This is a genomic window from Streptomyces sp. NPDC058637 (assembly GCF_042717325.1).
Classification (GTDB): domain Bacteria; phylum Actinomycetota; class Actinomycetes; order Streptomycetales; family Streptomycetaceae; genus Streptomyces.
On sequence record NZ_JBHXRD010000019.1, the window covers coordinates 56,284 to 113,056 of the forward strand.

A 56,773-nucleotide genomic window follows, 5' to 3' on the forward strand; every position below is an offset into this window, starting at 1 on the left:
CGAATTCTCCGCGTCCGGCAAGACGATCACCTTCCACGGCTTCATGAAGGCGTACGTGGAAGGCGCGGACGACCCGAACGCCGAGCTGGACGACCGTGAGCGCCGGCTGCCGCAGGTCGCCGAGGGCGACGCGCTGACCGCCGACGAGGTCACGGTCGACGGCCACGCCACCAAGCCGCCGGCCCGCTACACCGAGGCCTCGCTGGTCAAGGAGCTCGAAGAGCGCGAGATCGGCCGCCCGTCGACCTACGCCTCGATCATCGGGACCATCCTCGACCGCGGCTACGTGTTCAAGAAGGGCACGGCCCTGGTGCCGTCGTTCCTCTCGTTCGCCGTGGTCAACCTGCTGGAGAAGCACTTCGGCCGGCTCGTCGACTACGACTTCACCGCACGCATGGAGGACGACCTCGACCGCATCGCGCGGGGCGAGGCCAAGTCCGTTCCGTGGCTGCGGCGCTTCTACTTCGGCGCGGGCGCCGAGGGCGCGGCCGGTGCGGGGGCGGCGTCCGACGCGGGCAACGGCGACGGCGACCACCTCGGCGGCCTGAAGGAGCTCGTCACCGACCTGGGGGCGATCGACGCCCGGGAGATCTCCTCCTTCCCGGTCGGCAACGACATCAAGCTCCGGGTCGGCCGCTACGGCCCGTACATCGAGCGCGGCGAGAAGGACTCCGAGGGCCACCAGCGCGCGGACGTGCCGGAGGAACTGGCGCCCGACGAGCTGTCCGTGGAGTACGCGGAGGAACTGCTCGCCAAGCCGAGCGGCGACTTCGAACTCGGCGCCGACCCCGTCACCGGGCACCAGATCATCGCCAAGGACGGGCGCTACGGCCCGTACGTCACCGAGGTGCTGCCCGAGGGCACGCCGAAGACGGGCAAGAACGCGGTGAAGCCGCGGACCGCGTCCCTCTTCAAGTCGATGTCGCCGGACACGGTGACCCTGGCCGACGCGCTCAAGCTGATGTCGCTGCCGCGGGTCGTCGGCGAGGACGCCGACGGCGTCGAGATCACCGCGCAGAACGGCCGCTACGGTCCGTACCTCAAGAAGGGGACGGACTCGCGCTCCCTCACGTCCGAGGACCAGCTCTTCGACATCACGCTCGACGAGGCCCTCGCGATCTACGCCCAGCCGAAGCAGCGCGGGCGGGCCGCCGCCAAGCCTCCGCTGAAGGAACTGGGCACGGACCCGGTGAGCGGCGCCCCGGTCGTGGTGAAGGACGGCCGCTTCGGCGCGTACGTCACCGACGGCGAGACGAACGCGACGCTGCGCACCGACGACAGCGTCGAGGACATCACGCCGGAGCGCGGCTACGAGCTGCTCGCCGAGAAGCGGGCCAAGGGGCCCGCGAAGAAGACGGCGAAGAAGGCCCCGGCCAGGAAGGCGCCCGCGAAGAAGGCGACGGCGGCGAAGAAGACAGCCGCCAAGACCACGGCCGCCAAGAAGACGACCGCCGCGAAGAAGACGACGGCGACCGCGAAGAAGACCGTGGCGAAGAAGGCACCGGCCAAGAAGGCCGTCCCCGCTTCGTCGACGGAGGACTGACCTCTTCGTAGGCACACACGGGGGAGGGGCCGGACGTGACGTCCGGCCCCTCCCCGTCCATGTGCGCACGGACGGGGGAATGTCCTCCCAGGGCGCTCCGCCCGGTGCCCCGGCGGCCGTATGTTCGGACGCGGCCCCCGGGCACCGCACCGCTCCCGATAGGCTGGGCGGATGACGCGAGCCGAGCAGCCACCGGTCGTGAGCCCCACCTCCGACACACTTGCCGCAGACTCACGCGAGCGCGCCGTACGAGCCCTGTTGCGCATCCCTCCGCTGAAGCGGTTGTGGAGCGCCCAGCTCGTCGGAAGTATCGGCGATTCACTCGCCCTTCTCGTGCTCGTGCTGTTGTCGCTGCAGGCGGCGGTCCTGGAGGGCTCCTTCGGGGCCGGATACCGCGGGGCGGCCTTCGCCGTCGCCGCCGTCTTCGGCGCCCGGATCATTTCCACCGTGCTCTTCGGAGCCGTACTGCTGGGGCCCCTGACGGCGCTCACGGCGCCAGGCGGTCCCGTGGACCGGCGCTGGCTGATGATCGGGGTGGACGGGCTGCGGCTCGCGCTGCTGGTCATCGCCCCGCTGTGGATCGACTGGATGCCGGACAAGGCACTCATGATGATCCTCGTCACGGTCTTCGTGACCGGTGCCGCCGAACGCCTGTGGACGGTGGCCAAGGAGAGCGCGGCCCCCGCGCTGCTGCCCGCCCCGCCCATCGAGGGCGCCGCCGTACGCCCGCTTCCCGACCACCTCGATCCACTGCGCAGGCTCTCCCTGCGGACAAACTTCCTGGCGATCCCCGCCGCCGCGGCCGTGCTCCTGGTCGCCGCGCTGATCGGCGATCTGCTCGGAACCGGGTTCGACTGGTTCTCCTTCCACCAGGCGGCCCTCGGCTCGTACGTCGCGGCCGGTCTCTTCTCGGCCTCGATCTCCGTCCTGTACTTCCTCGAACTGCCCGGCATCCCGACGCCCCGCCCGCGCTCGCCCCTGGAGGGCCTGCGCCGGCCGGCCACCGGAACGGGTACCGACAAGGGCCGCACCGGCAGCATCCCGCTGGTCGTCGGCGTGTGCGCCGCGGTCGCCGGGGCCATCGCCGCCGCCGCCGCGGTCTCCGTGCTGCACGCGGCCGACCTGGGTGGCGGACCCGCCACCTTCGCCCTGCTGATCCTCGTCCTGACCGGTGGAACCGCGCTGGGCATCCGTACCGCGCAGAAGGTGCTGCCCACCCTGTCGCGACGTCGGCTGCTGGCCCTGGCCACCGCCGTCACCGGAGTGGCGCTCCTCGCGCTCGGCCTGGTCCCGGACACGGCGACCGGTCTGCTGATCGCGCTGCTCGCCGGTTACGCGGCAGGCGTCACCGCCCACATCGGGCACGCCGTGATCGAGCAGGAGACCGAGGAGGTCCGGCGGGCCAGGACCACCGAGCACCTCCAGGCCGTCGTCCGGGTGCTCGTCGCGCTCGGCGCGGTGGGCGGTCCGCTGCTCGCCGCCGCCATCGGACGGCACCGCCTGGGCTCCGGCGAGTTCGTCTTCGCGCACGGCGGAGCCGCCTTCGCTCTGATGCTCATCGGCGCGCTGCTGCTGCCCGCGGCCGTGGTCGTCCTCGCCAAGACGGACGACCGCGCCGGGGTGCCGCTCCGCCGCGACCTGCGTGAGGCGCTGCGCGGCGGCGGAGACCCGGACGTCGCCCCCGCCGCGACCGGCTTCTTCCTCGCCCTGGAGGGCGGCGACGGAGCCGGCAAGTCCACCCAGGTCGAGGCGCTCGCCGACTGGATCAGGGCCAAGGGCCACGAGGTCGTCGTGACGCGCGAGCCGGGGGCCACCCCGGTCGGCAAGCGGCTGCGTTCGATCCTGCTCGACGTGTCGTCGGCCGGGCTGTCGAACCGCGCGGAGGCCCTGCTGTACGCCGCCGACCGCGCCGAGCACGTCGACTCGGTCGTCCGTCCGGCGCTGGAGCGCGGTGCGATCGTCATCTCGGACCGTTACATCGACTCGTCCGTCGCCTACCAGGGTGCGGGCCGCGATCTCTCCCCGACCGAGATCGCCCGGATCTCGCGGTGGGCGACGAGCGGTCTCGTACCGCATCTGACGGTGCTTCTGGACGTCGACCCGGAGACGGCACGGGAACGCTTCACCGAGGCGCCCGACCGGCTGGAGTCCGAGCCGGCCGAATTCCACACCCGGGTGCGGTCCGGCTTCCTCACCCTCGCGGCGGCGGACCCCACCCGCTACCTGGTGGTGGACGCCGGCCAGGAGCCGGAGACGATCACCACCGTCGTGCGCCACCGGCTCGACCGGCTCCTCCCGCTCTCCGAGGCCGAGATCAAGGCCCAGGAGGAGGCGCGCAGGGCGGCCGAGGAGGAGGCCCGGCGCAAGGCCGAGGAAGAGGCGGCCCGCAAGGCCGAGGAGGAGCGGCTGGAGCGTGAGCGACAGGCTCAGCTCGCCAAGCTCCGTGCCGAGGAGGAGGAGCGCAAGCGCCGCGAGGAGGAGGAGGCGCGGCAGCGCGAGGCCGAGCGGCAGGCCGAGGAAGCGCGGCAGCGCGCGGAGGACGCCCGCCGCCGTGCCGAGGAGGAGCGGGCCCGCCTGGAGGCAGAGGACCGGGTGCGCGAGGCCGAGCAGGCGCGGCTGCGTCAGCAGGCCCAGGAAGAGGCCAGGCTCCGCCAGGAGGCGGAGGAACTGCGCCTGGAGAAGCAGCGCAAGGCGGAAGAGGCCCTCGTACGGGCCGAGGAGGCCCGGCGCAGGGCCGAGGCCGAGGCGGCCACCCGTGCCGAGGCAGAAGCGGCGAGGAAGCGGTCCGAGCAGTCGGCGCGGTCCGCGCGGTCCGCCCCGTCCGTACCGGACAACGAGCTCACGATTCCGACCCCGGTCGTGAACCCGAACGAGATCACCCAGCCGGTGCCGCTCACCCCGTCCGCGGACCGTCCGGTCCGTGACGCGGAGGAGACGACCGTCCTGCCGCCGGTCCGGGACGAGGACGAGACGACCGTCCTGCCGCCCGTCCGGGACGAGGACCCGGCGGACCGCGTGCCGCCGGGTGTCTTCCGTGACCAGCGCCGTGCGGAGCCCGCCGAGAACGAGAACGAGCGCACGCGCGAACTGCCGCAGGTCGGCGAGGACCCGCGGGCGGGACGGTCGGCCCAGGACCGATCCGGCCGCCCGAAGCGTCCTCGCCCCGACTGGGCGGAGAAGACGCCGCTCGACGATCTGCCGACGCTGGCCGACGAACTGCTCGGTGGCCAGGACGACGACCGTGACCAGGGCCGGGGCGGTCGCCGGCCGCGCGGCTGAGGACGCTTCCGAAAGCCCCCGGCCGCCATGGCCGGGGGCTTTCCCGTCCGCTCTCGGCCATGCGGACGGGCCATGCGGCCATGCGGACGGGGGGCGCGGAAGGCGCAAGGCCGGGAATGTCAGAGCCTTCCCGCACAATGGGATCCGGCTTTCTCCGCACCACACCACCGGAAGGGCGGCGACCCATGACCGTATGGGACGACCTGGTCGGCCAGGACCGAGTGCAGCAGCAGCTCGGTGCCGCCGCACGGGACGCCGACGCGCTGGTCACCGCCAACTCCACGGGGCAGCCGGTCCCCCCGGGATCGAAGATGACCCATGCCTGGCTCTTCACGGGCCCTCCCGGCTCCGGCCGGGCCACCGCGGCCCGTGCCTTCGCCGCCGCCCTCCAGTGCACCAGCCCGGACCGGGCCCTGGGCGGGGCACCGGGCTGCGGCTTCTGCGACGGCTGCCACACGGCGCTGATCGGCACCCACGCGGACGTCGAGGTCATCCGCACGGACCTGCTCTCGATCGGCGTGAAGGACACCCGTGAGCTGGTCCGCCGCGCCCAGCTCTCCCCGGCCGTCGGCCGCTGGCAGGTCATCGTCCTGGAGGACGCCGACCGCCTCACCGAAGGCGCGGGAAACGTCCTGCTGAAGGCCGTGGAGGAGCCCGCCCCCCGCACGGTGTGGCTGCTCTGCGCGCCCTCTCTGGAGGACGTGCTGCCCACGATCCGCTCCCGCTGCCGTCACCTCACGCTGCGTACGCCGCCGGTCGACGCCGTCGCCGACGTGCTGATCCGGCGTGACGGCATCGACCCCGAGCGGGCCGCGTCCGCCGCCCGCGCCACCCAGGGGCACATCGGCCGTGCGCGCCGCCTCGCCACGGACGAGCGGGCCCGTGCCCGCCGTGCCGCCGTGCTCAAGCTCCCGTTGCGCGTCCATGACGTCGGCGGCTGCCTCAAGGCCGCCCAGGAGTTGGTCGATACGGCCGGCGAGGACGCCAAGGAGCTCGCCGAGGGGGTCGACGTCAAGGAGACCGAGGACATGAAGGCGGCGCTCGGCGCCGTCGCCGGGGGCCGGATGCCGCGCGGCACGGCGGGGGTGATGAAGGAGCTGGAGGACAGGCAGAAGCGCCGCAAGACGCGTACCCAGCGCGACAGCCTCGATCTCGCCCTCACCGAGCTCACCGGCTTCTACCGTGATGTCCTGGCGATCCAGCTCGGCTCGCGGATCGCCATCGCGAACACCGATGTGCAGGACTCCCTCGACCGGATCGCCGAGTCGTCGACCGCCGAGCGCACCCTGCGGCGGATCGAGGCCGTGATCGCCTGTCGCCGGGCGCTCGACCGCAATGTGGCGCCGCTGCTCGCGGTGGAGGCGATGACGATGGCGCTCCGGGCGGGCTGACCCGGGAGGGCGACACGCCCACGTCTGCGGATTCGTACAGCATGCATGCGAATTCACCCGTATGAGTAGGGAATCGGTTGAGTCGTCACCCGGCGGCTACGCTCCGGGGATGGACACCAGGCGCCTGCTCCGCATCTTCGCCACCGCGCTCGGCACGGCCGGCCTCCTCGTCTCCGGCTGCAGCAGCGGCGGTTCGGCGCCCAGCGCGTCGGCGACGGGTTCGGCCGCCGCCGAGGACCTGGAGCCGTACTACGGGCAGAAGCTGCGCTGGCGGGACTGTGGCGTGGAGGGCTTCCGTTGCACGACGATGAAGGCCCCGCTGGACTACGGCAAGCCGGACGGCGGCGACGTCGACCTGGCCGTCTCCCGCAAGAAGGCCACCGGCCCGGGCAAGCGGATCGGCTCGCTCCTGGTGAATCCCGGCGGCCCCGGCGGCTCGGCCGTCGGCTACCTCCAGGGGTACGCGGCCATCGGCTACCCCGCCCCGGTCCGCGCCCGGTACGACATGGTGGCGATCGACCCGCGCGGAGTGGCCCGGAGCGAGCCCGTCACCTGCCTGACCGGTAAGCAGATGGACGCCTACACGCAGGTGGACCAGACCCCCGACGACGACGCCGAGACCACGAAGCTGAGGAAAGCCTTCGACACGTTCGCGAACGGCTGCGAGAAGCGTTCCGGCGAGATCCTCCCGCACGTCTCCACGGTCGAGACGGCCCGGGACATGGACATCCTGCGCTCCCTCCTCGGCGACGAGAAGCTGCACTACGTGGGTGCCTCGTACGGCACGTTCCTCGGCGCGACGTACGCCGACCTGTACCCCGACAGGGTGGGCCGCCTCGTCCTCGACGGGGCCATGGACCCCTCCCTCCCCGCGATCGACATCAACAGGGACCAGACCGCGGGATTCGAAGGGGCGTTCCAGTCCTTCGCCGCGGACTGCGTGAAGCAGCGGGACTGCCCGCTCGGCACCACGTCCACCGCCGGCGCCGCGACCTCCCTCAAGAAGCTGTTCGCCGACCTGGACGCCGAGCCCGTCCCGACCGGCGAGACCCGGGAGCTGGGTGAGTCCCTGGCGACCACCGGTGTGATCGCCGCGATGTACGACGAGTCCGCCTGGCCCCAGCTCCGCGAGGCGCTCGCCGCGGCGCGGCGCGGCGACGGCTCCGGTCTCCTCGCCCTGGCCGACAGCTACTACGAGCGTGAGCCGAGCGGGAAGTACGCGAACCTGATGTTCGCCAACGCCGCGGTGAACTGCCTCGACCTGGCCCCCGCATTCACCGGCCCCGCCGAGGTCGAGGAAGCGCTCCCCGCCTTCGAGGAGGCCTCCCCGGTCTTCGGCAGGGGCTTCGCCTGGGCGGCCCTGAACTGCGGCTCCTGGCCCGTCGAGCCCACCGGCACCCCGCACCGCACCGAGGCGGAGGGCGCCGACCCGATCGTCGTGGTCGGCACCACCCGCGACCCGGCCACCCCGTACAAGTGGGCCGAGTCCCTCGCGGAGCAGCTCTCCTCCGGCACCCTGCTCACCTACGTGGGTGACGGACACACGGCGTACGGCCGGGGCAGCGACTGCGTCGACACGGCGATCAACACCTACCTGCTGGAGGGAACCCCGCCCAAGGACGGAAAGAAGTGCTCCTGACCTGCGGATACGGCCACGGGAGCGGGCGGTACGGAGCACCCCTCGAAACTGTGTAGACTTGGCGTCGCTGCTGTCGCACCATGGTGCGACAGAGAGCGTGCCGCCTTAGCTCAGCTGGCCAGAGCAACGCACTCGTAATGCGTAGGTCTCGGGTTCGAATCCCGAAGGCGGCCCTGCAGAAGCCCCAGGACTCACTCGCCGTGACCTGGGGCTTTTGTTTGTTCTCAGACGGATCGACGCCGTTCCCCGGAGGGATTTGCGGCCTCTCTCCGGGGATCGCGGCCAGGGGAACGCCGGCCCGGTGCCGTCCTCAGCCGGCGGACGCCTCCCGGATGACCGCGTAGGGCGGGGCGGCGGCCAGGTAGAAGTGGTCGCCGGGCAGTGTCACCCTGCGGAAGGGTCCCCGGGTCGACTCAGCCCAGGCGTCGGCCTGGGCGGCGGTGACCCTGGGGTCCGACTCCCCGACCAGTGCGGTGACGGGGCAGCCCAGCGGTGCCCGGTCACCGGCCGTGTAGGCGGAGAGCATCCGGAAGTCCGCCCCGATGTAGGGCATCACCAGTTCCATGAATTCGGGGTTGCGCAGCAGTTCCGCGTCAGTGCCGCCCAGTTCGACGAGATTGCGGGCGATGGACTCGTCGTCCCACCGGGCTGCCGCGGCGGCATCACCTCGCATCAGGTGCGGGGCCCGGGCGCCGGACGCGAACAGATGCGTCGTGCCGAACCCGTCCTCCTCCAGTGCGCAGGCGGTCTCGTACGCGACGATCGCGCCCATGCTGTGGCCGAAGAACGCCGTGGGCCGGCTCTCCACCAAGGGGCGGAGAGCCGCGGCGATCTGTCGTGCCATCGCTCTCAGATCGGTGGCCGGCGATTCGGATATGCGATCGGCCCGCCCCGGGTAGCAGACCGCGTGGGGCTCGAACCCGTCGAGTGCCTTGCCCCATCCGCGGTAGAAGGAGGGTGAGCCCCCGGCGTGAGGGAAGTACACCAGCCGCTGCCCCGCGGAGGGCCGCGACTCCATGCACCGTGTCCAGACCATTCCGCCTCCAGGGCCGCTACCGGGCGCCCGCGCGGGCGCACTCCTGAGCGATCAACCCTACGTGGACAGCGGACCGGCACCTGGTGACCGGGGGACAGCCCGGGCCCCTCCCGCCTCCGGCTAGAAGGGTGTCAGCGTCAGCCGGGCGCCCGTCGGCGCGGTGTCCTGGATGTACGAGGCGAAGTCGGCCACGTCGTCGAAGGCGAAGCCGTACGGCTTGCCGTCCTGTGTGGCCGCGTGGATCGCCCCGGAGTAGTGGTTGGTGAGCGGCGAGGTCCGGCAGAAGGCGGCCGGGTCCGTGGTGGGCTGCGCGGGGTGGCTGATCAGCGTGGAGCGATTGAAGCCGGCGCCCAGGACGGCCGCGAGGGGACCGGTGGTGCCGTCGTTGGGTGCGGCCAGCCTGCCGTCGCAGAACAGCACGTCACGGGTGGACGGCCGGTGTCAGGTCTGGAGCCGGGCACGTGAAGCCGGTGGCACGCGCGGAAGGACACGCGGGAGCGATGTCTGAGAGCGCTCTCGCCCTACGGTGCACGCCCGCCGACGGAGCCCGATGCTATGCGGGCGAACCGGCGCGGCCAACTGTGGTGCCCGCGATGAGAACGCCCTGACCTGCGGCGACTTGGGCAAGCATCCCGAGGTCCGGATCGCTTGAGCCGCCTTCAACTCGCGCTTGAGTCCGGGCACCCCGTTAGCCTCCTGCCGATGGGCTTCACCGACTTCGCACGCAAGGTCCGTGATCCCCCCTGCCGTACGGGCACCGGGTGGTCCCGCTCCGGTCCTGCGGCCGGCTGTCCCGGCCGATCACCTTGGAGGTGACGGTAAGTTACCTCGCGCACAAGGCGGGCCCACGAGCCGCCCGCACACCGGGACGCCCCGGCGGCGTACTTTCGCCATCGGGACCTGCGGCGTGTGGTGGGGCTGATACGCGTGGCGGGCGCGGACCATGACGGACGACCAGGGGGAGACGAGTGGGCATGAGCGACGGTGCGGGAGTGGCGGAATACGAGGGGACGGGACCGGCCGAGGATGCGGGAACGGCCGTAGGCCTGGGATCGGGCGAGGGCGTCGGGGACCTGCCGGGGCCGCTCGTCGGTGCCGACTGGCTCGCGGTGCGGGTCGGGCGGCCGGGCCTCGTGGTCCTCGACGCCTCGGTGGGGGCGCATCGCGCAGCGGGGTGCCGGATCCCGGAGGCCCGTCGCTTCGACATCGACGGTGCGCTGTCCGACCATGCCGGGCCCCTTCCCCACACGATGCCCGGTGCCGTGCGGTTCGCCGAGGAGATGCGGGCCCTGGGGATCGATGACGCGGACACCGTCGTCGTCTACGACACCGCCGGGATCTACTCCGCCGCGCGTGCCTGGTGGATGCTGCGCGCGATGGGCTTCGACCGGGTCGCGGTGCTCGACGGAGGCCTGCCCGCCTGGACCGCGGCAGGGCTGCCGGTGGAGGACCGTGCGCCCGGCGGCACCGGGCGCACCGGTGACTTCACCGCGCGCCCGCGCGCCGGGTGGCTGGTCGGCAGCGGCGCGGTTTCGGCGGCCCTCGCGGACCCGGGAGCGGCCGTACTCGACGCCCGCTCCCGCGAACGGTTCGCCGGTACGGGGACCGAGCCGCGTCCGGGACTGCGGGCCGGCCACATGCCCGGGGCGCTGAATCTGCCGTTCGGCGAGATCCAGCGCGACGGCCGGATGCTTCCGGCGGACGAACTCCGTGACGCCTTCCGCGCCTTGGCCGGGGAACGGGAGCGGCTCGTCGTCAGCTGCGGATCGGGCGTCACCGCCTGCGTCCTCGCCCTGGGCGCCGAACTCGCCGGATACCGCGACGTGTCCGTGTACGACGGTTCGTGGAGCGAGTGGGGCCGGCCTTCGGAACTGCCGGTCGAGACAGGCCCGTAGGGCTGTCCGGCAGGGGCAGGGTCCTCCCGCAGGGCTGTCCCGCAGGGCCCTCCCGCAGGGCTGTCCCGCACGGGAATGAGTGCCGCGACCCGCACGCTCTGAGTACCCGCGCGCATGCCGAGGCCGGGCCGTCCGCCGCAGGGTGGAGGCACGTACTCCGCAGTACCGAAAGGCAGCCGCGCATGTTCCCGGCATCCCCGGCCCCCCTCGCCCCACCCGTGGCGCGCCCCCGCCCCGTCCGCACCCGGATGGTCGTCCTGGTCGCCCTGATCTGGTGCGTTCCCGTCGCCGCCCTCGGCATGTCGGCCTTCCTGGTGCTCATGGTGGCGCTCTGGGGTGCGGCCTCCGGGGAGTCCCCCGTGGCGTTCCTGCTGGGGGCGGCCGGGGCGGTCGCGGTCGGCGCCGCCGTCCTGGCCGCGCTGTACCGCGCCCCCTTCCTGCGCCGCATGAGCCCCATGGGCCGGATCGCCCTGCTCGGCGTGGTGGTGTGGCCGTTCCCGGTCGTCGCGCTGGCGTACGCCCTCAACGGCTGAGCGGGCGCCGGATCACTCGCGGGAGCCCACCACCTCGACCGGTCTCGTGCGCAGGGCGGCTGCCGCGCGTGGTCGTGCCCTGGGCTGCCGTGGGCGGGGTGCTGGCCGCGAGCGCCGTCCTCGCCCCGGTCGCCGCCGTGCTGCCCGTTCACCTCGCCAGGTTCGCGACCAGTGCCGCCGCGTCGTCGAGCACCGCCGTCTCCCGCGCGGTCAGCCCGGGGTCCGCCGCGCGGCGGGCGGTGGCGAGGGCGAGGGCTTCGGCGGGGACCCCGCCGTCGACGTCGAGGCAGACCACCAGGTCGGCGAGCAGACCGTGGACCAGCTCGCCCGAAAAGGGGCCGGGGGCGAGCGCGACCTGGGCCAGGATCAGCGAGGACATGGCCCGGTCCAGCGCGGGAGGCCCCTCGGCCGCCGTGTGCCAGTCGGTCACCACGGCCCCGCGCGCCGTCAGCATCACGTTCTCCGGGTGCAGGTCCAGATGCAGGATCCGGTCCGTCGGTTCCTGGGAGATGCGCGGCGGGATCGCGTGCAGCTCCCGCAGGAGCCGTGCCAGCAGGTCGGCGCCCTCCGCCCCGGTGAGCGTGCCCGCCACCAGCGCCTCGGACATGGTCGGCCCGTTCAGCCGCTGCATCACCAGGTCCGTCGGCAGCGCCTCACCGGCCGGCGGACCGATGCGCGGGACGGCGAATCCGGACGCGGCGAGGTAGGAGATCACGGCGAGTTCCGTCGTGGCGTCGGTTCCGTGGCGGTAGCGGCGCAGGACCCAGGTGTCGTCGAGTGCGAACACATCGGCGGTGCGTCCCGAGCCCAGCAAAGGGCCTATGTGCATGAGGGGAAACCTACCCGGGCCTTCGCACGAGGGGGAGTCACCAGCGCATGTGGACATCCTCGGCCCAGCCCAGCAGCTGCTCCACGGCGATCTCGGTGCCGTCATCGGTGCGGATCCGGCCGTTGTAGTGGCCGAAACACTGGTCGGTGCGGTTGGCGATCAGTCCGACGTCCGTGTGCGCGGACCGGTTGTGGAACGGGGTGAACGTCAGGTCCACCTGACCGGACTTCGGCGCCCGCACGGTCCAGGGGGCCAGCAGGTCGGAGGCGGACCAGCTCCAGTCCAGCTCCTCACCGATCTTGGTGAGCCCGCCGTCCACGCAGAGGCCGTTCTCGGTGGACCCGGTGCCCTCCGTCCACCGCCCGCCGAACTGCAGGCCGACCGTGTGCCCGTCCGTACGCCCGGACGCGGCGCCCCAGTTCCAGTCGACCGAGCGCGGCCAGCGCCCGCGCCCGTGGTCCAGGACGGCCCAGGTCCCGTCGTCACCCCCGCCGAAGTCGAGGAGCTCGCCGCCGATCCGGACCCGGCCCGCGGCGGGGAGCGCGGTGTGCTTGGAGGTGTACTGGAAGCGCTGCTCGCTCCAGGGCACGACCACGGACAGCGATTCGTGGCCCTCCGGCCGCGCGACCAGGATGTCGGCCTCCAGCGGCAGCCGGTCCGGGGTCAGACAGCGGGCCCGCAGCCGGGTCCCGGCGTTCTCGTCCCGGATCTCGACACGGACCTTGCCGCCGGTCGGCCGCGCGGGGCCGACCGCCACGTCCTCGGAGCCCGGTGCCCCGGCGACGGTGTCCGGAAGACGGACGCCAAGGCCCGCGGGGACGATCGAGGAGCACTCGAACTCGCGCCCCCCGGGCCCGTACTCCAGGACGTAGACGGTGTTCAGCGCCAGGAAGTCGAGGTCGCTCACGGTCAGCGCCACCAGATGGGTGGGCGTGGTCACGCACCAGTACTCCCACCGCTTCGTCCGGCCCCACCCGCGCAGATTGGCTCGGTGCAGCGGTTTCCTGGACCAGCCGACCGCCGCCGGGTTCAGGGAGCCGTCGGGCAGACAGAGGTCGACGGGCTTGGTGATCTCGTGCTCGTGCGTCGCCATGGGCGGAGCCTATAGCGGACGGCGGACCGTACCCGGATACCGCTCCGGCCCGCACCGGCGAAGGGCGCGGAGGAGACGGCAGTGCGCGGAGCTGCTCGGAGACACCCCATAACGCGACGGTAGGGGGCGGACGGGATCTCCTCGGCCCGGTTGTGCGCGGCTACCTTTTCGGCAATTCCCCACCTCCTGCCGGGCTCCACGCCCCCGGAGTCCAACCCCCTTGAGAACAAGGAGAGTTACGTGGAGAGAACCATGCTCCGCAGACGCGCACTCGCCGCAGGTACCGCCGCCTTCGCGGTGGGCGCGCTCGCCCTCGCCGGGCTGACCGGCATCGCCTCGGCCGACCCGTCGGGCAGCGCGGTACCGGCCGCGGCCGACCGGCTTCCGCCCGGGCTGATCGAGGCCATGGGGCGCGACCTCGGCCTCGACGCCGCCGAGGCGAAGACGCGGATAGCCAACGAGTACCGGGCGGCGTCCGTCGCCGCAGGGCTGGAGAAGTCCCTCGGCGCCGACTTCGCCGGAGCGAGGGTGAGCGGCGACACGGCCGTCCTCACCGTCGCCACCACCGACCGGGCCGATGCCGCCAGGATCACCGCCGCAGGGGCCCGGGCCGAGGTCGTTGACCACAGCCTGGACCGCCTCGACTCGGCCAAGGCCGCCCTGGACGAGGTGGCGTTGGAGGAAGCACCTCAGGACGTGCCCTCCTGGTACGTCGACGTGCGCACCAACCGTGTGGTCGTCAACGCCGCGCGTACCGCGGCGGCGGAAGCCTTCCTGACGGCCGCGGGGGTCTCCCGCGACCTGGTCCAGGTCAACCGGTCGGCCGAGCGGCCCCGCGCCTACGCGGACCTGCGCGGCGGCGACGCGTACTACATGAACGGCTCTGGCCGCTGTTCCATCGGCTTCCCCGTGAAGCGCGGCACCCGGAACGGGCTTCGTCACCGCCGGCCACTGCGGAACGCCCGGTGTGACCACCACCGGCGTCAACCAGCAGGCACAGGGCTCCTTCCAGGGCTCCACCTTCCCCGGCCGCGACTACGCGTGGGTCGCCACCAACGCCAACTGGACGCCCCGCGCCCTGGTGAACGGCCACGGCAACGGCGACGTGACCGTCACCGGCTCCACCCAGTCCGTGGCGGGCGCCTCGGTCTACCGCTCCGGTTCCACGACGGGCTGGCACTGCGGCACGATCCAGCAGCACGGCACCAGCGTCACCTACCCGGAGGGCACCATCTCCGGCGTGACCCGCACCACCGTCTGCGCCGAACCGGGCGACTCCGGCGGCTCGTTCATCTCCGGCAGCCAGGCACAGGGGGTCACCTCGGGCGGCTCCGGCAACTGCTCCCAGGGCGGTACGACGTACTACCAGCCGGTCAACCCCGCGCTCCAGGCGTACGGCCTGACCCTGGTCACCAGCGGTACGCCGACGGACCCGCCCACCGACCCGACCGACCCGCCGACCGAGCCGGGCGGGACCTGGGCCGCCGGCACGACGTACGCCACCGGAGCCGTCGTGACGTACGGGGGCGCGAGCTACCGCTGCCTCCAGGGCCACCGGGCGCAGGCCGGCTGGCAGCCGCCGAACGTGCCCGCGCTGTGGCAGCGGACCTGACGCCACTGCCCGTCCCGCCCCCGGACCCGGCGTCCCGCTCCCAGGAGACCGATCCCTCCGGGCACTCCGAGTACACCGAACACACCGAGGAATCAGCCATGACCGAGAGATCAGCCGCCCCCCCGGAAGGTTCCGACGGCACCTCCCCCGCCGGCTCCCGCGGCCGTCCGATCAGCCGGAAGAGCCTCCTCAGGGCGGCCGTCGCCGCGGGCGCCGTGCCCCTGGTCGCGGGCGGAGGCGTCGCACTCGCCCGGGACACCGGCTCGGACGGCATCCCCCCGGCCCTCACCCCGGCCTGCGACGACGGGGACGGGCCGACCCACGAGCAGATGGAGGGCCCGTACTTCAAGCCCAATTCGCCCCTGCGCACCAGCCTGGTGACATCGGGCACCCCCGGCACTCCGCTCACGGTGAGCGGCTACGTCTTCGGCCGGGCCTGCAAGCCCCTGTCGGGGGTGCTCCTCGACTTCTGGCAGGCGGACGCCAACGGCGCGTACGACATGGCGGGGTTCGCCTTCCGCGGCCACCAGTTCACCGACCGGAACGGTGCCTTCACCCTGACCACGGTCGTGGCGGGCCTGTACCCCGGCCGCACCCGGCACATCCATGTGAAGGCCCAGGCGCCGGGTCAGCGCGTGCTGACCACCCAGCTGTACTTCCCGGGTGAGCCGCGCAACAACACCGACGCCCTCTACGATCCGGCACTCCTGATGAACGTCCGTGCCGCGGGTTCCGGGCGGCAGGGCACCTTCGACTTCGTCCTCGACGTCGCGCGGACGCCCGACCCCACCGATCCGCCGACCGACCCGCCGGGCACCGGCTGGAAGGCCGGGACCTCCTACCGCGCGGGCGACCGCGTCACCTACGACGGCGTCACCTACCGCTGCCTCCAGGCACATTCGGCCATCGCCGGGTGGGAACCGCCGCAGGTCCCCGCGTTGTGGGAACGCGGGTAGATATGCGGCGACGGCCCGGACCGGGACACCCTCCCGGTCCGGGCCTTCCGGCGCGCCCGTACGCCGGCACGCAACCCCCCGCGCGGAGGCGAGCCGTCCCTACTTGGCGTCGGAGTACCGCTCGACGACCACCGTGGTGAACGGGAAGCGGACCGGGGTCTCGCCGAACGCGATGCGCCCGGCCAGCTCCCCGGCCTCCCGGATCGCCTCCACCACCGCGGGGGCCTCGTCCGCCGGGCAGTGCACGATCACCTCGTCGTGCTGGAAGAACACCAGCTCGGCACGCATCCCCCCGGCCGCGAGCGTCTGCCGCAGCGCCGCGAGGAGCAGCAGCGCCCAGTCGGCGGCGCTGCCCTGGACGACGAAATTGCGCGTGAAGCGGCCCCGCGCCCGGGTGTTCGACGAGGCGTACCCCGGCGTGAACCCGTACTCCCCGGAGCTCTCGGCGGGCGGCGTCTCCTCGCTCTCCTGCGGGATGCCCGCCTCCTCGTCCTCGCCCGCCCCGGCCGCGGGCGGGCTCGTCCGGCCCAGCCACGTACGCACGAGACGGCCTTCCTCGCCCGCCTTCGCCGCGTCGTCCACATAGGCGACGGCGAGCGGGAACCGCCGCCGCAGGGCCGCCAGGTTCTTGAGGCCGTCGCCGGACGTCTGCCCGTAGACCGCGCTCAGCAGGGCGAGCTTGGCGTGCTCACGGTCGCCCTGGAACGCCCGGTCGGACAGGGCCTTGTAGAGGTCGCCCTCATGACCGGCCACCTCCATCAGCCCCCGGTCGCGGGAGATCGCGGCCAGCACCCGCGGCTCCATCTGGTCGGCGTCCGCCACGACCAGCCGCCAGCCCTCGTCGGCGACGACCGCCTGCCGTATGACCTTGGGGATCTGCAGGGCGCCGCCGCCGTTGGTCGTCCAGCGCCCGCTGACCGTGCCGCCCGGCTGGTACTCCGGGCGGAAACGGCCCTCGCGCACCCAGTCCTGGAGCCAGCCCCAGCCGTGGGCCGTCCAGATGCGGTACAGCTTCTTGTAGCGGATCAGGGGTTCCACCGCCGGGTGGTCGAGCCCCTCCAGCTCCCAGCGCCGCGTCGACTTCACCTTGATCCCGGCCTGCGCGAACGCCTTCACCACATCGGCGGGAAGGTCGGGGCGCACCCGCCTCCCGAAGGCCGCCGACACCTCGTCCGAGGCCTCGGCCAGCCTGCGCGGCTCGCCGCCGCCCGCGTAGCGCTCGCCCAGGAGTTCGCCCAGCACCTCGCGGTGCACGTCGGCCCGCCAGGGGAGCCCGGACCTGTTCATCTCGGCGGCGACCAGCATCCCGGCGGACTCTGCGGCGGTGAGCAGCCGCATCCTGCCCGGGTGCTCGGCCGCGTCGTGCCGGCGCAGCTGCTCCGCGTAGACCTGGAGGAGCGCCTCGAACGGCACGTCCGTGCCGGCCCGCGGTTCGAAGAGGGAGGACTGGGATCCCGGTTCCGCCGAACGGGGCGGCGGATCGGGCGGCACGGGGGCGTTGCACAGCCGGGCCCAGGCCGCGGCGGCGGAACGGGGCTCGCCGAGGCGTCCCTCGTGGCCGAGCAGCAGCAGCTCGGCACACTCCATGTCGTAGCACCGCTCGACGCGCACGCCCGCCGCGAGCAGCCGGGGGTAGATCTCGGCGGTCGACCGCCAGACCCACCGGACCACGTCGGGGCGGGAGCGAACGGACTCGACGAGGTCGGGTTCGGCCAGGACGGGACCCGCGGGCAGGCCGTCGCGCTCCAGCGGCACCAGGAGAGCGCCCCCGGCCTCCGTGGAGGCCACAGCCCAGCGTTCGGTCATGGGCCGAGTCTGGCACCCGCCACTGACAGCCGACCCGCACACACCACGCACCCGCCACCGGGGCCCCCGCCGCCCACCGCGCCCCGCCACCCGCCGTGGACCAGCTCGCCGCGCGAGCGCCCGCCGCAGCCGCGAGGATTCTCGCGGGACGCGTGGCGCGTACCGGAGGCGGGCGGGCAGGCGCGGAGGAGACGGTGATGGAAGCGATCGTGTACGAGGAGTTCGGCGGCCCCGAGGTACTGCGCCTCACCTGGGTCGACGACGTCCATCCCGGCCCCGGGCAGATCCGGGTGGCGGTCAGGGCCGCCGGGGTCAACCCGGTCGATCACAAGATCCGCAACGGGTGGATGGAGGCCGCCTTCCCCACCCCGCTGCCCGCCACACCCGGCAGCGAGTTCGCCGGGGTCGTCGACGAGACGGGCGAGGGCGTCACCGGGCCGGCGGTCGGTGACGAGGTGCTCGGCCGCAGTGTCACCGGCGCGTACGCGGCGTACGTGCTGGCGGACGCGGGGGCCGTCGCACCCAGGCCGGAGGGGCTCGGCTGGGAGGAGGCCGCGGCCCTGCCGGTCGCGACGGCCACCGCCGCCCGGGTGCTGGACGAACTCGCGGTGGCCGAGGGCGACACCCTGCTGCTGCACGGGGCGGCCGGTGCGGTCGGCTCCGCCGCCGTCCAGCTCGCCACCGCCCGGGGTGCCACGGTCGTCGGGACGGCGTCGCCGGCCAACCACGACTACCTCCGGGTGCTCGGCGCGGTCCCGGTGGCGTACGGGCAGGGGCTGGTGGAACGGGTGCGCGCGGCGGTGCCGCAGGGCGTGGACGCGGTGTTCGACGCCGCGGGCAAGGGGGCGCTGGCCGACTCGGTCGAGCTGCGCGGCGGCACCGACCGCGTCGTCACCATCGCCGACGCGGACGCGGCGAAGTACGGCGTGGCGTTCTCGGCGGGCGGAGGCGCGTCCGCGTACGAGGGCGAACGGCTCGCGGAGTACGCGGCCATGGCCGCGGTCGGCGAGCTGCGGATCCCGGTCGCGCAGACGTTCGCGCTCCGGGACGCTGCCAGGGCCCAGGAACTGAGCGAGGCCGGACACGTACGCGGCAAGCTCGTGCTGCTGCCCGGGCTCCCCGGGGAGCGGCCGGACACCGGCCGCCGCCTACCCTGACCTGATGGAATCGGTGATCGACCAGGCGTGTGCGGCGGCCCTCTACGCGGACGGCGACGCGGGCCTCGACGCCGGTGCCTCCCTCCTCGCCGCCGACCCCTCGGCCGACGAGGAGCTGCACCGGCGCGGCGAGGAGTTCGTCCGGCGCGCCTGGTCGCGGGGCTGGCAGCCCGCCGACCTCGTCCGCTTCGTCCGGCGCGAACTGGACGGGACGGGGGCCGCCCTCGTCTCCGCGCTGATCACCGCGGAGACCGCGCGGTACGGGCGGCTCCCGCCGCGCTGGGCCGACCAGCTCGCCGCCCTGCCCGCGCCGGAGCCGCGCAACCGGCCCGACCGCTTCACGTACGCCTCCGCGGTCCTGGAGCTGTACCGCCTGCTGCTGCGGCTCCCGGTGATCGAACCCGTCGGCCCGCCGCCCGGCACGGCGGCCGACAGCCCGCACCTCCCGCCCGTCCACGGTGAACCCCGCATGCTCACCCGGATCAGGGCCCTGCTCGCCAAGGCGGAGGCGACCGGTTTCCCGGAGGAGGCGGAGGCCCTCACCACGAAGGCACAGGAGCTGATGGCCCGGCACAGCATCGACGAGGCCCTGCTCGCCGCTCGTACGCACGGCGGCGGCGGGGCTCCGGGGGCCTGCCGGATCGGCGTCGACGCCCCGTACGAGAGCGCCAAGGCGATCCTGCTCGACTCGGTCGCCTCCGCGAACCGCTGCCGGGCCGTGTGGAACAGCGATCTCGGCTTCACCACGGTCGTCGGCTTCGAGCCGGACCTGGAGGCCGTGGAACTGCTCTTCACCTCGCTCCTGGTTCAGGGCACCGCCGCGATGACGAAGGCGGAGGCGGGCCAGCGGGCCGCCGGACGCAAGCGGACCAAGACCTTCAGGCAGTCCTTCCTGATGGCGTACGCCCAGCGCCTCGGCAGCCGGCTCACGGCGGACACCGCCCGGGTCACCGCGGCCGCAGACACCGGCGACCGTGCGGGGGGCGACGGCGAGGCCCCCGCACGGGGACTGCTCCCGGTGCTCGCGGCGCGGGACGTTGCCGTTACCGACGCGGCCGAACGGATGTTCCCGCGGACCACCACCAGCCGGGTGCGCGGAGCCACGGACGCCGAGGGCTGGAACCACGGCACGGCGGCGGCGGACCGCGCCAGGATGGGCGGAAGCGGGCCCGGAATAACCCGATAGTGAAGTGAGAGTGGCATAAGTCGGGCTCATGATGGAATGCGGTTAGGCTCGCCCTCATGAGCTGGTTCCGGGCGCTGAAGGGGACCGCCCGCTCGGGCCTGAGTATCGAGCGACAGCGTCTCGAACCGCTGGTCGCCCTGCGCGGTGCCGCGGGCCTCGCCCTCGTCGTCGGGCTGTCCCTCGCCCTCTTCGGCCCGGTGGTCGCGGCCAGTTCCGCCTTCGGGGCCCACCAGGCGGCCATCGCCACCTTCGAGCGCAGCTGGCGCCCCCGGCCCGTGCTCGCGCTGATCTCGGGCAGCACCCTGGCCGTGTCCACGTTCGTCGGCTACATCAGCATCACCCAGCCCGTCGTGTTCCTGGTCCTGCTGGCTCTCTGGACCTTCGTCGCCGGGCTGACCTGGGCGGCGGGCCCGACCGCCGGCATCCTCGCGGGATCCAACGTCGCGATCATGCTGGTCACGATCACCCTCCCCGGCTCCGTCGCCGACGCCGCCGGGCACGCCGCGATGATGGCGTTCGGCGGGCTGGTCCAGGCGGCCCTGATCGTGCTCTTCCCGGTACGCAGATGGGGTGCCCAGCGCGACGCGCTCGCCGACGCCCTGGCCGCCGAGGCCGGCTACGCGCGCCGGCTGCGCCACGACCCGGTCGCCCCCTTCGACCCCGTACCGCTGATGACCGCCCGCAGCGCCGCCGCCGTCACCCCCCGCGAGGCCCGCCGGCTCCCCGTCGAACTGCACGGCGCCCGAGGCGTCGCCGAACGGCTGCGCCCGGTCCTCGCCTCCCTGGCCGACCCGGCGCTGGGAGTGCCCGGCGACGGGCTGGAGCGGGTCTGGGTACGCGAACTGCTCGGCGCCGCCGGATCCGTGCTGGACGCGGCGGCCCACGCCGTACGGCACGGGGAGCCCGTCCACCTCGCCGCCACCGACCTGGGGGTCCTGGGCACCCCCGACAACGAGGTGATCCTGGCCGGGCCCCCACGCCGGGCCGCGGACCGGCTCGCCGCGCTGCTCGCGGACGTCATCGAGATCGCCGAAGGCGCCGGCACCCGCGAACCGGCGGGGCACGACGCGGACACCCGGCGCCGCCCCAGCCTGCTGCGGCTCGTCCCGGTGGCGCTCGCGGCGATGCGCCGCGAGCTGCGCAGGGAGTCGCCGGTCCTGCGGCACGCGGTCAGGCTCTCGGTGGTCGCCACCCTGGGCTTCCTGCTGGGCGCCGCACTGCCCTTCGGCCACGGCTACTGGGCTCCGATGGCCGCCGTGATGGCGATGCGCCCGGACTTCTCCCAGACCTACTCCCGGTCCGTGGCCCGGTTCGGCGGCACGGTCGTCGGGGTGGCCCTCGCCACCGGCCTCGTACAGGCGGTCGAGCCGGGTATGACGTTCGCCGCCGTCCTCGCGGTGACCTGCGCCGGGCTGATGTACCTGCTGATGCGCACCGGATACGCGGTCGGCCAGGCCTGCGTCTCCGCCTACGTCGTCTTCCTGCTCGGCATGGCGGGCGAGGACTGGTCGCAGACCGTCCTCGAACGGGTCGTCCTCACACTCACCGGAGGCCTGCTGGCGATGACCGCGTACGCCGTCTACCCGGCCTGGGAGACCCCGAGGCTACGGAACCGGCTCGCCCGATGGCTGGTCACGGACGCGCGGTACGCGGCGACCGTCCTCGACGGGTACGCCGACCCGGAGGGCAGGAGCAGCGCCGATGTGCGGAACGCCCTCCTCGACACCCGGGAGGCGCGCGTCGCCTGGCAGGAGGCGCTGGCGACGGCCCAGCACGAACCCGTACGGCACCGCGGTATCTCCCGGGCCGCCGCCGACGAGGCGCAGCACGCCCTCTCCCAGTTCGGCCGGGTCGCGATGCTGCTGGAGGCCCACCTGCCGGCCGGCACGGCCACCCCGGTGCCGGGTGCGGCGGAGCTGGCCGGCACGTTGCGGAAGGTCGCCGAGCAGGGCGCCAAGGCGGTGCGGGAGCGCCGCGTGCCCGACTGGGAGCCGGTCCGCGAGGTCCTCGCGGGCTGGGACGCCCCCGAAGGCCATCCGGAGGCGGTGCCGCCGCCCGACGCCTTCGTACGCAGCGGGGCGGCCATGCTGCTCGACGCCCTGGAGGGCTTCGCGCGGGGCCTGGACGGTCCCAGGGGCAAACGCCGGGTCTGACGCGCCGGCGCGTCAGGGGGCGGGGATCTCCGGCAGCCCGGTCGGCAGCTTGCCGGGATCGGTCCTGGTCAGGGTGTCCTCGGCTCCGCCGTCCCACGAGACGACGAGCTTCTTGCCGTCGTTGGACTCGATGGCACCCATGGTGCGGTCGGTGTTCCCGTCGGCGCAGGTCAGCGCGAGCATCACCTCGCCCGTGTTCTTCACGTCGCCCTGGCAGACGTGCTGGTCGGCGACGAGCGCCACCTTGCCCGAGGAGACGGACAGGACGACCGCCCGGCCGTCGGTTGCCCCTGTCCAGGTGCCGTCCAGCGCCGCCGCGTCCACGCCGGCGGACCCGCTGTCCGCATCCCCGCCGGGTGTCGCGCTCTGCCCGGCACCGGAGCCCGCCGCCGGTTCGCTGCCCGAGTCGTCGTCGCTGCCGCAGGCGGTCAGTGCGAGCGCGGCAACGAGTCCGGCGACGGCGGCGCCGGAGCGTACGAACCTGTCCATGTGGAGTTCCCCCTAGATGAGTCACGGCCGAAAGCCCGCGCCAAGCTACCAGGGGCGAAGAGAACGCCCCGGGAATCGGGAGCCGATTCGGTGCCCCGTTCGTCCCACTACCAAGGGCGGTCGGGCCGGGGAGGGGCGGACGGATATCGAGGGGGAAATCTGTAATCGCACGCACACCCCGTGTGCACGTGCATCTGCTCATGCATTGGCATATGAACACAGCTATGATCCGAGCTAGTTGACACTTGCACCTTGCAACTCGGGGAGCGTCCTGTGCACCACGTGTACAACGGCATGGCGGCCACAGAGCTCCGCGGAGTCGTCTGGCAGAAGAGCAGACACAGCAACTCCCAGGGGTCCTGCGTGGAGTTCGCCAAACTGCCCGGAGGGAATGTGGCGATGCGGAACTCGCGGCACCCCGACGGGCCCGCCCTCGTCTATACGCCGGCCGAGATAGAGGCGTTGCTGCTGGGCGTCAAGGACGGGGAGTTCGACCACCTGGCCACGGGCGGCTGACCGTACGTCCGCCGCCCGCCCGGGCGTGCCGCAGCGCGGCGCCCAGGCCGCGGGCCCCGCCCCGCAGGGTGTCCGGTCCTACGAGGCGTCCGGGCAAGCCTCCGCCGCCGCGGCGTCCGTCAACTCCCGCTCCAGGAGAGCGCCGTCCTTCGCGCCGAGGTCCCGGCCGGTCCTGTCCGACAGTCGGAACAGCGCCCAGACCACCTTGCCGCGCCGCGCACCGTCCCCGGCGAGCACGGGGGACGGGTGCCACCCCCAGGAGTCGCTGAACGACTCCACCAGGAACAGCCCACGGCCCGACTCGGCCGAATCGGGCGCCTCGCCCGCCATCGGGCTCTCCTGGCTGGGGTCGCGCACGGCGCACACCAGCCGTGAGGTCCAGCGCATCAGGTGCAGCCGTACGGCCGGATCCTGCCGCTCACGCGGATGATCGGCGGGAAGCGCGTGCCGCAGCGCGTTGGTGACCAGCTCGGACACGACCAGGGCGACGTCGTCGAACCGGTCGCACAGGTCCCAGGAGGTCAGCGTCGTCCGCGTGAACTTACGTGCACCGCCCACCGCTTCGAAGTGGGCCGGCAACGTGCAGGAGGCCGAACCCGAGACCGCCGAGGGGTCGATGGGGGGAAGCCCCTGCCGTAACGGCTCGAGCATCGTGGATCCATTCGTCCCCATGCGAGGCACTCCCGGGATTCGCGGCTGTAGCGGCACTGCTGGTAACGGCACTGCTGGTACAGCGGCACAACACGAACGTGAACGCAGGTGCGCGAGGGCCATGGTTCCGAATGCGCAGGGCAGATGCAAGGGCAGATGCACGTGCACGTGCCGGACCTGCCCGACAGCGTGCCGGTTCTTGCTCATTTCTTCCGGTACCAAGTTTCGGAGCTTTCTGGAAGTCTTGCCATTTCCGTAATCGAATGAGTACGGGCTGAAGCGTTTTGGTGGCAGAATCCGGCTCCGGGGTGTGGGGGATCCCGGATGTACGGGAAGCGATGGGGAGGGTCGGACCAGTGTCGGCAGGCGAGTCGAGTGGATCTGTGGTGCGGCGCATCCTGCTGGGCTCACAGCTCAGGCGGCTGCGTGAGTCGCGCGGCATCACCCGTGAGGCGGCCGGCTACTCCATCCGCGCCTCCGAATCGAAGATCAGCCGCATGGAGTTGGGACGGGTGAGCTTCAAGGCCAGGGACGTCGAGGACCTGCTCACGCTGTACGGAGTCGCGGACGAGGCGGAGCGGGACTCGCTCCTGGGCCTGGCCCGCGAAGCCAACGTGGCGGGCTGGTGGCACAGTTACGGCGATGTGCTGCCCGGCTGGTTCCAGACGTATATCGGTCTGGAGGGAGCGGCATCGCTCATCCGGATCTACGAAGTCCAGTTCGTCCACGGCCTCCTGCAGACCGAGGCCTACGCCCACGCGGTCGTCTCGCGCGGGATGCGTGGTGCCCCCGCGGCCGAGATCGACCGCAGGGTCGCGCTGCGACTGGCACGCCAGAAGGCGCTCGTCTCCGAGCGCGCCCCCCGGTTCCACGCCGTCCTCGACGAGGCCGCGCTGCGCCGTCCGTACGGCGATCGCGAAGTGATGCGGGCGCAGTTGCGGCATCTGATCGACATGTCGGAACAGCCGAACATCACGCTCCAGGTGATGCCCTTCAGTTTCGGCGGTCACGCCGGGGAGAGCGGGTCATTCACGATGCTGCGATTCCCGGAATCCGATCTGTCGGACATTGTCTATCTGGAGCAGCTGACAAGTGCCCTCTATCTGGACAAGGCGGAGGAAGTCGCCCAGTACGAAAAGGCCATGGTCCGTCTTCACGAGGACAGTCCCGGTCCCGAAGAGAGCCGGGATCTTCTCCGCGGTCTCCTCCAACTCATCTGATTCGCAAGTACGATGACGTACCGACAGGAGTCTGCGCCTGCAGTAAGGGATTGCATGTCCTTCTTCAATGAACTGGCCCACCAGTACATCGACGGCGAGTGGCTGACCGGACGCGGCTCGTGGGACATCATTGATTTCAATCCCTACAACGGCGAAAAGCTCTGCGCCGTCACGGTGGCCACCGCGGCGGAGGTCGATCTCGCCTACCGGGCGGCCGAACGCGCACAGCGCACCTGGGCCGAGGTGAGTCCCTATCAGCGACGGACCGTTCTGGAGAACGCCGTCCGTATCGTCGGGGAACGCAGCGGCGAAATCGTCGACATGATTATCGATGAACTCGGCGGCACCCGTTTCAAGGCCGAGTACGAGGTGCGGGCCGCACAGGAGTTCCTGCGGGCGGCGATCGGGCAGTCACTCCGTCCGGCGGCCCAGCTGCTGCCCGCGGTCGCGGACGGCAAGGAGAACCGGGTCTACCGGCTGCCCGTCGGTGTCATCGGCGTGATCAGCGCCTTCAACTTCCCCTTCCTGGTCACGATGAAGACCGTCGCTCCCGCGCTCGCGCTCGGCAACGCGGTCGTCGTGAAACCCCATCAGAACGCCCCGGTCACCGGCGGCGGCCTGGTCGCCAGGATCTTCGAGGACGCCGGTCTGCCCGCCGGCCTGCTCAACGTGCTGATCACCGACAGCGCCGAGATAGGTGACACCTTCATCGCGCACCCGGTGCCCAAGGTGATCTCGTTCACCGGCTCGGACCGGGTCGGGCGCCATGTCGCCGCCACCGCCGCCGGGCTGTTCAAGAAGACCATCCTCGAAATGGGCGGCAACAGCGCACTGGTCGTGCTCGAGGACGCCGACATCGACCACGCGGTCCGGGCCGCCGTCTTCAGCCGCTTCCTGTACCAGGGCCAGGTCAGCATGGCGGCCAACCGCATCCTGGTGGACCGGTCCGTGGAGGAGGAGTTCACCGAGCGGTTCACCGCCGAGGTGCGCGCCCTCAGGACGGGTGACCCGCGCGACCCGGACACCCGGATCGGCCCGGTCATCAGCGAGTTCCAGGCCGACGCGCTCACCACGCTGGTCGACGACGCGCTCGCGCGGGGAGCCACCGCGCTCGTACGGGGCCGCACCCGCGGCAATCTCGTCGAGCCGACCGTGCTGACCGGACTGCCCGACGGCTCACCGCTGCTGGAACAGGAGATCTTCGGCCCGGTGGCACTGCTGATGCCGTTCGACGGGGAGGACGAGGCCGTACGGATCGCCAACGACAGCCCCTACGGGCTGAGCGGCGCCGTGCACACGGCGGACACCGAGCGCGGGGTGAGGTTCGCGCGGCGCGTCGTGAGCGGGATGTTCCACGTCAACGACTCCACCGTGCAGGACGACCCGCTGGTCGCGTTCGGGGGCGAGAAGGGCTCCGGTATGGGGCGGCTGAACGGTGAGGCGGCCGTGGAGGCCTTCACCACCCAGCGGTGGATCTCCATCCAGCACGGGCGGACGGCCTTCCCCCTCTGACCCCGGCGGACCGCCTTCCCGCTGCCCCCGGAGCCGGCCCTTCCCGCCGAGGGGACGGGCCGGCTCGGGGACAGGCCGAGGTCTGCCGTGAGCTGCCGGACCGCCTCCGATCCGGTGCCGGAGCGGCGGGCTACGCTGGGCGGAGCCGAACACGAAGGGTGGGGTATGTCCGCGATCCGGCTCCTGGTCCTCGGCGCCGTGCGTCAGCACGGCCGCGCGCACGGCTACCAGGTCCGCAACGACCTGGAGTACTGGGGCGCGAACGAGTGGTCCAACGCGAAGCCGGGCTCGATCTACCACGCACTCAAGCAGATGGCGAAGCAGGGCCTGCTCCTCGCGCACGAGAGCGCCCCGTCCACGGTCGGCGGCCCGCCCCGTACCGAGTACGAGATCACCGAGCGCGGCACCGAGGAGTTCCTGACCCTGCTGCGGGCCGCACTGGTCTCCTACGACCAGAGCATCGACGTGCTCTCGGCGGGCATCGGCTTCGTCGTCGATCTGGAGCGGGCCGAGGCGGTCGCGCTCCTCCATGAGCGCGTCACGGCCATCGAGGCCTGGCGGGCCGCCGTCACGGAGCACTACACGCCGTCCGACGGCCCCGAATCCCTCGGGCACATCGGCGAGATCATGAACCTGTGGGTCCACTCGGCCGACGCGGGCGCGGAGTGGACGCGTGGCCTGATCGCGCGGATCGAGGCCGGGGCGTACACCTTCGCGGGCGAGGGCGAACCCTTCGTCGGGGTACTCGCCGAAGGTCAGGAGAACCCCTTCGCGACCGGGGTCCCCGACCCCGGGGACGCTCACTGATCAAGTTTGACGAATGGATGGGTCCGGCGTACCTTCGACGAGCTAGTCAAGTTTGACTAAGTAATCCGAGGGGCTGGTGGCACATGAACGACGCGATCGTCGTCGAAGGAGTGCACAAGCGGTACGGGCAGAAGCGCGCCCTGCACGGACTGGACCTCACCGTCCGGGCCGGCACGGTCCACGGGGTGCTCGGGCCCAACGGCGCGGGCAAGACCACCGCCGTGCGCATCCTGTCGACCCTGCTGCGGCACGACGGGGGCCGGGCGGAGGTGGCGGGCTTCGACGTGCGGTCCGAGGCCGCCGAGGTCCGGCGCAGGATCGGGCTGCTCGGACAGCACGCGGCCGTGGACGAGGAGCTCGGCGGCCGGCAGAACCTGGAGATGTTCGGCCGCCTGTACCACCTGGGCGTACGCCGGGCGGGCGTACGGGCCGACGAACTGCTGGAGAGGTTCGGGCTCGCCGACACCGGGCGCAAGGCGGTCAAGCAGTACAGCGGGGGCATGCGGCGGCGCCTCGACCTGGCCGCGTCCCTGATCACCGACCCGGAGGTGCTCTTCCTGGACGAGCCGACGACCGGGCTCGACCCGCGCGGCCGGGCCGAGGTGTGGGGCGCGGTGCGCTCGCTGGCGGCCGGCGGCACCACGGTCCTGCTGACCACCCAGTACCTGGAGGAGGCGGACCAGCTGGCCGACCGGATCTCGGTGATCGACGGCGGCCGGGTCATCGCGGAGGGAACGGCCGACCGGCTCAAGGCCATGGTGGGCGGCGACCGCATCGACGTGGTCGTCCGTGACGCCGGCCGGCTCGGCGACGCGGCCCGGCTGATGGGCGAGGAGGTGACCGCGGACGCGGACCGGCGGCTGCTCAGCGCCCCCGCCCCGGACCGGATGGCGGCCCTGACCCGCACCGTACGGGCGCTGGAGGAGGCGGGCATCGAGGCGGAGGACATCGCGGTGCGCCGCCCCACGCTGGACGAGGTGTTCCTGTCCCTCACGGGGACCGGCGACGGAGCGGGCACGACGACGGAAGCGGCGGTGGCGGCATGAGTGCGGTGACGGCGGGTACGGCGGGCGCGGGTGGCATCGGATGGGCCCTCGCGGACTCCTGGACCATGACCAGGCGCGAACTGGCGCACTGGGCACGGCAGCCGGTCCAGGTGGTCGTGGGCCTCGTCTTCCCGGTGATGCTCCTCCTGATGTTCAACTACCTGGTCGGCGGCGGCCGGGGGGTCGACGGGGACAACACCGAGTTCCTGGTGCCGGGCATGCTCGCGCTCACCATGGCCTTCGGCCTGGAGAGCACGATGCTGGCCGTCACCCAGGACCTGGGCAAGGGCGTCATCGACCGCTTCCGCTCCATGCCGATGGTCTCGGGTGCGGTCCTGGTCGGGCGGAGCGCCGCCGACATGCTCCAGTCGGTGGCCGCGCTCGCCGTGATGACGGGCGTCGGATACGCGCTCGGCTGGCGGTGGCACAACGGCCCGGCGGCAGCCCTGGCCGCGCTGGGGCTGCTGCTCCTGCTGCGGTTCGCGATGCTGTGGATCGGTATCCACCTCGCGATGGTGGCGGGCAGGCCGGAGATGGTTCAGGCGGTGCAGATCCTGGTCTGGCCGGTGGGCTTCCTCTCCAACGTCTTCGCGTCGCCGGAGTCGATGCCCGGCTGGCTGGGCTCGGTGGTCGAGTGGAACCCGATGTCCGCCACGGCCACGGCCGTCCGCGACCTGTTCGGCAACCCGGGCGGAGCCACGGGCTCCTGGGCCGCCGAACACGCCGAACTGCTGGCGGTGCTCTGGCCGGTGGCACTGCTCGCGGTGTTCTTCCCGCTCGCGGTGCGGAGGTTCGCCCGGCTCAGCCGCTGACCCGGGGCGGCCTCAGTGGTGGAACGCGGTCAGCGCGGCCCGGTCGCGGCTCAACGGATGCGGCTGGGCGCGCAGTTCGGGCAGGAGCCGGCGCACATCGTCCAGCAGCATCTCCGCGAGGTCCGAGGAGAACCCGTTGCGGCAGACCACCCGCAGCACGGCCAGGTCCTGCCGGTTGGCGGGGAAGGTGTACGCGGGCACCAGCCAGCCGTGCTCGCGCAGCCGTCTCGACACGTCGAAGACGTCGTACGCCCGCACGTCGGGGTTCGTCGTCAGGGCGAACACCGGGAGCTCGTCGCCCCGGCTGAGGAGGCGGAAGTCGCCCAGGCTCTCGAACCCCCCGGCGAGCCGTCCGGCCACGTCCCGGGACGCCCGCTGCACGGCCCGGTAGCCCTCCCGGCCCAGCCGCAGGAAGGTGTAGTACTGCGCCACCACCTGTGCGCCGGGCCGGGAGAAGTTCAGAGCGAAGGTCGGCATGTCGCCGCCCAGGTAGTTGACCCGGAAGACCAGCTCCTCCGGAAGCTCGGCCGGTGAGCGCCACAGCGCCCACCCCACACCGGGGTAGACCAGGCCGTACTTGTGCCCCGACGTGTTGATCGACGACACCCTCGGGAGCCGGAAGTCCCACACCAGGTCCTCGTCGAGGAATGGTGCCACCATCGCTCCGGACGCCCCGTCCACATGGACGGGGATGTCGAGCCCGGTGCGCTCCTGGAGCGCGTCCAGCGCCGAGCAGAGCTCCGCGACCGGCTCGTACGAACCGTCGAAGGTGGAGCCGAGGATGCCGACCACACCGATGGTGTTCTCGTCGCAGAGATCGGCGGCGGCCTGCGGATCCAGATGGAAGCGGTCGCCCTCCATCGGGACCTGGCGTGCCTCGACCTCCCAGAACGTGCAGAACTTCTCCCAGCAGACCTGCACGTTGACGCCCATCACCAGATTGGGCCGGGCGGTCGCGGGATAACGGTCGGTGTTCCGGGCCGCCCAGCGCCGTTTCAGCGCCAGCCCGGCCAGCATGCAGGCCTCGCTGGACCCCGTGGTCGAACAGCCCACCGCGGTCGCCGGGTCGGGAGCGTGCCAGAGGTCGGCGAGCATCGCCACACAACGCCGCTCCAGCTCGGCGGTGCGCGGGTACTCGTCCTTGTCGATCATGTTCTTGTCCCGGCACTCCCCCATCAGCACAGCGGCCTGGGGCTCCATCCAGGTCGTGACGAACGTGGCGAGGTTGAGCCGGGAGTTGCCGTCCAGCATCAGCTCGTCGTGGACCAGCCGATAGGCGGTCGAGGGTGACAGCGGGCCGTCCGGGAGGCGGTGCGTGGGCGGCGCCGTGTCCATCGAGGCGGTGGGGTCGGCCTCCCCGAAGAACGGGTTGAGGGCGAGACGGCGGTGTTCTTCTGTCCTCGGTTCACCGTGTGAACCCCGGTGGAGCGGCATGTCGGGTGGCCCTCTCAGTTCTCGGCCGCGAGTCCGGCCTTGATGGCCCGGGTGAACTTCACGACCCGCTCGGCCTGGACCCGGGCGGCGGTCAGGGTCTGCTCACCGACCGGGAGGTCGCCCTGTCCGGAGACGTGGGAGGTGCCGTACGGATTGCCGTCGACGAATTTCGACGGGTCCGTGTAGCCGGGGGTGACCAGGATTCCGCCGAAGTGGTGGACCGTCTGGTAGAGCGCGAGCAGCGTGGACTCCTGGCCGCCGTGGGCGGTGGAGCTGGACGTGAAGCCGCTGTAGACCTTGTCGGCGAGCTGCCCCGCCTGCCAGAGGCCCCCCAGGGTGTCGAGGAACTGCTTGAGCTGGGCGGCGACGTTGCCGTACCGAGTGGGTGAGCCGAGGAGCACCGCGTCCGCCCAGATCATGTCGTCCGGCGTCACCTCGGCGACGCCGGCGGTCGCCTTCGCGTGGGGGGCCCACGCCGGGTTGGAGTCGATGGCGGCCTGCGGGGCGAGCTCGGCGGCCTTGCGCAGCCGTACCCGGGCGCCGGCCTTCTCCGCGTCCTTCGCCATGGCCTCGGCGATCGTGGAGATCGTGCCGGTGGAGGAGTAGTAGACGACTGCGACGTTGACGGACGTGGACATGCGGAAACCTCCGGGAAGCGGATCCGGGCGGGAAGAAGCGGGCCGGCGGCCGCGGGACCGGCGCTCCGGGCCGGTGCCGGGGGGCCGGTCAGGAGTTGCTGATCACGGCCGCCGTTCCGTAGGCGCAGACCTCCGTGCCCACGTCGGCCGCCTCGCTCACGTCGAACCGCATCATCAGCACCGCGTTGGCGCCACGTGCCCTGGCCTGCTCGACGAGCCGCTCCATCGCCTGGTTGCGGGTCTCGACCAGGGTCTTCGTCAGCCCCTTCAGCTCGCCGCCGATCATCGACTTCAGCCCGGCGCCGATCTGGCTGCCGAGGTGGCGGGAGCGGACCGTGAGTCCGAAGACCTCGCCGATGACCTGCGTCACCTGGTAACCCGGTACGTCGTTCGTGGTGACGACCAACACGTCCGCCCGGGCCGTCTGTCCGCCCCCGTAATCCTCAATGCCCATGGGATGGCACCTCCTGAGGACAGCTTTGCCCCGGTTCGTTCCCCTCGCATCCTTGCTTACGCCACTGGAACCCAGAGGCTTCCCGCAGCGTTGATAGCTTGGGGCGGCCACGCAGCCGCCATCGATCGATCCTGGAGCCCGGACCCTTGAATACGCTTGCGCTCGGCCCGAGCTGGCTGGACCCGGACTATCTGCTCAACACGTTCGGCCTTCCCGGCCTTCTGCTGATCGTCTTCGCCGAGTCCGGCCTGCTGATCGGCTTCTTCCTGCCCGGCGACTCCCTGCTGTTCACCACCGGACTGCTGGTGACCACGGGCGACCTGAAGTACCCGCTCTGGCTCGTCTGCACCCTGGTCGCCCTGGCGGCGATCATCGGTGACCAGGTCGGCTACCTCTTCGGCCGCAAGGTGGGCCCGGCCCTCTTCAAGCGCCCGGACTCCCGGCTCTTCAAGCAGGAGAACGTCGAGAAGGCCCACGAGTTCTTCGAGAAGCACGGCCCGAAGTCGCTGGTCCTGGCCCGCTTCGTGCCCATCGTCCGGACCTTCACGCCGATCATCGCCGGTGTGAGCCGGATGGACTACCGCTCGTTCATCACCTACAACATCATCGGTGGCATCCTCTGGGGCGTCGGTGTGACGGTGCTCGGCGCCGCTCTCGGCAAGATCGACTTCGTGCACGAGAACATCGAGATGATCCTCATCCTGATCGTGCTGATCTCCGTGGTGCCGATCGTGATCGAGTACCTGCGCGCCCGCGGCAGGGGCAAGAAGGAGCGCGCCGCGCAGCGCCAGGAGGACCGCGGCCCCTCGGACGGCGGCCCGGGCACGGGCCCGCACGACAACGGCCCCGGCGCGGGTCCCTACGACGGCGGCCCCTACGGCGGCAACGGTCCCGAGGCCGGTCCGTACGGCGGTCCGGGCCCGTACGGCGACGGCGGCGCGGGTCCCTACGGCAGCGGCGGCCAGGGCGGCGGCCCCTACGGCAACGGCCCGGACGCGGGCGGCCAGGGCAACGGCGGCGGTTCCGGCCAGCGCGGGCGGCACGCCAGGCGCTGACCCCACCCGGACGACGGCGGCGCCCTGATCCCCACGGGACAGGGCGCCGTTCGCGTGTCAGAAGCCGCGGGTCCGCTTGGCGGCCCGCCGGGACGGGCCTCCGATCCCGCCCGGCACCCGCATGAACAGCCGCGAGATCTCGCTCCCGAGATTCACCCCGATGGCGATGGCCAGCGCCGTCGCCACCGCGGTGGAGAGCGACGCGAGCCCCGTGTCCAGCTCGTTCTGGGCCACACCCAGCAGACCGAAGTACGTCGCCGAACCGGGCAGCAGGGGGCCGATCGCCGCCGTGATGTACGGCAGCGAGGAGGTGTACCGGTAGCGAGAGAACAACTGGCCGAACAGCCCCACCAGGCCGGCCGCCACCGCGGTCGCCGCCACCGGCGAGATGTCGCCGGTGCGGGCCATCGCCCCGTAGATGACCCAGGCCACACCCCCGTTGAGGGTCACGGCGAGCACGGTGGAACGCTCCTGCTGGAGCAGGATGGCGAAGGCGAGCGTGAGCGCCATCGAGGCCAGGATCTGCAGCACCGGCCGGTCGATGGGCACGAACCGTGCCTCGGGGTTCAGCTGGGCGCCGAGCTGGACGCCCAGGTAGAGCACCAGCAGCACCCCGGCGACGATGCCGATGAAGAAGTACATGACCTCCAGGAGCCGGGCCCCCGCGGTGATGTAGTAACCGGTCAGACCGTCCTGCACCCCTGCGACCAGGGCCCGCCCGGGCAGCAGGGCGAACAGCCCACCGGTGATCACCGCGGACGGCCGGACATCCGTCGAATGGGTGAGGGTCAGCGCGATGCCCATCGCGGCCGGGGGCATGGCCGCCGCCATGAACTGGTAGAACTCCGGCAGCCCGCGCCCGGCGCACAGCCAGGCCAGCCGGTCCCCGAGCATCGCGCCCGCCGCAGCCACTATGAAGACCAGCGCACCACCACCGACCAGCACCGACGCCGAACCGGCGAGCAGCCCGGCGGAGGCGGTCAGCACCCACCCCGGGTACGGGTGCCGGTTACGGCGGATCTCGGCCAGCCGACGGTAGGCCTCCTCCAGCGACACCTCGACGTGCTCCGCGGTCGTGATGTCGTCGATCAGCCGGAACACGGCGGCAAGCCGGGTGTAGTCCGTGCCCCGGCGGCGTACGGTCCTGCTCGCCGTCACCGGGTCCTCGACCAGCGACGGCTGGTGCGAGATGGACAGCAGGGTGAAGGTGACGGTCGGCTCGCACCGGTCGAGCCCGTACGAACGCGTCACCGCGAACATGGCCGCCTCGACGTCCTCGGCACCCTCACCGCCCGCGAGCAGCAGCTCCCCGATACGCAGCGTCAGGTCGAGCACCCTGGGCACCGCGGGGCCCGAGTCGTCGGTCTTCTGCACGCTCTCCGGAGCCGGACGCTCGGTCACGGGCATCCGGAGCATCGTGCGCATCCGGTCCTGCCAGGGGGCTTCCTTGGTCAGGCGGACCATCGGAATGCCGTGCGCGGGAGTGAAGACGGGCTGCTGGTGCTGGGCGCTGTACCCGCTCGGCGTGACGAACGCGGACGTGAGCGCGTCGGCGCCCTGGCCGCCTCCCGGGCCGGAAGCGGAACCCTGGCCCGACCCGGAGGACACCGACGGGTCGGTGTGCAGGCCGGCCGGAAGGGCGAATTCCGATGTGGGGTGGTCGTCCTCGGAAGGAGCCGGTGGCTGCTCCACACCGGCCGGCGGGACGAAGGCGCTGCGTGCCTCGTCGGACTGGGGCTTCTGGTCCTCCGGACCGCCCTGTTCCGCCACTACTCGACCTCGTTCCTCCTCGACGGCGCGTTCTGGGAGCGCTTCTGCCCAGTATGGGCACGGACATGGGCCACCACGCACAACGGGCGGCGCACCGGTGAAGGGTGCGCCGCCCGTTACGTACGGTCAGCAGGGCCGGTCGGCCCGAAACGCCGCGGTCCGCGCCGTCCCGCCCGAAAGCGGAACCGGAGGGACTGCGTCAGTGCGCGCCGCCCTGCGCCTCGAGGCGCTTGTAGGAGGCCTCGATCTCGGCCTCGGCCTCGGTGCGGCCGACCCAGTCCGCGCCCTCGACGGACTTGCCGGGCTCCAGGTCCTTGTAGACCTCGAAGAAGTGCTGGATCTCCAGGCGGTCGAACTCCGACACGTGGTGGATGTCGCGCAGGTGCTCCACCCGGGGGTCGGACGCCGGGACGCACAGCAGCTTGTCGTCGCCGCCGGCCTCGTCGGTCATCCGGAACATGCCGATGGCGCGGCACTTGATGAGGCATCCGGGGAAGGTCGGCTCGTCCAGGATGACCAGCGCGTCCAGCGGGTCGCCGTCCTCGCCGAGGGTGTTCTCGACGAAGCCGTAGTCGGCCGGGTAGCTGGTCGAGGTGAAGAGTCGACGGTCCAGGCGGATCCGACCGGTCTCGTGGTCCACCTCGTACTTGTTCCGCGAACCCTTCGGGATCTCGATGGTGACGTCGAACTCCACGGGTGGCTCCTCCATGATCAACACATACGACTGGTGGTTAAGTGTCCCTCACGCAGATGAGTGCTCGCGAAAGGGGCTGGTCAACGGTGGCCGAGCCGGTGGAGAGACCGACGGACGAACCGTTGAACAGGTGGGGCAGGTGGAAAGACCCGAAGTACCTGAAGCGGGCGACCGGGCCGAAGGACTGGCAGCTCGCCGCAGGCTCCGCGGTGCTCGGCCTGGTGGTCGCCGCCGGTGCCGTACTGGCCGCCGGTCCCTGGGACTCCGGTCAGCGTAAGGCCGAGCAGGACCGGGCCGCCGCCCAGGAGCGCACAGGTGGCGCACATCACCAACGGGCCACGCCCGCCGGGCCGAAGCCCGCCCCCAGCGCGCCCGCCGTCCTGGAACCCCTGGGAGCGGCGGCGGGACTGGCCGACCCGGCGGGCGCGAACAGCCTCAGGGCCGTCCTCGATCCCCTGCTCGACAGGCCCGCCCTCGGCACCGTACGCACCGCCGTCGTCGTCGACACGGCCACCGGCAGGCAGCTGTACGCACGCGGCGCGGCCACCCCCATGACCCCCGCGTCCACGGTGAAGATCGCCACGGGTGTCGCCGCGCTCTCGGCCCTCGGACCCGGCCACCGCATCGCCACGACGGTCCGCGCGTCGGCGGACTCCCGCACCCTCACCCTCGTCGGCGGCGGCGACCCCACCCTGGACAGGGCGGCGCTGCGCGCCCTGGCCGCCGACACGGCACGAGCCCTGCGCGACAGCGGTACCAGCAGCGTCGAGCTGACGTACGACACGTCCCGGTACTCCGGCCCCGCCCTGCACCCCATCGGCCCCAACGAGAACATCACGCCGGTCAGCGCGCTCATGGTCGACGAGGGCCGTCTCGACGGCAGCGACCGGGGCCCCGCCCGCCGTACCGACGACCCTGCGGGCGACGCCGCCCGTGCCTTCGCCGGTCTGCTCGACGACGCCGGGGTGGCCACCCGGTCCGAGCCCTCGTCCGGGCGGGCCGGGGCGGGATCCAGGACCGTCGCGACGCACCTCTCCGAGCCCCTCTCCGCCCTGGTCGAACGGGCCCTGGCCAACAGCGACAACGACATCGCCGAGGCGCTGGTCCGGCAGACGGCCCTGAAGGCGGGCGAGCCGGCCTCCTTCGCGGGGGGCCGGCGTGCCGTGACCGACCGGCTGAAGAAGCTGGGGCTTCCCCTGGCCGGCGCGAACCTCGCCGACGGCAGCGGCCTCGACCGCGCCGACAAGGTGACGGCCGGGCTGCTCACCGGGCTGCTCTCCCTCGCCGCCGACCCCGGCCACCCCGAACTCCGCCCGGTCCTCACCGGGCTCCCGGTGGCCGGATTCACCGGCACGCTCGACGACCGCTACCCAGCGACCTCCCGGGGAACCGGCCTGGTCCGGGCCAAGACGGGCACCCTCACCGGGGTGAACGCCCTCGCCGGAACGGCGGTCGACGCGCAGGGCAGACTGCTCGCCTTCGCCTTCCTGGCCTCCGGCACCACATCCCCGTCCGGGGCGGAAACCACCCTCGACACCCTCGCCACCGCACTCGTCGAAGGCACCCGATGAGCGGCTGACACCCCACCACGGGGCGGCCACCTCACGTACGGTTGACGCATGACGAGCGTCGGTGGTGCCGAGATGGTCGACTGGAATCTCGCGGTCGCGACCGCGACCCGGCTCGTGCGGCCGGGTCCCGAGATCAGCCGCGAGGAGGCCCGCGCCGTCGTCGCGGAACTCCGACGGCATGCCAAGGCCTCCGAGGAGCATGTCCGTTCGTTCACCCGGATGATCCCGGAGGGGCACGAACCCGAGGACACCCCGGTCCTGGTCGTCGACCGGGCGGGCTGGATCAGGGCCAACGTCGCGGGCTTCCGTGAGCTGCTGCGCCCGCTGCTGGGGAAGATGCAGGACCGGCGGGGCAGCGGCCCCGGCGGCGCCGTGCTCGGTGCGGTCGGCGGCAAGGTGACCGGCGTCGAACTGGGCATGCTGCTGTCGTTCCTGGCCTCCCGGGTCCTCGGACAGTACGAGACCTTCGCCCCCGCCAGCCGCGAGCTCCCGGCCTCCGCCAACGGCGGCGGCCGACTGCTGCTGGTCGCCCCCAACATCGTCCACGTCGAACGCGAACTCGACGTGGAACCGCATGACTTCAGGCTCTGGGTGGCCCTCCACGAGGAGACCCACCGCACCCAGTTCACCGGCGTGCCATGGCTCCGCGACCATCTGCAGGGCGAGATCCAGTCGTTCCTCGACGAGACCGACGTCGACCCGACGACGGTCCTGGAACGCCTCAGGGAGGCCGCCCAGTCCTTCTCCGGGGGCAGCCGCCCCGAGGGCGAGCGGGGCGAGGACGGCGACGACGGCGGGCGCAGCCTCGTCGAGATCGTCCAGACACCCGCGCAGCGCGAGATCCTCGGCCGCCTCACCGCCGTGATGTCCCTGCTCGAAGGGCACGCGGACTTCGTGATGGACGGGGTGGGCCCCGACGTGGTGGCCTCCGTCGCCGAGATCCGGGAGAAGTTCCAGCAGCGCAGGGCGCGCGGCGCGAGCCGACTCGACCTGGCGCTGCGCAAGCTCCTGGGCCTCGACGCCAAGCTGCGGCAGTACCGCGACGGCGAGAAGTTCGTGCGGGCCGTGGTCGACGAGGTCGGCATGGACGGCTTCAACCGGGTGTGGACCTCTCCCAACACCCTTCCCACCAAGGCGGAGATCGCCGCCCCCGCGGACTGGGTCGCGAGGGTGCACCGTAGGACAGATTCATGATCACGGCCCGCACGACGGCAGGAGAACGCCTCTCCAATCACCCATCCGAGGGACCATAGGGGCACGGGAAGGCGTGCAATGCTCGATGGACAGCTCGGCTCTGTCACCATCGACGCACTCTGAGTGACGGGACTCCGTCCCGGTACTCCGAGGCACACCCCCCAGAACTCCATCCGAAGGGCACCGGACATGGGTCCCCATCCTGCGGTCGCGGCGATACGCCTGGCGGTCCGCCGCGTACTCCACGACGTCGTCACCGAATACAACCGCGACACCGAACAGGCCGACCGCGCCGAGTTCGCCGAAGCAGGCGCCGGCGCACGACGGGGCGCGCTCCCCGAACGGCCAGGCACCCCGCTCGTGCTCGTCGCCTGCTCCGGGGGCGCCGACTCCATGGCGCTCGCCTCCGCCCTCGCCTTCGAGTCGCGCAAGCTTCCCGTCCGGGCCGGCGGGATCACCGTCGACCACAATCTCCAGCCCGGTTCCGGTCTCCGCGCGGGCGAGGTCGTCACCCGCCTCGCCGAGATGCGGCTCGACCCGGTCGAGGCGGTCGCCGTCCAAGTCGGCCGCGAAGGCGGGCCCGAGGCCGCCGCCCGCGAGGCCCGTTACGCCGCGCTGGACGCCGCCGCCGAGCGCCACGGCGCCGCCGCGGTCCTCCTCGGCCACACCCGCGACGACCAGGCCGAGACCGTCCTCCTCGGTCTCGCCCGCGGTTCCGGCATCCGCTCGCTCTCCGGGATGGCCGCCGCCTCCGGCCCGGAGGGCCGCTACCGCCGCCCCTTCCTCCAGCTCGACCGGCAGACCGCCCGCAAGGCCTGCATGGTCCAGTCGCTCCCCGTCTGGGACGACCCCCACAACGTCGACCCCGCCTACACCCGCTCCCGGCTGCGCCACGAGGGCCTGCCCGCCCTGGAGAAGGCGCTGGGCAAGGGTGTCGTCGAAGCCCTCGCCCGCACGGCCCAGCTATCCCGTGACGACGCCGACGCCCTCGACACCTGGGCCGCCGAGGCCGCCCGCTCGGTGCGCGACGACGACGGACGCCTGGAGTGCGCCAAGCTCTCGGTCCTCCCGCCCGCGGTACGCCGCCGGGTACTGCGACGCGCCCTCATCGACGCCGGATCCCCCGCCGGTTCGCTCTTCGCCCGGCACATCGAGGAAGTCGACCGGCTCATCACGGGCTGGCGCGGCCAGGGGGCCATCAACCTGCCCGGCCGCGTCGGGGCACGGCGGCAGGGTGGCAGACTGGTGATTCGGCAGAGCTGAAGCGCAAGCGGCTGACGTGCAGGCGAGACGGCCCGTCCGGCCCGGGGGAAGCCCGGGTCCGGCAGGCAGAGAAAGAGACGCGGGTGAACGAGAAGGACATGGGTACCGACCTTCAGTCGGTGCTCCTCACCAAGGAAGAGATCGACGCGAAGCTCGTCGAGCTGGCCGCGAAGATCGACGCGGAGTACGCGGGCAAGGACCTGCTTCTCGTCGGCGTGCTCAAGGGCGCGGTGATGGTCATGGCGGATCTGGCGCGCGCGCTGTCCACCCCCGTCACGATGGACTGGATGGCCGTCTCCTCGTACGGCGCGGGGACGCAGTCCTCGGGCGTCGTACGGATCCTCAAGGACCTCGACACCGACATCAAGGGCAAGCACGTCCTGATCGTCGAGGACATCATCGACTCGGGTCTGACGCTGTCCTGGCTGCTGACCAACCTCGGTTCGCGTGAGCCGGCGAGCCTGGAGGTCTGCACACTCCTGCGCAAGCCGGACGCCGCGAAGGTCGCGATCGACGTGAAGTGGGTCGGCTTCGACATCCCCAACGAGTTCGTCGTCGGCTACGGGCTGGACTACGCGGAGAAGTACCGCAACCTCCCCTTCGTCGGCACGCTGGCCCCGCACGTCTACGGCGGCTGACACCCGCCCCGAGGGGGCCGGCCGAACCCGGCCGGACTCCGGGGAACCCTCACAGCCCTCCCGCCGTTGGAGCCTTCGAAGGCGGGTTTGTCAGACGTCCCCTGCGGTCGCGGGTGACAATGCTGGGGTACCGTCCGAAGAACAGTCTTTTCTCACAGCAGCATTTACCTACGGGCAGGAGGGACGGGGCGACTTCGCTCCGTATGGATGGACGTGAAGCGATACTTCCGTGGGCCGGTCATGTGGATCGTGCTGGCCGTCCTCGCCGTGGTCGTGTTGATGCAGGTCGTCGGCTCGTCCGGCGGCTACAAGACGGTGGACACCGGCAAGGTGATCCAGGCGATCAGCAAGGACCAGGTGGAGCAGGCCAAGCTGACCACCGGTGACGAACAGATTCTCAAGATCGAGCTGAAGGACGGCCAGAAGCTCAAGGGCGAGTCCGGAAGCAAGTTCCAGGCGAGCTATATCGGCAACCAGGGCGTCGAGCTGGCCGACACGCTGCAGCAGAAGTTCGAGAGCGGTGACATCGAGAAGGGTTACACCGTCTCGCCGTCGAAGCAGTCCCCGTTCGTCTCGATCCTCCTCTCGTTGCTGCCCTTCGTCCTGATCGTCGTCGTCTTCCTGTTTCTGATGAACCAGATGCAGGGTGGCGGTTCCAAGGTCATGCAGTTCGGCAAGTCCAAGGCCAAGCTGATCACCAAGGACACGCCGAAGACGACCTTCGCCGATGTGGCGGGGTCGGACGAGGCCGTCGAGGAACTCTACGAGATCAAGGAATTCCTCCAGGAGCCGGCGAAGTTCCAGGCCGTCGGCGCCAAGATCCCCAAGGGCGTCCTGCTGTACGGGCCGCCCGGTACGGGCAAGACCCTGCTCGCTCGCGCGGTCGCGGGTGAGGCGGGCGTTCCGTTCTACTCGATCTCCGGTTCCGACTTCGTCGAGATGTTCGTCGGTGTCGGTGCCTCCCGTGTCCGTGACCTCTTCGAGCAGGCCAAGGCGAACGCTCCGGCGATCGTCTTCGTCGACGAGATCGACGCGGTCGGCCGGCATCGTGGTGCCGGCATGGGCGGCGGTCACGACGAGCGCGAGCAGACGCTCAACCAACTGCTCGTCGAGATGGACGGGTTCGACGTGAAGGGCGGCGTCATCCTGATCGCCGCCACGAACCGCCCGGACATCCTGGACCCGGCGCTGCTGCGTCCCGGACGTTTCGACCGGCAGATCGCCGTCGACCGGCCGGACATGCAGGGCCGCCTGGAGATCCTCAAGGTGCACCAGAAGGGCAAGCCGGTCGCGCCCGACGTCGATCTCAACGCGGTCGCCCGTCGTACGCCCGGCTTCACCGGTGCCGATCTGTCGAACGTGCTGAACGAAGCGGCGCTCCTCACGGCGCGCAGCAACAAGAAGCTGATCGACAACAGCATGCTCGACGAGGCCATCGACCGCGTCGTGGCGGGTCCGCAGAAGCGGACCCGGATCATGTCCGAGAAGGAAAAGAAGATCACCGCGTACCACGAGGGCGGACACGCCCTGGTCGCGGCGGCCTCACCCCAGTCGGACCCGGTCCACAAGATCACGATCCTTTCCCGCGGCCGTGCCCTCGGTTACACGATGGTGCTCCCGGAAGAGGACAAGTACTCCACGACGCGCAACGAGATGCTCGACCAGCTGGCATACATGCTGGGCGGGCGCGCCGCCGAGGAGCTGGTCTTCCACGACCCGACCACCGGTGCCGCGAACGACATCGAGAAGGCCACTGCCACGGCCCGCGCGATGGTCACGCAGTACGGCATGACCGAGCGCCTCGGCGCGATCAAGTTCGGCGGCGACAACACCGAGCCCTTCGTGGGCCGGGAGATGGGCCACCAGCGCGACTACTCGGAAGAGGTCGCGGCGCTCGTCGACGAAGAGGTCAAGAAGCTCATCGAGACCGCGCACAACGACGCGTGGGAGATTCTCGTCGAGAATCGCGACATCCTCGACGCCCTGGTCCTCGAACTCCTCGAGAAGGAGACGCTCAACAAGGACCAGATCGCCGAGATCTTCGCCCCGATCGTGAAGCGTCCGGCCCGTCCGGCGTGGACCGGTTCGGCCCTGCGCACGCCTTCGACGCGTCCGCCGGTGCTCTCTCCGAAGGAGCTGGCCCTCACCAACGGCGCCACCACCGCCAACGGCTCGGCCACCCCCGCGGAGATCGCTCCGAAGGACATCACGTCGAAGGACCTCGGTACGTCCACGGAAGCCCTTCCGGAGGAGCGACCCGAGAGCTAGCCCCCCAGCCCGATCCGGTGTGGGTCCCTGTCATGGGGCTCCACCGGGCCCGGAATGGATGCCGCGCCCCCCAGGTTCTAGCCTGTGGGGGCGCGGCTTTTTCGTATGCCTGCGCCATGCCTGCCGTTCCTCTGGGATGTCCGGGCGGGTCTGAGCAGGTGACAGCACAGAGGAACGAGGCACAGATGACCGACCCGGTGACGCTCGACGGGCAGGGTTCGATCGGCGTATTCGACGAGAAGCGGGCCGAGTCCGCCGTACGTGAACTCCTCATCGCGGTCGGGGAGGACCCGGACCGGGAAGGGCTGCGGGAGACGCCGGGTCGGGTGGCACGCGCGTACAAGGAGATATTCGCGGGCCTCCACCAGGAGCCCGAGGACGTTCTGACGACGACGTTCGACCTCGGCCACGACGAGATGGTGCTGGTCAAGGACATCGAGGTGTTCAGCACGTGTGAGCACCACCTGGTTCCGTTCCGCGGTGTCGCGCACGTCGGATACATCCCGGCGACCAGCGGGAAGATCACGGGGCTGTCCAAACTGGCCCGGCTGGTCGACGTGTACGCCAGGCGCCCCCAGGTCCAGGAGCGGCTCACCACGCAGATCGCCGAGTCCCTGATGGCCATCCTGGAGCCGCGCGGGGTCATCGTGGTGATCGAGTGCGAGCACATGTGCATGTCCATGCGTGGCATCCGTAAGCCCGGAGCCAAGACGATCACGTCCGCCGTCCGCGGCCAGCTGCGTGACCCGGCCACACGTGCGGAGGCGATGAGCCTCATCATGGCGCGCTGAGCGGGCGCGGGACGCGCCCGGACGTCGCGGGCCGGACGGACCGCGGGATCGCCACCGGGGAGGTGCGGACGGGCGGGCGGTGCGGTCCGCTGCCGCCCGCGACCTCGACGGCCCCGGTGGGGCGGGTCGCTCCGGCGGTGGACGGCCCCGCTAGGCGATGGCCCTGCTCCTGTCGTCGTCCCCGTCCTCCGGGAGTCTGCAGACACGCTCCAGGAAGACCGCGGCGGCGACGACGGCGATACCGGCCACGACCGCGCTGCCCGCGTAGATGGCCTGGTCACGCCGGGGCGGGATGTCGAGAAAGCTGAGCAGGAAGACGCCCGTACCGGCGTACATCCCCGCGACCAGGGCCGCGACGAGGGCACTCGCCTGGCCGAAGACCACGGCACGCGCGGCCATCAGGGGCTCGACGCCCTTCGCCCCCGGACGGCGCTCCCGCTGGGCGCGCAGACGGGCCCGGATCGAGAGGGCCGTGGCGAGCAGCACGACGGCGATGACCGCGAGCACGACGGGTGCGGCCAGCGGCACGCTCGGCAGCGTACCCAGGGAGTCCCAGAGACGGGCTCCGCCCCAGGACAGCGCGCCGGCCCCGGCGAAGAGTCCGGCCAGGAGCCCGAGCCGTAGTTGCTTCACCGAGAGTGCCGCCCTTCGCCGCCGTTGCCGTGTCGTCCGTCCTTGAGCCTAACGACTACTCGGGCAGGCGGAGTTCCAGGTCGGCCCGGGGGAGCACCCCGTCGCGGCCGACACCTGCCAGCAGGTCGGCGACCGTGCCGGAGCCGGGCAGCTGGGCCTCGGGATCCACGTCGTGCCAGGGGGCGAGGACGAAGGCGCGTTCGTGGGCGCGCGGGTGCGGAAGGGTGAGCAGCGGGTCGTCGGAGACCACATCGGCGTACGCCACGATGTCGACGTCGAGGGTGCGCGGCCCCCAGCGCTCCTCGCGGACCCGGTCGAAGGCCTCTTCGATGGCCTGGCCCCGCTCCAGCAGCGAGGACGGCGGCAGGGTCGTCTTCACGACGATCACCGCGTTGAAGTAGGAGGGCTGGGAGCCCGCGTCCACGCCCCACGGCTCCGTCTCGTACACCGGGGAGACGGCCTTGACCCGCAGACCGGGGGTGTCCTCCAGGGCGTCGATGGCGCCCTGGAGGGTCTCCAGCCGGTTGCCGAGGTTGGAGCCCAGGGAGATCACGGCCCGTTTGGGGTTGGAGAGGGTGCTGTCCGCCGCGTCCACCTGCTCGACGACGGCGGCCGGCACCGGCTGGACGGTCGGGTCGCTCTGCCCCTCGGTGGAAAACGCAGTCATGCTCGGCTCCGGATGATGGTGATGGTCACGTCGTCGAAGGGGACGGTGATGGGCGCGTCCGGCTTGTGGACGACGACCTCGACCTCCTCGACCCCTTCGTGCTTGAGACACTGCTGCGCGATGCGTTCCGCGAGGGTTTCGATGAGATCGACCGGCTCACCCTTGACGACGTCGACGACCTCTTCCGCCACCACCCCGTAGTGCACGGTCTTCGTCAGGTCGTCGGCGGCTGCCGCGGGACGGGTGTCGAGGCCGAGCACCAGGTCCACGATGAAGGTCTGGCCCTCCTCCCGTTCCCGGGGGAAGACGCCGTGGTGCCCACGGGCCTTGAGGCCGCGCAGCGCGACACGATCCACGCGAATCACTCCTGCTGTTCGTCGGTCCGGCGGCACCCGGCCGCGTGCGGGCGGAGAGGTGCCGTCTTTTGAATCTACCCGCGAGCACCGACAGCTCCTGCCCGCGGGGGATGCGGGTGGAGACGGGTACGAGGCCGGTAGCCGCGTATACCCCGTGATCCGGGAGTCCAACCCCGGCCGGGCTCCTACCCGCTCAGGAAGGCGACTCCTCGTCGTCCTCCTCGCCGGTTTCGGCCAGAACGGGTGATCCGTGGTGGGACCAGAGCTTCCAGCCGTCCGACGTGCGACGGAACACGTTGGTGGCGACGACGAGCTGGCCGACGAGCGGGCCGAGCGCGTTGCCCTCCTCCGCCGGACCACCGCTGAGGATGTTCTCGGTACACGTCACCAGCGCGGTGTCGTCGGTCATCGTGACCCCGACGTCGGTCAGGAAGAACTGGATGTACTCGGTGTTCGCCATGATCAGCGCATAGCTCCGGAGCACCTCACCGCGGCCCGTGAGCACCGGCCAGCCCGGGTGCACGCAGGAGACGGTGAGGTCCTCACCCGGCAGCCAGAGACCGGAGAGCTCATCGAAGTCGCCGCGTTCCATCGCCTCGTAGAAGGCGGTGTTGGCCTGCTCGACGGCCTGGATGTCGGCGGCGGCCGCCTCGTGCTCGTCGTGCGGGGAGCTCACGCGGCTCCCTCGACGGCGCGGGCGACCCGCACCGCGTCCGCGGTGGCCCGGACCGCGTGGACCCGGACCGCCCAGGCGCCGGCGTTCGCCGACAGGGCGGAGATCGCGGCCGTGGCGGCGTCCCGTTCCCGCGCGGGCGGTGGGGCCGCGCCCTCGCCGGCCAGGACATGGCCGAGGAACCGCTTGCGGGAGGCGGCGACCAGCAGGGGCCGGCCGAGCTCGCGCAGCCGCGGGAGGTGGGCGACGAGAGAGAGGTCGTGGACGGCGTCCTTGGCGAAGCCCAGACCCGGGTCTATCACCACCTGCTCCGGGGCAACCCCGCCCTCGACCACTGCGTCCATGCGGTCGCGGAGCTCCGTGACCACTTCGGCGACGACGTCCGCGTACACCGCCCGGCTGTTCATCGACTCGCTGAAACCGCGCCAGTGCATGACCACGAAGGGCACCCCGGCCGCGGCGACGACCGGGATCATGTCCGGGTCGGCGAGACCGCCGCTCACGTCGTTGACCAGCGCCGCGCCCGCGGCGACCGCCTGCTCGGCGACCCGGGCCCGCATGGTGTCGACGGAGAGGGTGACACCTTCGGAGGCCAGACCCCGCACGACGGGGATGACCCGCCGCAACTCCTCCGTCTCGTCCACCCGGCTGGCGCCGGGGCGGGTCGACTCACCGCCGACGTCGATCAGATCCGCCCCTTCGGCCACCAGTTCGAGGCCGTGCTTGATCGCCGCCGTGGTGTCGAACCAGTGACCTCCGTCCGAGAAGGAGTCGGGCGTCACATTGACGACTCCCATGACCGCGCAGCGGTCCCACTCCGGCAGGCCCCGCACTGTGCCCCGTCCTCGCAACGTACTCATACGACCAGCCTAGGCCCGCGAACGGGTCGGTCAGGCCGCGCGGACGCCGCGCCCACCGCCCTGCGCGGGCCGGTGGCCGCACGGGAGGGTGCGCCCGGAACGGAACGGCCGGGGCGGCGCGGGGGTCACGAAGCCCTCCGCACGAAGCGCGGCGAGGCCGGCCCGGGGGAGGTCCCGCCCGGTGCGGAAGACCACGGACCGGGGCCCCCGGCGGGCCGGAACCTCGCGTCGAACCGGTTCAGCGAGTCGATCGGGAACCACCGCGACAGGAAGACCGGCAGTCCGTGCCGGCGGCGCGGCGCAGGCCCCGCTCCCAGCCGCTCGCCACCGGCGAGGGCGGAGCGGAGTCCGGAGTTCAGCGAGACGCGGGCGACGGAGAGATTCGGCGCGGCCCGCAGTGAGGCGACGATCAGCAGTTCGTTCATGCCGGGATCGGTGGCACGGTCGCGTCGCATCAGCTCCAGGGTGAGGCCGTCGGTGCCCCACGGGACGAGGTGGAGGACGGCCTTCAGATCGCCGTACGGGGATTCCTCCGTGCCGGATTCGGCCAGATGGGCGGTGGCGACGACGCAGTCGCCGTCCGCCGGGTCGCCGATCCGGCCCAGCGCCGTGGAGGAGCCGGGCCCGGTGTCGGTGCCGCGCCAGTCGGCGGCGGCCCGGCGGATGCGGTCCAGTTCGGCGGTGCCGATGTCGTGGACGCGGCGGACCCGGGTCTCGTAGCCGTTGCGTTCGACGCGCTTCACCGTCCGGCGCACGTCGCGCATCACGCGCCCGGACAGGGAGAAATCCGCGACGTCCACCACCGTGTCGTCCCCGGTCTCCGGCGCGGCCAGTCCCGTCTCGCGGGTCCACACCTCGCCGCCGGCCACGCCGCAGCCCATCACCGCCGGGGTCCGGGAGTGCGCCCGGGCCTCGTCCATGAAGCGCTCGATGGCGCCGGGCCAGGCCTCCACGTCACCGATCGGGTCGCCTACGGCGAGCATCACCCCCGACATCACGCGGTAGCGGACGGCGGCCTTGCCGCTGGGGGAGAACACGATGCCCGTGCCGCTGTCGCGGCGGAGCGCGAGGTGCCCCGGTGAGTCCTGGCCCCCGTGCTCGTCGAGCAGGGCACGCAGCCGCTCCTCGTCGTCCTGGCTCATCCGTGCGGCGGGGTGTTCGGGGCGGAAGGCGAGACAGATCGTGGTGACCGCGGTCAGCAGACCGAGGGCGCCCAGGGAGTACGTCACCGTCGACGCGGTCGTCCCCGTGTAGTCCACGGGGCCCTCCAGCCCGAACAGGCCGTACAGCACGTGCTGGAGCCGGTCGACGATGGCGGGGTTCCCCACGACCCGGCCGGGGTGGACGCTGACGACGACCAGACCCAGTGCGAGCGATCCCGCGCCGAGGAGGACGAAGTTGACCAGAGCCCGCCAGCGGCTCCGCGGGTCGGGGAGCGCGCCGAACTCGCTCCGTTGACGCACCAGCAGGAAGCACAGCACCAGGGGGAGCAGCACGCCGATCAGGGACTGGCGGTAGGCGAACTGCGCCACGGCGCCCACCGGCAGGAGGGTCAGGGCGGCCCGCCAGGCCCGGCGCTTGCGCCTCTTGAGGCCGCGGGCCAGCAGGAGCAGCAGCATGCCCGAACTGAGTGAGAGCGCGGCGGCGAACGGCCCGAGGGCACCCGGAAGTACCTCGGCGATCGTGTGTACGCGGCTGTGCCGGAAGTGCGGGAATACGCCGGCGGCGAGGTCGATCAGGCCTGCCGCCGCGCAGACGCCCGCCACCAGCGCCGGTACGGACGCCGAGTGCGGCCCGCGAAGGAACCCGCGTCCGCGTGCCACAGGAGGAACTGTTCCTGATTCGTCCCCGTCCACCGTGCCGAACATCGCTTCCCGTGGTTTCGCGAGAGATTCCTGAGCCCGTCGGGCGAAGCCGCCGCGGACGATGTGCGCCCTCTAGGACGGGGCTTCCACGGAGTGGGTTCATCCTCCTTCCGGAAATTTCCGGCACGGAACGCTCATCCGGCTCATGGGCCTCACCGGGTGTCCTCGGGCGTGCCGGAACAGCGGCGGGCACACCTTCGTCACCTGGCGGCGGGGTCCTTTCCAAACCTGGAGTGGCTGAGCTCCGGGCTCACCGAGGTTGAGCCAGGACCTCGGTGGCTGAGCTCCCGGGCTCACCAGGGGTTGAGCCAGGACCTCATGGCGCGGCGACCTTCGCCACGGTCTCCACCGCCACCTCCGCACGCGGGACGGACTGCGCGTCCGCGTCGATCGACCGGCGCAGGGCCTCGTGGAGCCGGGCCGGCGTGAGGACGCCGAGGAAGCGGCCGGCGCCCTCCTCGTCGATGACGGCGATCCAGCCCGCGTCGTGCTGGAGCATCGTCGCGAAGGCCTGCTTGAGCGGTGCGCCGAGCGGCAGCCACGCCTCCATGCGCCGGGCGTGGTCGCGGACCGTGCCCTTCGCGGTCACCGACGCCGCGTCACCCGCCGGGATCCAGCCGTGCAGATTGTCGTCGCGGTCCAGCACGACCGCCCAGCGGGCACCCTCGGCCCGCAGCCGCGCGGTCGCCGTCGCCAGCGGGTCGTCGAGGTGGACGACCGGCGGCTGGTCGAGGTCGCTCTCCTCGATGGGCGTGACCGAGAGCCGCTTCAGACCGCGGTCGGCTCCGACGAAGTCCGCGACGTACGGCGTCGAGGGAGCCCCGAGCACGGTGGCGGGGGAGTCGAACTGGTCGATGCGGCCCTGCCCGTACACCGCGATCCGGTCGCCCAGCCGGACGGCTTCCTCGATGTCGTGTGTGACGAACAGCACGGTCTTGCGGACCTGCGCCTGCAGTTTCAGGAACTCGTTCTGCAGCCTTTCCCGCACGACGGGGTCGACCGCGCCGAAAGGCTCGTCCATCAGCAGGACGGGCGGATCGGCGGCCAGGGCCCGTGCCACGCCGACGCGCTGGCGCTGACCGCCGGAGAGCTGTTCGGGATAGCGGCCGCCATAAACGGACGGATCGAGTCCGACCAGATCGAGGAGTTCGGCGGCACGCCGCCGTCCCTCTTTCTGCTTCCATCCCAGGAGATGGGGCACCGTCGCGGTGTTCTCCAGGACCGTCTTGTGCGGGAAGAGTCCGACCTGCTGGATCACATATCCGATACGGCGGCGCAGTTGTACGGGGTCGATGGCGGATATGTCGTCCCCGTCGAGGAATATCCGTCCCTCGGTCGGTTCGATCAGCCGGTTCACCATCTTCATGGTGGTCGTCTTGCCGCAGCCGGAAGGTCCGACGAGCGTGACCAGTTCACCCTCGGCGACCTCGAAGGAAAGGTCGTCGACGGCGGTGGTCCCGTCGGCGTACCGCTTGGTGACGTGCTCGAAACGGATCATGACTCCCCATTGTGACGCGGGTTCTGTGAAGGACGTGTTGCTGGAATACAACGGCCTCGGAGATTGTCAGTGGTCGAGGATAAGGTCGCCTGAGATCGGATGCGGGACCGGCAGCACACGGTGAACAGGAGGTGGGGGCGGATGGCCGAGCGGAACTGCCTGGTGGCGAACGACTGGATCTGCGGGGAGTATCTGCGCTCCCGCAGCCAGGAGTTGGCCGATGCGACCGTCCAGCACATCTGGATCACCGTGGCTTCCGTGCTGATCGGGCTCGTGGTGGCATTCCCGCTCGCGCTGCTCGCACGCCGCGGGAGATATTTCGCCGGCCCGGTGCTGGGTCTGACCACCGTGCTCTACACCGTGCCGTCGCTGGCGATGTTCTCGCTGCTGCTGCCGATTTTCGGGCTGTCCGCGGCACTGGTCGTCACCGGCCTGGTGCTCTATTCGCTGACCATTCTCGTACGGAACATCCTGGCCGGTCTCGAAGCGGTGCCGCAGGAGGCGAAGGAGGCCGCCGAAGGCATGGGCTACGGACCGGGCAGGCTCCTCTGGGAGGTCGAACTCCCCCTCGCGCTGCCCGCGATGATGGCCGGACTGCGGATCGCCACGGTGTCGACGGTCGCGTTGACCACCGTGGGCTCCCTCGTGGGCAAGGGGGGCCTCGGCAATCTCATCGAGGACGCGCTGCCCAGCTTCTTCAAGGCCCAGGTGCTCACCGCGTCCGTGCTCTGTGTGCTGCTCGCGGTGGCGGCGGACCTGCTCCTGCTCGGACTGCAGCGCCTGCTCACCCCCTGGACCCGCATGGCGGGGCCCCCTGCGGCGAAGACGGAGGCGGGCTGATCCATGGGAGTCATCGGGGATGCCTGGACCTGGCTCACCACCGGCGCCAACTGGTCGGGTGACGGCGGGGCCGCGCACCGGCTGGGCGAGCACCTGTACGTCAGCGGGGTCGCCCTCGCGCTCGCCTGCGCCATCGCCCTGCCGCTCGCGCTCTACCTCGGCCACATCGGCAAGGGAGGCGCCCTCGCGGTCAACATCTCCAACGTGGGCCGTGCGATACCGGTCTTCGCGGTGCTGGCGCTCCTCATGATGACGCCGCTGCGCAACTCCGGTTATCTGCCCACGGTCATCGCCCTGGTGCTGTTCGCCGTGCCGCCGCTGCTGACCAACGCCTACGTGGGCATGCGGGAGGTGGACCGGTCGGTGCTGGAGGCGGCCCGCGGCATGGGGATGTCCGGCGGGCAGGTCTTCGTGCGGGTCGAGCTCCCGCTGGCCTATCCGATGATCATGACCGGGCTGCGGTCCGCGGCGGTCCAGGTGGTCGCCACCGCCTCGATCGCCGCCATGGTCGGCCTGGGCGGCCTCGGCCGGATCATCACCGCCGGATTCAACACCTACGACACCGCGCAGGTCTTCGCCGGGGCAGTGCTGGTCGCCCTGCTGGCGCTGGTGGTGGAGGGCGTGCTCGTGGCCCTGGACCGGCTGCTGTCGCCGCTGCGCCGCCGTGCCCTGTGAACGCGCGGACTTTTCTGACTGTGCACACCCCTTTTTCGTGGACGGAGAACACCATGAGCAGAACCTCACGCATAGCCGGTGCGGTCGTCGCAGTGGTCGCGCTGGCCGGGTCGCTGGCCGCCTGCGGCGGCGACAGCCTGGAGGAGGACAAGGGCGGCCCGAAGGCGGGCGCGGACTCCGGGAAGGGCTCGCTCGTCGTGGGCGCCGCCTCGTTCACCGAGTCCAAGGTGCTCGCCGAGCTGTACGCGCAGATCCTGGCCGACGCCGGGTACAGCACCTCGATCACCACGGTGAAGAACCGTGAGCTGTACGAGCCCTCGCTGGAGAAGGGCGAGATCGACGTCGTCCCCGAATACGCGGCGACCCTCGCGGAATTCCTCAACGCCAAGGTCAACGGCGCCGACGCGGCGGCGGAGAAGCCGGTCGCCTCCGGGGACACGGCACAGACCGTGGCCGCCCTGGAGAAGCTCGCGACCCCCCTCGGGCTGAAGGTTCTCCCGGCCGGCGAGGCGGTCGATCAGAACGCATTCGCGGTGACCGAGGAATTCGCCGAGAAGAACAGCCTCAAGACCCTTTCCGATCTCGGCAAGTCGAAGATCAAAGTGAAGATCGCGGCGGGCGACGAGTGCGAGGTGCGCCCGTTCTGCGCACCCGGCCTGAAGAAGACGTACGGCATCGACGTCACCGGGATCGACCCGAAGGGCGTCGGAACACCGCAGTCCAAGCAGGCCGTCAAGGACGGCAAGGACCAGCTCGTTCTCACGACGACGACCGACGCGGTGCTGGACACTTACGGGCTGGTGTTCCTGGAGGACGACAAGAAGCTCCAGAACGCCGACAACGTCCTGCCGGTGCTCAATGCCGAGGACGCGGGTGCCCCGGAGATCGCCGAGGCGCTCGGGAAGATCACCGACGTACTCACCACACAGGACCTCGCGGAACTGAACCGCTCGGTCGACGCGGAGCGCGCCAAGCCCGCCGACGCGGCCAAGGAGTATCTGCGGTCGAAGGGGCTGATCAAGAAGTAAAGGTCACAGGGAAGGTCCTTTGGAGGGGCCGCAAGGTAACCGGCGGGGAACAGATTGCCGTGCGGTCTCCCAAGTGACCGGCACGCACGGTAAATTTCGAGCCATGCCACGTGGACGTCACCGCCATTCGCCACCCCTCCACAGAATCCTGCCGCCCTCCGTGGTGGCCGGAGTGTCGGTCGTCTGTGCCGCCGGAGCCTGGTTCCTCGCGGAACCCCTGGCTCTGCGCGGCCTGGTGGCCGGCACCGCGGTCGCCGCTCTCACCGGCGCCTATCTGATGCGCAGCTGGGACCGGGCCGCGGGGATTCGTGTCGCGGAGCTGATCCGTGCCCGGGCCGGCGACGAGTGGAAGACCGAGGAGCGCATAGCCGAACTCGAGTCCGACATCGAGGAGTCGCGGGAGCTGCGCACCCGGCTGGAGACGAAGCTGCGCCGCAAGCGCGTGGAGCTGGCCGGGCTGCGGGGCGAACACGCCGCGCTGCTGCGCCGGTACGCCAACGCGGAGACCGAGCGGGCCAGCGCGCTGGAGGGTCGCAGGCAGCTCGCCATCGAGGCGTCCGCACCGCGGGAACTGCCGTCCGCGCGGTCCACGCCGACGCCGGGCGCCTACCTGCGTGCCGCGCAGGCCCTACGGGACCTGCCCCGCAACGCCGCGCTCCAGGAGGCGCGCCGCACGGCCGGGCCGGCCAAACGGCGCGATCTCGACGAGCGGGCCGCCGAACGGGACTCGGAGGGTGAAGGCCCGAAGGGGAAGCACGCGGCGGCGGCCGGAGCGGGTGCCGAGCAGCACCGCCGCCCGGCTGCCGCCCTCCCGGCCCCTCAGCCGCCGGCCGCGCCCGCGCGCGCACCCCGTGCGATCCCCGCCGCTTCGGCCGTCGTCCCGTACGCCACCGCCCGCCGCCACCTCGTCCCGCAGGGAAGCTTCGACTTCTTCGGTACGCAGAAGGCGAACGCCGCGATCGAGTCCGTGCAGAACGAGGACCTCGCGGACGTGGTGGGCGAGGAGGCACTGGCCGCGCACCGCACGGGCACGGCCCGGAACCGCGCCGTCGGCAAGGTCATCGACCTGACCGCCCACGACGAGACCGAGCAGTTGGACGTCGTCGACCTGCGCAGCGCGGTCTCGTCCTGAGGGCCGGCCCGGCCGGCCGAGGCCCGCGCTTTCGCGCGCCCTGGCGGCGGCCGGCTACTTGTCGATGTCGCCGACGACGAAGAAGAGCGATCCCAGGATCGCGACCATGTCGGCGACGAGCGTGCCCGGCAGCAGTTCGGTGAGTGCCTGGATGTTGTTGAACGACGCGGAGCGCAGCTTCAGCCGGTACGGGGTCTTCTCACCCGTGGACACCAGGTAGTAGCCGTTGACGCCGAGCGGATTCTCGGTCCACGCGTAGGTGTGGCCCTCCGGGGCCTTGAGCACCTTGGGCAGCCGCTGGTTGATGGGCCCGGGCTCCAGGTCGGCCATCCGGTCCAGGCAGGCGTCGGCCAGGTCCAGCGCGTTGTGCGTCTGCTCCAGCAGGCACTCGAAGCGGGCCAGGCAGTCGCCCTCGGTCCGGGTGACGACCTCGAGCGTGTCCCGCAGCTCCCCGTACGCGAGATACGGCTCGTCGCGCCGCAGGTCGAAGTCGACCCCGGAGGCGCGGGCGATCGGCCCGGACACCCCGTAGGCGTGCACGGCCTCGGCGGACAGCACTCCCACCCCCCGGGTGCGGCCCCGGAAGATCTCGTTGCCGAGGACCAGCCGGTCGTACACGTCCATCCGGGAGCGGACGGACGCCACGGCGTCCCTGGCCCGGCCGAGCCAGCCCGCGGGCAGGTCCTCCTTGAGGCCGCCGACCCGGTTGAACATGTAGTGCATCCGGCCGCCGGAGACCTCCTCCATCACCGCCTGGAGCTCCTCACGCTCCCGGAACGCGTAGAACACCGGGGTGATCCCGCCGAGTTCGAGCGGGTAGGAGCCGAGGAACATCAGATGGTTCAGGACCCGGTTCAGCTCGGCAAGCAGCGTGCGCGTCCAGACGGCGCGCTCCGGGACCTCCATGCCGAGCATCCGCTCGACGGCCATGACGACCCCGAGCTCGTTCGAGAACGCCGACAGCCAGTCGTGGCGGTTGGCGAGCATGATGATCTGCCGGTAGTCCCGGGCCTCGAAGAGCTTCTCGGCGCCCCGGTGCATATAGCCGATGACCGGCTCCGCCTGCTGGATCCGCTCGCCGTCGAGCACGAGCCGCAGCCGGAGCACACCGTGCGTGGAGGGGTGCTGGGGACCGATGTTGAGCACCATGTCGGTGCTCTCTGCCGCGCCGCCGATGCCGACCGTCGTCTCCGTCATGCGGGACAGTATCCCCCCTGCCGTCCACCGGGTCAGGGGCGGAGCCCCGGCCGTACGCGTTGCCGCAGCCAGCCGAAGTCCCCCAGCCCGCCCCGCGCCGTCAGCTCCGCCGCCTCGCCCGCCGACGCGAGGGCCCGCACATAACCGGCCGGGTCCCGCGACGCCAGGGCCAGCGGCGGCCGTTCGCCGCTCACGCCCAGCTCCCGCAGAGCCGTCCGCTGGTCCAGCAGCTCGGCCTCCACGCCGCCCGCCACGGCCGCCGCGCACGCGTCCAGGGCCACGTGGGACGTCAGGTCGCAGCTCCCGTCCGGCACCGGTGGCACCTCGCGCCCGCCCCGGAAGCCGGTCAGCGTGCCGAACGGCGGCCTCGACGTGCGTACATGGGCGTAGTCCACGGCCACCGCGGTCCCGGCGGTCAGGGACGCGACCGCGCGGGCCCAGGCCTCGTCGCGCGGGCGGCCGATCTCCGCCCGGTCGCCCGGCCGGGTCAGCGGCCACCAACGGCTCAGCCACCGGGCGTCCTCCCCGGTCACCGGGTCGCCCAGGCGCTCGGTGCCGTCGGCCCCGCGCACCAGGACGTGGCGGGCCACGCCGTCCGCGTCGGCCTCGGCGACCTCCGTCGGGACGTTGTCCAGCCACTCGTTGGCGAACAGCAGTCCCCGTACGCCCTTCGGGAGTTCGGCGGACCACTCGATGTCCGGGTCCAGGCCCGGCGGCCGGGGAGCGATCTCCACGGCGTACGCCCGTACGGAGAGCCCCGGAGCGGTCCCCGCGCGCAGTGCGGCCAGCACCCCGGTCAGCAGCTCGCCCCGGCCCGCCCCCACGTCCACCAGATCGACCGTGTCCGTGCCGAGCTCACGCGCCGTACCGGCCAGCAGCCGGGCGACGGCCGCCGCGAACAGCGGTGACGCGTGCACCGAGGTGCGGAAGTGCCCCGCGGGGCCCTCAGGACGCCGGTAGAAGCCTTCGTTCCCGTACAAAGCGGTCTCTGCGGCTTCCCGCCAACCGCGCCAGTCATACGTCACGTAGGCAAGTCTCCACCTTGGGGAGTACGGTCCCAGGACCCGGATCGGCCCTTCGGCTGACCCGGGCACCGATCTGCTGTCCCTACGCTGGGTAATGTGCAGCGCCTCTACGATTTCATCCGCAGACACCCGACGGGCGTCGACACCTTCTGGGCTGTCTTCCTCCTCGGGCTCTCCGGCGTGTCCATCGTGGCCGGTCAGTTCGAGGACGGCCTGGCGCGCGTGGCGGCGCTGCCGGTCGCCGTCGCCCTGTGCGTCGTGGTCGCGCTGCGCCGCCGCGCACCGGAGAAGATGCTGCTGCTCACGATCCTGACGGGGCTCGCGCAGCTGCTGCTCGGGGTGGAACCCGGTCCGGCGAACTTCGCCATGCTGGTGATCACGTACACCGTGGCCATGGCCGGCAAGCGCTGGGCGTCCCGGCTCGCCCTCGGGTGCAGCCTGGGCGCGGCCGGCCTCTCGCAGCTGCGCTGGCCCGAGGAGACGGCGTCCGGCAGCTGGGCGCAGTCGGTCTTCGTCGTCGTCGTGATGACCGTGCCGTTCGTCCTCGCCTGGGTGCTCGGCGACTCGATGCGGACCCGGCGGGCCTACCTCAGCCAGCTGGAGGAGCGCGCCGCACGGCTGGAGCGCGAGCGGGAGGCGCAGTCGAAGGTCGCCGTCGCCGCCGAGCGCGCCCGTATCGCCCGGGAGCTGCACGACGTGGTCGCGCACAACGTCTCGGTCATGGTGGTGCAGGCCGACGGCGCCGCCTACGTCATGGACGCGTCCCCCGATCAGGCCCGGCAGGCACTGGAGACCATCTCCAGCACCGGGCGCCAGGCCCTCGCCGAGATGCGGCGGCTGCTCGGGGTGCTGCGGACCGGCGACACCCGGGAGGGCGGCGAATACGTGCCGCAGCCCGACGTCGAGCAGATCGAGGACCTGGTGGACCAGGTCAGGCAGACCGGCCTGGCCGTCGACTTCAAGATCGAGGGCACCCCGCGCCCGCTGCCCACCGGGGTCGAACTGACCGCGTACCGCATCGTCCAGGAAGCCCTCACCAACACCCGTAAGCACGGCGGCCCGGACGCCGGGGCCAGCGTGCGGCTGGTCTACTTCGACGACGGGCTCGGGCTGCTGGTCGAGGACGACGGCCGGGGAGCCGCGCACGAGCTGTACGAGGACGGCGGGGCCGACGGCGCCGGACACGGGATGATCGGCATGCGGGAGCGGGTCGGCATGGTCGGCGGCACGCTGGACGCGGGCCCCCGCCCCGGGGGCGGCTTCCGGATCAGCGCACTGCTCCCGCTCAAGCCCGCCAACCAGTGACACGAGGGACAGGACAGTCATGACGATCCGCGTAATGCTCGTCGACGACCAGGTGCTGCTGCGCACCGGCTTCCGGATGGTGCTCGCC

At 71.8% G+C, this 56,773-nt stretch carries 47 protein-coding genes, 1 tRNA gene and 4 pseudogenes (2 of these 52 running past the window's edge); 31 read left to right on the top strand and 21 right to left on the bottom strand.

The features are described from left to right. The 5 genes from topA to ACFWVP_RS20450 form a co-directional block, all read left to right on the top strand. Positions 1-1,543 carry the 3' portion of a type I DNA topoisomerase gene (topA, locus tag ACFWVP_RS20430; protein ID WP_384498467.1) on the top strand. The gene continues 1,322 nt to the left of window position 1, outside the view, so only the last 1,543 of its 2,865 coding nucleotides appear in the window; its start codon lies beyond the left edge, outside the window; its stop codon occupies positions 1,541-1,543. Positions 1,544-1,714: 171 nt separating this feature from the next. Further along, the gene (gene tmk, locus ACFWVP_RS20435) at positions 1,715-4,822 is read left to right on the top strand and encodes a dTMP kinase (protein WP_384498469.1); all 3,108 of its coding nucleotides are present in this window, start codon (positions 1,715-1,717) and stop codon (positions 4,820-4,822) included. Between the two features lie 185 nt (positions 4,823-5,007). Next, a complete protein-coding gene (locus tag ACFWVP_RS20440) occupies positions 5,008-6,213 on the top strand; it encodes a DNA polymerase III subunit delta' (RefSeq protein WP_384498471.1) in 1,206 nt (401 codons plus the stop codon). A 109-nt stretch (positions 6,214-6,322) separates the two neighbouring features. Next, entirely contained in the window at positions 6,323-7,852 is a 1,530-nt protein-coding gene (locus tag ACFWVP_RS20445; RefSeq protein WP_384498473.1) for an alpha/beta hydrolase, read from the top strand. Between the two features lie 99 nt (positions 7,853-7,951). Further along, positions 7,952-8,025 (top strand) — tRNA-Thr (locus ACFWVP_RS20450). A 137-nt stretch (positions 8,026-8,162) separates the two neighbouring features. On the opposite strand, the gene ACFWVP_RS20455 is transcribed toward ACFWVP_RS20450, so the two are convergent. Beyond that, positions 8,163-8,870, bottom strand: a complete 708-nt coding sequence (locus tag ACFWVP_RS20455) for a thioesterase II family protein (protein ID WP_384498475.1) — start codon at positions 8,868-8,870, stop codon at positions 8,163-8,165. A 138-nt stretch (positions 8,871-9,008) separates the two neighbouring features. Continuing rightward, a pseudogene (locus ACFWVP_RS20460) lies at positions 9,009-9,326 on the bottom strand (beta-1,3-glucanase family protein); the annotation flags it as partial. 608 nt (positions 9,327-9,934) lie between these two features. Here ACFWVP_RS20460 and ACFWVP_RS20465 point away from each other — a divergent pair. Next, the gene (locus tag ACFWVP_RS20465) at positions 9,935-10,783 is read left to right on the top strand and encodes a sulfurtransferase (RefSeq protein WP_384498606.1); all 849 of its coding nucleotides are present in this window, start codon (positions 9,935-9,937) and stop codon (positions 10,781-10,783) included. A 182-nt stretch (positions 10,784-10,965) separates the two neighbouring features. Beyond that, positions 10,966-11,316, top strand: a complete 351-nt coding sequence (locus tag ACFWVP_RS20470) for a hypothetical protein (RefSeq protein WP_384498477.1) — start codon at positions 10,966-10,968, stop codon at positions 11,314-11,316. Between the two features lie 148 nt (positions 11,317-11,464). Here ACFWVP_RS20470 and ACFWVP_RS20475 read toward each other — a convergent pair whose 3' ends face one another. Together ACFWVP_RS20475 and ACFWVP_RS20480 are read right to left on the bottom strand one after the other, a co-directional pair. Beyond that, positions 11,465-12,145 carry a phosphotransferase gene (locus ACFWVP_RS20475; protein ID WP_384498479.1) on the bottom strand — a complete coding sequence of 227 codons (681 nt, stop codon included), beginning with the start codon at positions 12,143-12,145 and terminating at the stop codon, positions 11,465-11,467. Between the two features lie 37 nt (positions 12,146-12,182). Next, complete coding sequence (locus tag ACFWVP_RS20480; RefSeq protein ID WP_384498481.1) at positions 12,183-13,238, bottom strand: DUF2804 domain-containing protein; 1,056 nt, start codon at positions 13,236-13,238, stop codon at positions 12,183-12,185. A gap of 240 nt (positions 13,239-13,478) precedes the next feature. On the opposite strand from ACFWVP_RS20480, the pseudogene ACFWVP_RS20485 reads away from it, so the two are divergent. Together ACFWVP_RS20485 and ACFWVP_RS20490 are read left to right on the top strand one after the other, a co-directional pair. Continuing rightward, a pseudogene (locus ACFWVP_RS20485) lies at positions 13,479-14,850 on the top strand (alpha-lytic protease prodomain-containing protein). Positions 14,851-14,948: 98 nt separating this feature from the next. Continuing rightward, a complete protein-coding gene (locus tag ACFWVP_RS20490) occupies positions 14,949-15,806 on the top strand; it encodes a carbohydrate-binding protein (RefSeq protein ID WP_384498482.1) in 858 nt (285 codons plus the stop codon). Positions 15,807-15,905: 99 nt separating this feature from the next. On the opposite strand, the gene ACFWVP_RS20495 is transcribed toward ACFWVP_RS20490, so the two are convergent. Next, positions 15,906-17,612 carry a bifunctional 3'-5' exonuclease/DNA polymerase gene (locus ACFWVP_RS20495; RefSeq protein WP_384498484.1) on the bottom strand — a complete coding sequence of 569 codons (1,707 nt, stop codon included), beginning with the start codon at positions 17,610-17,612 and terminating at the stop codon, positions 15,906-15,908. A gap of 197 nt (positions 17,613-17,809) precedes the next feature. Here ACFWVP_RS20495 and ACFWVP_RS20500 point away from each other — a divergent pair, with 197 nt between their 5' ends. The 3 genes from ACFWVP_RS20500 to ACFWVP_RS20510 are packed head-to-tail and all read left to right on the top strand — an operon-like array spanning position 17,810 to position 22,108. Beyond that, on the top strand, positions 17,810-18,769 hold the full coding sequence (locus ACFWVP_RS20500; protein ID WP_384498486.1) for an NADP-dependent oxidoreductase: 960 nt from the start codon (positions 17,810-17,812) through the stop codon (positions 18,767-18,769). A gap of 4 nt (positions 18,770-18,773) precedes the next feature. Next, positions 18,774-19,955: a DUF2786 domain-containing protein gene (locus ACFWVP_RS20505; RefSeq protein WP_384498488.1), complete on the top strand. Its 1,182-nt coding sequence runs from the start codon at positions 18,774-18,776 to the stop codon at positions 19,953-19,955. Positions 19,956-20,011: 56 nt separating this feature from the next. Next, entirely contained in the window at positions 20,012-22,108 is a 2,097-nt protein-coding gene (locus tag ACFWVP_RS20510; protein ID WP_384498490.1) for an FUSC family protein, read from the top strand. A 12-nt stretch (positions 22,109-22,120) separates the two neighbouring features. Here ACFWVP_RS20510 and ACFWVP_RS20515 read toward each other — a convergent pair whose 3' ends face one another. Beyond that, complete coding sequence (locus ACFWVP_RS20515; protein ID WP_384498492.1) at positions 22,121-22,597, bottom strand: hypothetical protein; 477 nt, start codon at positions 22,595-22,597, stop codon at positions 22,121-22,123. A gap of 273 nt (positions 22,598-22,870) precedes the next feature. Here ACFWVP_RS20515 and ACFWVP_RS20520 point away from each other — a divergent pair, with 273 nt between their 5' ends. Continuing rightward, a complete protein-coding gene (locus tag ACFWVP_RS20520; RefSeq protein ID WP_056793446.1) occupies positions 22,871-23,113 on the top strand; it encodes a DUF397 domain-containing protein in 243 nt (80 codons plus the stop codon). A gap of 78 nt (positions 23,114-23,191) precedes the next feature. On the opposite strand, the gene ACFWVP_RS20525 is transcribed toward ACFWVP_RS20520, so the two are convergent. Beyond that, a complete protein-coding gene (locus ACFWVP_RS20525) occupies positions 23,192-23,764 on the bottom strand; it encodes an ATP-binding protein (RefSeq protein ID WP_384498494.1) in 573 nt (190 codons plus the stop codon). Between the two features lie 338 nt (positions 23,765-24,102). Between ACFWVP_RS20525 and ACFWVP_RS20530 the strand changes: the two genes are divergently transcribed. The 5 genes from ACFWVP_RS20530 (at position 24,103) to ACFWVP_RS20550 (ending at position 29,161) form a co-directional block, all read left to right on the top strand. Then, complete coding sequence (locus tag ACFWVP_RS20530; RefSeq protein ID WP_384498496.1) at positions 24,103-24,984, top strand: helix-turn-helix domain-containing protein; 882 nt, start codon at positions 24,103-24,105, stop codon at positions 24,982-24,984. A 54-nt stretch (positions 24,985-25,038) separates the two neighbouring features. Beyond that, positions 25,039-26,496: an aldehyde dehydrogenase family protein gene (locus tag ACFWVP_RS20535; RefSeq protein WP_384498497.1), complete on the top strand. Its 1,458-nt coding sequence runs from the start codon at positions 25,039-25,041 to the stop codon at positions 26,494-26,496. 165 nt (positions 26,497-26,661) lie between these two features. Next, entirely contained in the window at positions 26,662-27,303 is a 642-nt protein-coding gene (locus ACFWVP_RS20540) for a PadR family transcriptional regulator (protein WP_384498499.1), read from the top strand. A gap of 83 nt (positions 27,304-27,386) precedes the next feature. Further along, positions 27,387-28,349: an ATP-binding cassette domain-containing protein gene (locus tag ACFWVP_RS20545; RefSeq protein ID WP_384498501.1), complete on the top strand. Its 963-nt coding sequence runs from the start codon at positions 27,387-27,389 to the stop codon at positions 28,347-28,349. Next, positions 28,346-29,161 (top strand): ABC transporter permease, encoded by an 816-nt coding sequence (locus ACFWVP_RS20550; protein ID WP_384498503.1) that lies wholly within the window; start codon positions 28,346-28,348, stop codon positions 29,159-29,161. The genes ACFWVP_RS20545 and ACFWVP_RS20550 overlap by 4 nt, the downstream gene beginning before the upstream one ends. Before the next feature lie 12 nt (positions 29,162-29,173). Here the strand turns inward: ACFWVP_RS20550 and ACFWVP_RS20555 are convergent, their stop codons facing one another. The 3 genes from ACFWVP_RS20555 to ACFWVP_RS20565 all read right to left on the bottom strand — a co-directional run bounded on the left by ACFWVP_RS20555 (position 29,174) and on the right by ACFWVP_RS20565 (position 31,687). Then, positions 29,174-30,595: a glutamate decarboxylase gene (locus tag ACFWVP_RS20555; RefSeq protein ID WP_384498505.1), complete on the bottom strand. Its 1,422-nt coding sequence runs from the start codon at positions 30,593-30,595 to the stop codon at positions 29,174-29,176. A 14-nt stretch (positions 30,596-30,609) separates the two neighbouring features. After that, on the bottom strand, positions 30,610-31,233 hold the full coding sequence (gene wrbA / locus ACFWVP_RS20560; protein ID WP_384498507.1) for an NAD(P)H:quinone oxidoreductase: 624 nt from the start codon (positions 31,231-31,233) through the stop codon (positions 30,610-30,612). An 88-nt stretch (positions 31,234-31,321) separates the two neighbouring features. After that, positions 31,322-31,687 carry a YbjQ family protein gene (locus ACFWVP_RS20565; protein WP_384498509.1) on the bottom strand — a complete coding sequence of 122 codons (366 nt, stop codon included), beginning with the start codon at positions 31,685-31,687 and terminating at the stop codon, positions 31,322-31,324. Between the two features lie 146 nt (positions 31,688-31,833). Between ACFWVP_RS20565 and ACFWVP_RS20570 the strand changes: the two are divergent. Next, a pseudogene (locus tag ACFWVP_RS20570) lies at positions 31,834-32,523 on the top strand (DedA family protein); the annotation flags it as partial. Between the two features lie 276 nt (positions 32,524-32,799). On the opposite strand, the gene ACFWVP_RS20575 reads toward ACFWVP_RS20570, so the two are convergent. Both ACFWVP_RS20575 and ACFWVP_RS20580 read right to left on the bottom strand, forming a co-directional pair. Beyond that, entirely contained in the window at positions 32,800-34,512 is a 1,713-nt protein-coding gene (locus ACFWVP_RS20575) for a threonine/serine exporter ThrE family protein (protein WP_384498511.1), read from the bottom strand. A 199-nt stretch (positions 34,513-34,711) separates the two neighbouring features. After that, the gene (locus ACFWVP_RS20580; RefSeq protein ID WP_018959738.1) at positions 34,712-35,206 is read right to left on the bottom strand and encodes an inorganic diphosphatase; all 495 of its coding nucleotides are present in this window, start codon (positions 35,204-35,206) and stop codon (positions 34,712-34,714) included. An 86-nt stretch (positions 35,207-35,292) separates the two neighbouring features. Here ACFWVP_RS20580 and dacB point away from each other — a divergent pair, with 86 nt between their 5' ends. From dacB to folE, 6 genes are all read left to right on the top strand, one after another. Beyond that, positions 35,293-36,777 (top strand): D-alanyl-D-alanine carboxypeptidase/D-alanyl-D-alanine-endopeptidase, encoded by a 1,485-nt coding sequence (gene dacB / locus ACFWVP_RS20585; protein WP_384498608.1) that lies wholly within the window; start codon positions 35,293-35,295, stop codon positions 36,775-36,777. 48 nt (positions 36,778-36,825) lie between these two features. After that, complete coding sequence (locus ACFWVP_RS20590) at positions 36,826-37,971, top strand: zinc-dependent metalloprotease (protein WP_384498513.1); 1,146 nt, start codon at positions 36,826-36,828, stop codon at positions 37,969-37,971. Positions 37,972-38,160: 189 nt separating this feature from the next. Further along, positions 38,161-39,234: a tRNA lysidine(34) synthetase TilS gene (tilS, locus tag ACFWVP_RS20595; protein ID WP_384498514.1), complete on the top strand. Its 1,074-nt coding sequence runs from the start codon at positions 38,161-38,163 to the stop codon at positions 39,232-39,234. Positions 39,235-39,332: 98 nt separating this feature from the next. Next, entirely contained in the window at positions 39,333-39,872 is a 540-nt protein-coding gene (gene hpt / locus ACFWVP_RS20600; RefSeq protein ID WP_384498516.1) for a hypoxanthine phosphoribosyltransferase, read from the top strand. Positions 39,873-40,079: 207 nt separating this feature from the next. Next, the gene (gene ftsH, locus ACFWVP_RS20605; RefSeq protein ID WP_384498518.1) at positions 40,080-42,140 is read left to right on the top strand and encodes an ATP-dependent zinc metalloprotease FtsH; all 2,061 of its coding nucleotides are present in this window, start codon (positions 40,080-40,082) and stop codon (positions 42,138-42,140) included. A 185-nt stretch (positions 42,141-42,325) separates the two neighbouring features. Continuing rightward, on the top strand, positions 42,326-42,931 hold the full coding sequence (folE, locus tag ACFWVP_RS20610) for a GTP cyclohydrolase I FolE (protein ID WP_384498520.1): 606 nt from the start codon (positions 42,326-42,328) through the stop codon (positions 42,929-42,931). Between the two features lie 150 nt (positions 42,932-43,081). Here the strand turns inward: folE and ACFWVP_RS20615 are convergent, their stop codons facing one another. From ACFWVP_RS20615 to ACFWVP_RS20645, 7 genes and pseudogenes are all read right to left on the bottom strand, one after another. After that, positions 43,082-43,564: a DUF3180 domain-containing protein gene (locus ACFWVP_RS20615; RefSeq protein WP_384498522.1), complete on the bottom strand. Its 483-nt coding sequence runs from the start codon at positions 43,562-43,564 to the stop codon at positions 43,082-43,084. Between the two features lie 55 nt (positions 43,565-43,619). After that, on the bottom strand, positions 43,620-44,231 hold the full coding sequence (gene folK / locus ACFWVP_RS20620; protein ID WP_384498523.1) for a 2-amino-4-hydroxy-6-hydroxymethyldihydropteridine diphosphokinase: 612 nt from the start codon (positions 44,229-44,231) through the stop codon (positions 43,620-43,622). Continuing rightward, the gene (folB, locus tag ACFWVP_RS20625) at positions 44,228-44,587 is read right to left on the bottom strand and encodes a dihydroneopterin aldolase (RefSeq protein WP_384498525.1); all 360 of its coding nucleotides are present in this window, start codon (positions 44,585-44,587) and stop codon (positions 44,228-44,230) included. Before folB ends, folK begins: the two co-directional genes overlap by 4 nt. A 193-nt stretch (positions 44,588-44,780) precedes the next feature. Then, positions 44,781-45,263, bottom strand: coding sequence for a nuclear transport factor 2 family protein (locus tag ACFWVP_RS20630; RefSeq protein ID WP_384498526.1), 483 nt, complete (start codon positions 45,261-45,263; stop codon positions 44,781-44,783). Then, on the bottom strand, positions 45,260-46,057 hold the full coding sequence (folP, locus tag ACFWVP_RS20635) for a dihydropteroate synthase (RefSeq protein ID WP_384498610.1): 798 nt from the start codon (positions 46,055-46,057) through the stop codon (positions 45,260-45,262). Before folP ends, ACFWVP_RS20630 begins: the two co-directional genes overlap by 4 nt. A 93-nt stretch (positions 46,058-46,150) precedes the next feature. Beyond that, a pseudogene (locus ACFWVP_RS20640) lies at positions 46,151-47,988 on the bottom strand (phosphatidylglycerol lysyltransferase domain-containing protein). A gap of 313 nt (positions 47,989-48,301) precedes the next feature. Next, complete coding sequence (locus ACFWVP_RS20645) at positions 48,302-49,483, bottom strand: betaine/proline/choline family ABC transporter ATP-binding protein (RefSeq protein ID WP_384498528.1); 1,182 nt, start codon at positions 49,481-49,483, stop codon at positions 48,302-48,304. Between the two features lie 141 nt (positions 49,484-49,624). Here ACFWVP_RS20645 and ACFWVP_RS20650 point away from each other — a divergent pair, with 141 nt between their 5' ends. From ACFWVP_RS20650 to ACFWVP_RS20665, 4 genes are all read left to right on the top strand, one after another. Continuing rightward, positions 49,625-50,323 carry an ABC transporter permease gene (locus tag ACFWVP_RS20650; protein ID WP_384498529.1) on the top strand — a complete coding sequence of 233 codons (699 nt, stop codon included), beginning with the start codon at positions 49,625-49,627 and terminating at the stop codon, positions 50,321-50,323. A 3-nt stretch (positions 50,324-50,326) separates the two neighbouring features. Further along, positions 50,327-50,998, top strand: a complete 672-nt coding sequence (locus ACFWVP_RS20655) for an ABC transporter permease (RefSeq protein WP_384498531.1) — start codon at positions 50,327-50,329, stop codon at positions 50,996-50,998. A gap of 53 nt (positions 50,999-51,051) precedes the next feature. Then, complete coding sequence (locus tag ACFWVP_RS20660; protein ID WP_384498536.1) at positions 51,052-52,026, top strand: ABC transporter substrate-binding protein; 975 nt, start codon at positions 51,052-51,054, stop codon at positions 52,024-52,026. A gap of 103 nt (positions 52,027-52,129) precedes the next feature. Further along, positions 52,130-53,158, top strand: a complete 1,029-nt coding sequence (locus tag ACFWVP_RS20665; RefSeq protein ID WP_384498537.1) for a hypothetical protein — start codon at positions 52,130-52,132, stop codon at positions 53,156-53,158. A 54-nt stretch (positions 53,159-53,212) separates the two neighbouring features. Here the strand turns inward: ACFWVP_RS20665 and ACFWVP_RS20670 are convergent, their stop codons facing one another. Further along, positions 53,213-54,355 carry an NADH-quinone oxidoreductase subunit D gene (locus ACFWVP_RS20670; protein ID WP_384498539.1) on the bottom strand — a complete coding sequence of 381 codons (1,143 nt, stop codon included), beginning with the start codon at positions 54,353-54,355 and terminating at the stop codon, positions 53,213-53,215. A 32-nt stretch (positions 54,356-54,387) separates the two neighbouring features. Continuing rightward, positions 54,388-55,380: an SAM-dependent methyltransferase gene (locus ACFWVP_RS20675; protein WP_384498541.1), complete on the bottom strand. Its 993-nt coding sequence runs from the start codon at positions 55,378-55,380 to the stop codon at positions 54,388-54,390. Between the two features lie 96 nt (positions 55,381-55,476). Between ACFWVP_RS20675 and ACFWVP_RS20680 the strand changes: the two genes are divergently transcribed. Both ACFWVP_RS20680 and ACFWVP_RS20685 read left to right on the top strand, forming a co-directional pair. After that, a complete protein-coding gene (locus ACFWVP_RS20680) occupies positions 55,477-56,685 on the top strand; it encodes a sensor histidine kinase (RefSeq protein ID WP_384498544.1) in 1,209 nt (402 codons plus the stop codon). A 19-nt stretch (positions 56,686-56,704) separates the two neighbouring features. Next, positions 56,705-56,773: the 5' portion of a response regulator gene (locus ACFWVP_RS20685; RefSeq protein ID WP_384498546.1), read on the top strand. It continues 606 nt past the right edge of the window; the window shows 69 of its 675 coding nt (coding positions 1-69); its start codon is at positions 56,705-56,707; its stop codon lies beyond the right edge, outside the window.

Excerpts from the sequence above, each read along its gene's own strand:
- tmk (WP_384498469.1), top strand. The coding sequence starts at position 1,715 with ATGACGCGAGCCGAGCAGCCACCGGTCGTGAGCCCCACCTCCGACACA.
- ACFWVP_RS20440 (WP_384498471.1), top strand. The coding sequence starts at position 5,008 with ATGACCGTATGGGACGACCTGGTCGGCCAGGACCGAGTGCAGCAGCAG.
- ACFWVP_RS20445 (WP_384498473.1), top strand. The coding sequence starts at position 6,323 with ATGGACACCAGGCGCCTGCTCCGCATCTTCGCCACCGCGCTCGGCACG.
- ACFWVP_RS20455 (WP_384498475.1), bottom strand. The coding sequence starts at position 8,870 with ATGGAGTCGCGGCCCTCCGCGGGGCAGCGGCTGGTGTACTTCCCTCAC.
- ACFWVP_RS20470 (WP_384498477.1), top strand. The coding sequence starts at position 10,966 with ATGTTCCCGGCATCCCCGGCCCCCCTCGCCCCACCCGTGGCGCGCCCC.
- ACFWVP_RS20475 (WP_384498479.1), bottom strand. The coding sequence starts at position 12,145 with ATGCACATAGGCCCTTTGCTGGGCTCGGGACGCACCGCCGATGTGTTC.
- ACFWVP_RS20480 (WP_384498481.1), bottom strand. The coding sequence starts at position 13,238 with ATGGCGACGCACGAGCACGAGATCACCAAGCCCGTCGACCTCTGTCTG.
- ACFWVP_RS20490 (WP_384498482.1), top strand. The coding sequence starts at position 14,949 with ATGACCGAGAGATCAGCCGCCCCCCCGGAAGGTTCCGACGGCACCTCC.
- ACFWVP_RS20495 (WP_384498484.1), bottom strand. The coding sequence starts at position 17,612 with ATGACCGAACGCTGGGCTGTGGCCTCCACGGAGGCCGGGGGCGCTCTC.
- ACFWVP_RS20500 (WP_384498486.1), top strand. The coding sequence starts at position 17,810 with ATGGAAGCGATCGTGTACGAGGAGTTCGGCGGCCCCGAGGTACTGCGC.
- ACFWVP_RS20505 (WP_384498488.1), top strand. The coding sequence starts at position 18,774 with ATGGAATCGGTGATCGACCAGGCGTGTGCGGCGGCCCTCTACGCGGAC.
- ACFWVP_RS20510 (WP_384498490.1), top strand. The coding sequence starts at position 20,012 with ATGAGCTGGTTCCGGGCGCTGAAGGGGACCGCCCGCTCGGGCCTGAGT.
- ACFWVP_RS20515 (WP_384498492.1), bottom strand. The coding sequence starts at position 22,597 with ATGGACAGGTTCGTACGCTCCGGCGCCGCCGTCGCCGGACTCGTTGCC.
- ACFWVP_RS20525 (WP_384498494.1), bottom strand. The coding sequence starts at position 23,764 with ATGCTCGAGCCGTTACGGCAGGGGCTTCCCCCCATCGACCCCTCGGCG.
- ACFWVP_RS20530 (WP_384498496.1), top strand. The coding sequence starts at position 24,103 with ATGGGGAGGGTCGGACCAGTGTCGGCAGGCGAGTCGAGTGGATCTGTG.
- ACFWVP_RS20535 (WP_384498497.1), top strand. The coding sequence starts at position 25,039 with ATGTCCTTCTTCAATGAACTGGCCCACCAGTACATCGACGGCGAGTGG.
- ACFWVP_RS20540 (WP_384498499.1), top strand. The coding sequence starts at position 26,662 with ATGTCCGCGATCCGGCTCCTGGTCCTCGGCGCCGTGCGTCAGCACGGC.
- ACFWVP_RS20545 (WP_384498501.1), top strand. The coding sequence starts at position 27,387 with ATGAACGACGCGATCGTCGTCGAAGGAGTGCACAAGCGGTACGGGCAG.
- ACFWVP_RS20550 (WP_384498503.1), top strand. The coding sequence starts at position 28,346 with ATGAGTGCGGTGACGGCGGGTACGGCGGGCGCGGGTGGCATCGGATGG.
- ACFWVP_RS20555 (WP_384498505.1), bottom strand. The coding sequence starts at position 30,595 with ATGCCGCTCCACCGGGGTTCACACGGTGAACCGAGGACAGAAGAACAC.
- wrbA (WP_384498507.1), bottom strand. The coding sequence starts at position 31,233 with ATGTCCACGTCCGTCAACGTCGCAGTCGTCTACTACTCCTCCACCGGC.
- ACFWVP_RS20565 (WP_384498509.1), bottom strand. The coding sequence starts at position 31,687 with ATGGGCATTGAGGATTACGGGGGCGGACAGACGGCCCGGGCGGACGTG.
- ACFWVP_RS20590 (WP_384498513.1), top strand. The coding sequence starts at position 36,826 with ATGACGAGCGTCGGTGGTGCCGAGATGGTCGACTGGAATCTCGCGGTC.
- tilS (WP_384498514.1), top strand. The coding sequence starts at position 38,161 with ATGGGTCCCCATCCTGCGGTCGCGGCGATACGCCTGGCGGTCCGCCGC.
- hpt (WP_384498516.1), top strand. The coding sequence starts at position 39,333 with ATGGGTACCGACCTTCAGTCGGTGCTCCTCACCAAGGAAGAGATCGAC.
- ftsH (WP_384498518.1), top strand. The coding sequence starts at position 40,080 with ATGGACGTGAAGCGATACTTCCGTGGGCCGGTCATGTGGATCGTGCTG.
- folE (WP_384498520.1), top strand. The coding sequence starts at position 42,326 with ATGACCGACCCGGTGACGCTCGACGGGCAGGGTTCGATCGGCGTATTC.
- folK (WP_384498523.1), bottom strand. The coding sequence starts at position 44,231 with ATGACTGCGTTTTCCACCGAGGGGCAGAGCGACCCGACCGTCCAGCCG.
- folP (WP_384498610.1), bottom strand. The coding sequence starts at position 46,057 with ATGGGAGTCGTCAATGTGACGCCCGACTCCTTCTCGGACGGAGGTCAC.
- ACFWVP_RS20645 (WP_384498528.1), bottom strand. The coding sequence starts at position 49,483 with ATGATCCGTTTCGAGCACGTCACCAAGCGGTACGCCGACGGGACCACC.
- ACFWVP_RS20650 (WP_384498529.1), top strand. The coding sequence starts at position 49,625 with ATGGCCGAGCGGAACTGCCTGGTGGCGAACGACTGGATCTGCGGGGAG.
- ACFWVP_RS20655 (WP_384498531.1), top strand. The coding sequence starts at position 50,327 with ATGGGAGTCATCGGGGATGCCTGGACCTGGCTCACCACCGGCGCCAAC.
- ACFWVP_RS20660 (WP_384498536.1), top strand. The coding sequence starts at position 51,052 with ATGAGCAGAACCTCACGCATAGCCGGTGCGGTCGTCGCAGTGGTCGCG.
- ACFWVP_RS20665 (WP_384498537.1), top strand. The coding sequence starts at position 52,130 with ATGCCACGTGGACGTCACCGCCATTCGCCACCCCTCCACAGAATCCTG.
- ACFWVP_RS20670 (WP_384498539.1), bottom strand. The coding sequence starts at position 54,355 with ATGACGGAGACGACGGTCGGCATCGGCGGCGCGGCAGAGAGCACCGAC.